Origin of the sequence: Curvibacter cyanobacteriorum (assembly GCF_028649475.1) — a bacterium.
In the GTDB taxonomy this organism is placed as follows: Bacteria; Pseudomonadota; Gammaproteobacteria; order Burkholderiales; family Burkholderiaceae_C; genus Curvibacter; species Curvibacter cyanobacteriorum.
This window is the reverse complement of sequence record NZ_JAQSIP010000008.1, coordinates 55,850-110,238: the sequence shown is the minus strand read 5'-3', so window position 1 is coordinate 110,238 and position 54,389 is coordinate 55,850. Positions and strand designations below refer to the sequence as shown.

Genomic DNA, 54,389 nt, shown 5'->3' with positions numbered 1-54,389 from the left:
CCAGCAGTGGCTCGGTTTCGAGCTTGCTGAGGCTGTTCACGTTGACGAAGGTGGAGTTCAGGAAGTTGCGCGCCGGCGGCGAAATCATGGCCAGCGGCCAGGGCCCGTGGGGGTCGGGCAGCTCGCGGTTCGGCAGGTGCTGGGGCAGGCCGTCCAGGCCTTGCGCCACCAGTTGCGGGTTGAGGAACTCGCAGCGCCCCGACGGCGTTGGGAAGCCGCCGTGTGCAAACGGCGCGTCGGGCAGCGGCAGGCTGGCAAAGCCCTGGGCCAGCAGGGTGTCGAAGTTCACCTGCTCGCCAAAGGCCTGGCGGCACAGGGTCTGGTCGTCTTCGGCCAAGCAGGCGTCGTCGAAGCCCATCTTCTGTGCCAGGCGGCGGAAGATCTCGCTGTTGGGCAGGGCCTCGCCGACCGGGGCGATGGCGGGGCGGTTGAGCAGCACGTCGGTGTGGCCGTAGGCCAGGTGCACGTCCCAGTGTTCGAGCTGGGTGGTGGCGGGCAGCAGGTAGTCGGCGTGGTCGGCGGTGTCGGTCTGGAAGTGCTCCAGCACCACGGTGAACAGGTCCTCGCGCTGGAAGCCCGCCACCACCTTGGCCGATTCGGGCGCCACCGCGACCGGGTTGCTGTTGTAGACCACCAGGGCCTCGATGGCCGGACCGAAGTCGGGCGAGGCCGGGCGCAGCAGGTCGTCACCGATGGTGGACATGTTGATCAGGCGCGGGCGGCGCTCGCCCAGCAGGTCGGGCCGCTGCAAGACCTGGCGCTGCACCGGGAACTGGCCCGAGCTGGACAGCAGCAAGCCGCCACCCCGGTGGCGCCAGGCGCCCACCAGGGCCGGCAGGCAGGCCACGGCGCGCACCGCATTGCCGCCGCCGTGCACGCGCTGCATGCCGTAATTGAGGCGGATGGCGGCCGGCTGGGTGGTGCCGTAGTCGCGGGCTAGGCGCTGGATCTGCTCGACCGGCACGCCGCAGACCTCGGCCGCGCGCTCGGGCGGCCATTGCAGGGCGCGCTCGCGCAGTTCGGCCCAGCCCAGGGTGTGCTGGGCGATGTAGTCGTGGTCCAGCCAGTCGTGCTGGATCAGCTCGTGCATCAGGGCCAACGCCAGCGCCGCGTCGGTGCCGGGCCGCAGCGCGATGTGCTCATGGCATTTGTCGGCGGTTTCGGTGCGCCGCGGGTCGATGCAGACCAGGCGCGCGCCCTGGCGTTTGGCCTCTTGGGCAATGCGCCAGAAATGCAGGTTGCTGCCAATCGAGTTGCTGCCCCAGATCAGGATCAGCTTGGCTTCGGCGAAGAACTGCACCTTCATGCCCACTTTGCCGCCCAGGGTGTTCATCAGCCCCGCCGTGCCGGCCGAGGCGCAGATGGTCTGGTCCAGCCGGCTGGCCCCCAGGCGGTTGAAAAAGCGCGCGGCCATGCCATCGCCCTGCACCAGGCCCATGGTGCCCGCGTAGCTGTAGGGCAGTACGGCCTCGGGATCGCGTGCCGCGATGGCCTGAAGCCGGGCCGCGATGTCGGTCAGCGCCTCATCCCAGCTGACCCGTTGAAACTGGCCGGCGCCCTTCGGACCGACACGCTTTTGCGGGTACAACAGGCGGTCTGGGTGGTAGGTGCGCTCGGTGTAGCGCGATACTTTGGCGCACAGCACCCCGCCGGTCAGCGGGTGGTCCGGGTTGCCTTGCACCCGGGTGGCCACACCGTCGCGCACGGTGGTCACCAGGGCGCAGGTGTCGGGGCAGTCGTGGGGGCAGGCGCCGCGCACCTGGGTCTCGTCGGGGCTGTTCATCGTGATCTAAAGCAGTCTTTGTGTTTCGCCGAATTGTCATTCAGTCGCGCAGCGGTTAGCTTGGCGTCTGTCGTTGTCTGGAGTTTGTCATGGATCCGTCCGCCGCGTTCAAGGCCCCGAGCCGGCGCCGCTTTGCCTGGGGCACGGCGGCGCTGCTGGCCGCGCCCGGGCTGGTCCGCGCCGAGGCGGACCGGGCGCTGGTGCTGGGCCAGTCGGTGGCGTTGACCGGGCCGGCCGCGCAGTTGGGCCTGCAGTACGTGCAGGGCGCTCAACTGCTGCTGGAGCGCGTCAACGCGCGCGGAGGTGTGGCGCGCCGGCCCCTGACCCTGCGCATCCTGGACGACGGTTACGAGGCCGACCGTTGCGCAGACAACACACGTCGCCTGATCCAGGACGAGGTGTTTGCGCTGTTCGGCTACGTCGGCACCCCGACCAGCCTGGCCGCCTTGCCCTTGGCCACCCAGGCGCGCCTGCCCTTTGTGGCGCCCCTCAGTGGCGCGGGGGCGCTGCGCGAGCCTTTCAACCGCCAGGTGTTCCACGTGCGGGCTTCCTATGACGCCGAGGCCGAGTTGATCGTCAGCGACCTCGTGCGGCGCGGCCACCGGCGCGTGGGCGTGCTGCTGCAAAACGATGCCTTTGGCCAATCCGGGCTGCTGGCGCTGACGCGGGCGCTGCAGGGGGCGGCGTTGCGCTCGGTGGCGCAGGCGACGGTGGAGCGCAACTCGCTCGATGTGGCCACTGCCGTGCGCACCCTGGTGGTGGCCCAGCCCGACGCCATGGTGTTGGCCTGCACCTACCAGGCCAGCGCCGCCTTTGTGCGGGCATCGCGCAAGGCGGGCTACACCGGGACTTTTCACAACGTGTCGTTTGTCGGCACCCAGCCCCTGGCGCGCGCGCTGGGGCCGGAGGGCGCCGGGGTGGTGATTTCGCAGGTGGTGCCGTCGCCGCACAGTGCCACCCATGCCTTGTCGCAGGGGTTTCGCCAGGCCGTGCTGCAGGGCGGCAACCGGGTGCAGCTCAACCACTCCAGCCTGGAGGGGTACCTCGCGGCCGCCGTGCTGGTGGAAGGCCTGAAGGCCGCCGCCCGGCAAGGCCCGCTGAGCCGCGAGGGGCTGGTGGAAGGCCTGGAGTCGCTGGGGCAGCGCCAGGTGGTGGGCTTTCCGATCTCGCTCAGCCGCCAGAACCACCAGGCGTCGCGCTTTGTCGAGCTGTCAACCTTGTTGAGTGACGGCTCGGTCCAAACCTGAGCCCGCAGGGTGGGGCCGGGCGCTGCGGACGCCGGGCCCGGTGGGGCGTCAGACCAGTTCGCTCACCGAGCGCACCCCGGCCAGGCCTTGCAGGAAGGTTTCGCAGCGGCCGAGTTGCTCCAGGCTCACGTACTCGTCGGGTTGGTGGGCCTGCTCGATGCTGCCCGGCCCGCACACCACGGTGGGGATGCCGGCCTGCTTGAAGATCCCCGCTTCGGTGCCGAACGCCACCAGCGTGGTGCCTTGGGCGCCGGCCAGGCGCTGGGCCAGGCGGGTGACGGCGTCGTCGGCCGAACCGAGAAACGCCGGCACCTCGCAGATCGGCTCAAAGCGAAAGCCCGCCTCGGGCGCCACCTGCTGCATGCGCGGCTCGAGCGCGCGCGCATGGGCCAGCACCTCGGCCTGCATCTGGGCCGCGTCGGCGGTGGGCAGGTTGCGGAACTCGTAGCGGAACTCGGCGTCGCGCGGCACCACGTTGTCGGCGATGCCGCCGTGGAACTGGCCCACGCTGGCGGTGGAGTAGGGCACATCAAAGCCGTCGTAACGCGCTTCGTGCTGTTCAAAGCCCTCGGCCATGTCGCGCAGTTTGCCGACCAGGCGGGCCGCCATTTCGATGGCGTTGACCGAGCGCGGGGTCAGCGAGGAATGGGCCTCCTTGCCGCGCACGCAGCACTTGTAGCGGTACACGCCCTTGTGGGCGATGGCCGGCACCATCAGCGTGGGTTCGCCCACGATGCAGGCCAGTGGGCGGATGCCGGCGTCGCGCAGGTCGGCGATCAGTTCCTTGACGCCCAGGCAACCCACTTCTTCGTCGTAGCTCAGGGCCAGGTGCACGGCAAACGGGGCCGGGCTGTTGAGGTAGGCCTCGGCCTGCGCCAGCGCCAGGCCGATGAAGGCCTTCATGTCGGCCGAGCCGCGCCCGTACAGGCGGCCGTCCTGCACCGCGCCGGACAGCGGGTCCAGGCTCCAGGCCTGGCCGTCCCAGGGCACGGTGTCGGTGTGGCCCGACAGGATCACGCCGGCCGGTTTGCCCTCGCCGAGGGTGGCAAACAGGTTGGCCTTGGTCTTGTCGGCGTTGTAGGTGAGGCGGCTTGAGACCCCCAGGCGCGCGAGTTCGTCGCGCACAAAGTGGATCAGCGTGAGGTTGGAGTTGCGGCTGACCGTGTCCATCCGGACCAGCGTCTGCGCGAGTTCAAGGGCGTGGTTGGAAATCATCGTTGTCATTGTGGAGGATTTGCCCTGATGGCGCAGAACTTGCAGGATTGCTAGACTGAAACATTCAGCGTTTACTACATCACCATGCAAGTCATCGACTCGATCCTGGCCCAGGCGGCGAGCATCGCTGCGGTTCGCCGCGACATCCACGCCCACCCCGAACTCTGTTTTGAGGAGCAACGCACCGCCGACCTGGTGGCGCAAAAGCTCACCGAGTGGGGCATCCCGGTGCACCGGGGCCTGGGCACCACGGGCGTGGTCGGCATCATCAAGGGCGGCGACAGCCCGCGTGCCATCGGCCTGCGCGCCGACATGGACGCCCTGCCGATGCAAGAGTTCAACACCTTCGAGCACGCCAGCCGCCACCCCGGCAAGATGCACGCCTGCGGCCACGACGGCCATGTGGCCATGCTGCTGGCCGCGGCCCAGCACCTGGCGCAGCACCGCCACTTTGACGGCACCGTGTACGTGATCTTCCAGCCGGCCGAAGAGGGCGGTGGCGGCGCGCGCGAGATGATCGCCGACGGCCTGTTCGAGCAGTTCCCCATGGACGTGGTCTATGGCATGCACAACTGGCCGGGCATGCCGGTGGGCACCATGGCGGTGAGCCCCGGCCCGGTGATGGCCTCGAGCAACGAGTTCAAGATCACCGTGCGCGGCAAGGGCGGCCACGCGGCCCTGCCGCACACCGGCATCGACCCGGTGCTGGTGGCCTGCCAGATGGTGCAGGCCTTCCAGACCATCATCACGCGCAACAAGAAGCCGGTCGAGGCGGGCGTGATCTCGGTCACCATGATCCACGCCGGTGAAGCCACCAACGTGATCCCCGACAGCGTCGAGCTGCAGGGCACGGTGCGCACCTTCACGCTCGAGCTACTGGACCTGATCGAAACCCGCATGGAAGACATCGCCCGCAACCTCTGCGCGGCCTTCAATGCCGAGTGCGACTTCGAGTTCGTGCGCAATTACCCGCCCACCATCAACCACCCCGCCGAGGCCGAACTGGCACGTCAGGTCATGGTGCAAGTGGTCGGCGCCGAGCGCGCGCTGGCCCAGGAGCCCACCATGGGCGCCGAAGACTTCTCCTACATGCTGCAAGCCAAGCCGGGCGCGTACCTGTTCATTGCCAACGGCGATGGCACGCACCGCGAAATGGGCCATGGCGGCGGCCCGTGCATGCTGCACAACCCGAGCTACGACTTCAACGACGAACTGATCCCGCTGGGCGGCTCCTACTGGGTGCAGCTGGTCGAGGCCTGGTTCCGCCAGCCCACCTCGGTGCGTTGAGCATGGCCGCCGCAGCGCAGGCGTTTTCGGCCAGCTACCGCGAGGCGCGCAGCCGTTTCCTGGCGGCGGCCGACGCGCTGGGGCTGCCACCGCAATCGCACCTTCACCCGCTGCCCGGGCGCGACGGCGAAGTGCTGGCGATGGACGTGGTGCGCGACGGCCCGGCCGACGCGCAGGCCGTGCTGATCCTCAGCAGTGGCTGCCATGGGCTCGAAGGCTACTGCGGTTCGGGTGTGCAGTTGTTTGCGCTGCAGGACGCCGAGTGGCGCGCCCATGCGCATGCCGCGGGCGTGGCCGTGTTGTACGTGCACGCGCTCAACCCCTACGGCTTCTCGCATGGGCGGCGGGTCACGCATGAGAACGTCGACCTGAACCGCAATTTTCAGGACTTCAGCCAGCCCCTGCCCGACAACCCCGACTACCGCGAACTCGCGCCGCTGCTGCTGCCCGAGGTCTGGCCGCCCGACGCGGCCAACCAGGCTGCCCTGTAGCGCTTTCTGGTCGAGCGCGGCGAAGACGCCTTCCGCTCGGCGGTGGCGCGTGGCCAACATGAATTTCCCCAAGGCCTTTTCTTTGGGGGGCACCAGCCCACCTGGAGCCACTTGACCCTGCGCCAGGTGCTGCGGCAGCACGCCACGCGCGCCCGGCGTCTGGGCTGGATCGACGTGCACACCGGCTTGGGGCCGTCGGGTGTGGGCGAGCGCATTTTTGCCGGCCGCAACGACCCGGCCACGGTGGCCCGGGCGCGCGCCTGGTGGGGCGGCGGTGGCGCCACCCCGGTGACCTCGATCTACGACGGCTCGTCCAGTTCGGCCTTCCTCACCGGGCTGATGTGGGACAGTGCCTACCAGGAATGCCCGCAAGCCGAGATCACCGGCATCGCGCTCGAGTACGGCACCCAGCCGCCGATGGTGGTGCTGCAGGCGCTGCGCGCCGAGCAGTGGCTGCAGTTGCACCCCGAGGCGCCCCGCGCGCAGGCCGATGCCATTCGACAACAGGTGCTGGAGGCCTTCTACACCGACACCGACGACTGGAAGCAGCAGGTCGTCCAGCAAGCCCGGCAGGCCTTGTTTCAGGCCGTCGACGGCCTGGCCTGAGCGCCCACAGCGGGCCCCGGGCCCCGGGCCCCGCCCTGCGGGCCCTGAATTGAACAGTTCGCGACAGTGTTGAACGGGATTGGCTCGTCCCCGTGCGAGGCCACGCTGGCGCGGCTTAAGATGTTTGGCTGGGCTCTGACCGGGTGGCCGTGGGCTGTCCTGGCGGGGCCGAGGCCCGGAGGTCGGCCCCAGAGCCGACGGGCTGTCCCCTCACCAACAAGGAAACAAACACCATGTCCGACCTGAACACCCTGTTCGAAGCCGCAGTGGCCAACTCCAAGAACCTCAGCGAGCGCCCCGACAACCCCACGCTGCTGAAGATCTACGCCCTGTACAAGCAGGCCACCCAAGGCGACAACACCGAGAAGAAGCCCGGCTTCACCGACCAGGTCGGCCGCTTCAAATGGGACGCCTGGGAAAAGCTCAAGGGCAAGAGCACCGACGAGGCCAAGCAGCTCTACATCGACCTGATCCAGTCGCTGAGCTGATACCGCTGGCGGCCGTTCAGCTGCGGGCCAGACGCGCCGCCCGTTGCTCGTCGCCGCCACTGTCCGCCAAAGCCACCGTCCCCAGCCGGGTGCCGCGGGCGCCGCGCTCACACGCGGCGGGTCATGAACAGGCTGTGCGGATCGGGCCGGTAGGCCCCGAAGGGCCCGCAGTCCTCGAAGCCGTTGCGCCGGTACAGCGCATGGGCCGGCGCGAACGAGGCGTGGGTGCCGGTCTCCAGGCTCAGCCGCTGCAAGCCGATGCGGCGCGCGTGCGCCAGGATGTGGGTCAACAGGGCCTGGCTGACGCCTTGCCGCAAAAAGTCGCGGTGGGTGCGCATCGACTTCAGCTCACCGTGGTGGGCGTCGAGTTTTTTCAGGGCGCCGCAGCCGCACAGCGCCCCCTCGCGCCAGACCGACCACAGGGTGATGTCGGGGTGGCGCAGGGCCTCCAGCGGCAAGGCGTGCACGCTCTCGGGCGGTGTGTCGGCCTGCATGCCGGCCAGATGCTCGCGCAGCAGGGCTTGGATCTCGGGACCGCTGAGGTCGTCTTGGCGGATGTCGAAAGTCATGTGGGCGTTCCAGGGCCAGCCCCCTTGGGCCGCCGCTGGCTGCCACTTTAGGGCATCGGGCCCTGCCCTGCCAAGGGGCGGTTCACTCGACTGTGATGCGGGCCGTCTGGATGATCTGCCCCCAGCGTTTCAGCTCGGACTGGGTGAAGTCGGCCAGCTGTTTGGGGCTCATCTGTTCGACGTCGGTGCCCGAGTCCTCGGCCTTCTTGCGGGCCTCGCCCGAGCTCAGGATGCGGTTGATTTCGGTGTTGAGCGTCTGCACCACATCGGCCGGGGTGTTGGCCGGGGCGTAGAGCGCAAACCACGAATCCAGTTCAAAGCCACGCAGGCCGGCCTCGGTGGTGGTGGGCACATCGGGCAGCGAGGTCAGGCGCTTCTGGCTGGTCACCCCCACGCCCTTGAGGCGGCCGCCCTGGATCTGGCTCACCACGCCGGCTGGGGTGGTGATGAAGAGGTCCACCTGGCCCGCCATCAGGTCTTGCACCGCGGGGCCGGAGCCCCGGTAGGGGATGTGGGTGATGAAGGTGCCGGTGAGCTGCTTGAACAACTCGCCCGCGATGTGCTGGATCGAGCCGTTGCCCGAGGACGCGTAATTCAGCTTGCCCGGGTTGGCCTTGGCGTAGGCGATCAACTCCGTGAGGTTGTTCACCGGCAGCTTGGGGTTGATGGCGATCACCTGGGGCGCGCGCGTCATCATGGCCACTGGCGTGAAGTCCTTGATCGGGTCCCAGCCGGCCTGCTTGAACAGGTGCGGGTTGCCGACGTGGTAGCCGCTGTAGGACACCAGCAGGGTGTAGCCGTCGGGCTTGGCGCGGGCCACCAGCTGGTTGCCGATGTTGCCCGAGGCGCCGGGCTTGTTGTCCACGATCACCGACTGGCCCAGCGCGCGGCTCAGGGGTTCGGTGATCAGTCGCGCCGTGAAGTCGGTGGTGCCGCCGGGCGCGGTCGGCACCACCAGGGTGATGGGGCGCTGCGGGTACTTGCCCTGGGCCCCCGCGGGGGCGCCCAGGCTGGCGCCTACGCTGAGGGCGGCGATCTGGCTCAAAAGATGGCGTCGTTGCATGGCGTTGTCTCCGTTGTTGTTGTTCGTCGGGGGCGGCCGAGGCGGGGCTCAGGCCAGTTCGGAAATCTCGATCAGGTTCAGGTCCGGGTCACGCACATAGACCGAACGGATCTTCTGCGTGGCGCCGGTGCGCATCACCGGGCCTTCGATGATGGGCCACTGGGCGGCTTGCAGGCGGCTGATCACCTCGGTCAGCGGGAGGCTGGCGATGAAGCACAGGTCCAGTGCCCCGGGCACAGGCAGGTGGGCCTTGGGCTCGAACTCGCGGCCGCGCACATGCAGGTTGATCTTCTGGTGGCCAAACTTGAAGGCCTTGCGCTCCACCGGCGGCGTGCCGCCAATGAAGCTCTCCAGTTGCATGCCGAGCACGCGGGTGTAGAAGTCCACGCAGGCGGCTTCGTCGTGGGTGGTCAGGACCAGGTGGTCCAGGTGGTCGATCATGGGGACTCTCCAGTGATGTCAAACAATCTCAGAACGGCCGGCCGCCGCCGGGCCGCTCCCAAGGCGGCCGGGGCCCCCTCGGGGGGCAGCGACCCACACGAAGTGGGGGAGCGTGGGGGCGTCGCATCCCATCCGGCCGCCGCCGGGCCGCCCCCAAGGCGGCCGGGGCCCCCTCGGGGGGCAGGGAGCGACACGCAGTGCGCGACCGTGGGGGCATCATTGCGTTATGGCCGGGTGCAGGTCCTGGATTCGGCCGGCTTTGGCGACCTGGCCGGGGACCTCATGGCCGACGATGGCGGGCAGCTCGCGTGCCACGGTCAGCAGGCGGGGCAGGTCGATGCCGGTGTCGTAGCCCATGGCGTCGAGCATGTGGATGGCGTCTTCGCTGCTGATGTTGCCGCTGGCGCCCGGCGCGTAAGGGCAGCCGCCCAGGCCACCGAGCGAGCCGTCAAAGCGCGTGATGCCGGCCTGCACCGCGGCCAGCACATTGGCCAGCCCCATGCCGCGCGTGTTGTGGAAGTGCAGCGTCAGCTGCAGCGCGGGAAAGCGGGCCTGCAAGGCCTCGCACACTGCACTCACCTGGGCTGGGTGGGCCATGCCGGTGGTGTCGCAAATCGTCAGGCCACGCACGCCCAAATCGGCAAAGCGGTCGGCAAAGCGCAGCACCTCGGACAGCGGCACATCGCCTTCCATGGGGCAGCCAAAGCAGGTCGACAGCGACACATTGATGGGCGTGGCGCCGTTGACGTGGCGGATCACGTTGGCCAGCGCCTCGAAGCTGCTTTCACGCGGCATGCGCAGGTTGGCCAGGTTGTGGGTTTCCGAGGTCGACATCACCAGGTTCAGCTCGTCAGCCCGCGATTCGAGCGCCCGCTCGGCGCCGCGCAGGTTGGGTACCAGCACCGTGTACTCCACGCCGGGGACCCGCTGGATGCGGCCCATCACCTCTTCGGCGTCGCGCAGCATGGGGATCGCCTTGGGCGAGGTGAACGAGGTGACCTCGATCTTGGCGTAGCCGCAGGCGCTGAGCGCGTCGACCAGGGCCACCTTGGTGTCGGTGGGGATGAAGTTGGGCTCGATCTGAAAGCCGTCGCGCGTGGCGACTTCGTTGAAGTGGATGCGGGTCATGCGGGGTCCTTCTGAGGGGCGGCCTGGCCCACGATGCCGCGGTCCTTCAAGGCCTGGATCTGCTCGGCGCTGAGGCCGATTTCGCGCAGCACGGCGTCGCTGTCCTGCCCCACGCCCAGCGGGGCGTTGCGGCGGTGGCTGCCCGGCGTGCGCGAGAGCTTGGGGATGATGCCGGGCACGGCCAGTGCGCTGCCGTCGGGCATCTGCACCTGTTCGATCATGCCGCGCGCCTGGTAGTGCGGGTCGGCCGCGATGTCGGCCACGGTGTAGATGCGGCCGGCCGGCACGGCGGCGCGGTCCATGGCGGCCAGCACCTCGTCGACGCTCAGCTGTGCCGCCCAGGCGCCAATGGCGGCGTCGATCTCGGCGATGCGCGCCACGCGCCCCGCGTTGTCGGCCAGCGCCGGGTCTTGGCCCAGGTCGTCGCGGCCCATCTCGTGCATCAGGCGCTTGAAGATGCTGTCGCCGTTGCCCGCGATCAGCGCGTAGCCGCCGTCCGCGCAGCGGTAGGCGTTGCTGGGCGCGATGCCGGGCAGGGCGCTGCCGGCCGGGCCGCGCACCGCGCCAAAGGCGCTGTACTCGGGCAGCAGGCTTTCCATGCAGTTGAACACCGCCTCATACAGGGCCACGTCGATGACCTGGCCCTGGCCGCTCTTGTGGCGCTCTTGCAGCGCCATCAGGATGCCGATCACGCCGTGCAGCGATGCCAGGGTGTCGCCGATCGACACGCCCACGCGCACCGGCACGCGGCCTGGTTCGGCCGTGAGGTGGCGCAGCCCGCTCATGGCCTCGGCCACCACGCCAAAGCCCGGCTTGTCGCGGTAGGGGCCGGTCTGGCCGTAGCCGCTGATGCGCAGCATCACCAGGCGCGGGTTCAGGGCCAGCAGGGCGTCCGGGCCCAGGCCCCAGCCCTCCATGGCGCCCGGTCGGAAGTTCTCGATCAGCACATCGGCCTCGGCGGCCAACTGGCGCACGATGGCCTGCGCTTCGGGGGCCTTCAGGTCCAGGGCCAGCGAGCGCTTGTTGCGCGACTGCACCTGCCACCACACCGAGGTGCCGTCCTTGAGCAGGCGCCATTTGCGCAGCGGGTCGCCGCTGCCCAGCGGCTCGATCTTCACCACGTCGGCGCCGAAGTCGGCCAGGGTCTTGGCGGCAAACGGGCCGGCAATCAACTGGCCCAGTTCCAGGACCTTGAGCCCGGCCAGGGGGCCGGTGGCGGGGGAGAATTCGGTCTGTGTCATGGCCGCGGAGTGTGCCGCGCCGCGAGCGACCTTGTCCATTTGCGATGGCAGCCAGGTGTTTCGCGTTTTGCGAAGGCTGGGGGTGGGTTTCCCCGGGGCTGTTCAGGGGCTGCCGGGGGGCCGGCCCTTGCCTCGGTGTCGGTCGGCTTTGGGCAGGTCGGCGGGCAGGGGCAGGGCATCGGCCTGCGCCTGCAGGGTGTTGAGCAGGCCGTCGAGCAGCGCCACCTGCTCGGGGCTGAGCGCGGCCAGCAGTTGCTGGTTGATGGCGCAGACCTCGGGGAACAGCGCTTGCACGATTTCGGCGCCGCGTTCGCTGAGGTGCAACACCACGCGGCGGCGGTCGCCGGGCCGGGTTGTGCGGAGGATCAGCTGCTTCTCACACAGCGAGCTGATGGCCTTGGAGGTGCGTGCGCGGTCCAGCTGGGCTCGTTGTGCCAGGGCCGACGGGCTCTGGCCGGGCGCCTGGGCCAGCAGCGACAGCAGTCGCCATTCGCGCCGGGTGATGCCGTGGCGGCCCTCGCAAAGCCGGATCACCGGCCCCCCGCCCTGGGCCAGCAGGCGGCTGAGCCGGTACAGCAGCAGGTCGTCAATGGCCTCGGGGGCCAGCAGGCGCAAGGGGCGGCTCATGCAGAGGGTGAGGGTTTTCTCGGAGGATGGTTGATTTCAACAATCAACGGGGTGGCCCCTAAAGTGTGCCTGAGGCCGCTTTGACCGGCCTCCCCTCAGGAGACCCGCGCCATGTCCGAGAATTTGCCCACCCCCCGCTTGAATCGCCGCCAGACCCTGGGGCTGCTGGCCAGCCTGCCGGGGGCGGCACTGGCGCAGAGCGCCGACTTTGCCGCGCGACCGACCCGCGTGCTGATTGGCACGCCCGCCGGCGGCACCCAGGACGTGCTGACCCGCGCGGTGGCGCAGGCGGTGCGCGGCTCGCTCGGGCCCTGGGTGATCGAAAACAAGTCCGGCGCCGCCGGGCGCATCGCGGTTGAAACCGTCAAGAACGCCGAGCCCGATGGGCACACCCTGTTGCTGGGGACCGCGGGGCTCATGACCATGTTCCCCAACGCCTACCCGCGCCTGTCCTACGACCCCCTGAAAGACTTTGCACCGCTGGTCAATGCCGCCAGCTTCGAGCTGGCCATGGTGGTGCACGCATCGGTGCCCGCCAACACCCTGGCCGAGTTTGTGGCCTGGGCCCGCACCCAGGGCCAGCAGGGCGACGCGCTGAGCTTTGCGTCCTACGGGGCCGGCACGCCGTCGCACTTCTTGGGCGAGATGCTCAACCGCGCCGCGGGCCTGCGCATGGTGCATGTGCCGTACAAGGGGTCGACGCCGGCGCGGCAGGACGTCATGGGGGGCACGGTCCCGGTGTACTTCGACACCGTGGGCGGCGCCTTGTCGATGCAAGCCTCGGGGCGCATCAAGGTGCTGGCCACCAGCGGTCCGCGGCGCTCCCCGTCGCTGCCAGCGGTGCCCCATTTTGCCGAGCTGGGCTACCCCGAGGTGATCGCCACGGCCTGGTTCGCCTACTACGCGCCGGTGCGCACGCCCCCGCCGGTGCTGGACCTGCTGCGCCGCGAGTTGCTGCGCGCCGTCAACAGCCGCGAGCTGCGCCAGCAGCTGCTGCTCAACGGCATGTACCCGGTCGGTGACGGGCCCGAGGCCTTGCTGCAGACCATGCGCGACGACACCGCCCGGTGGGGCCGTATCATGAAGTCGGTGGGCTTTGTGGCGACCGACTGACCCGAGCTGTCCCCGCCCGCCCCACGTTTTGAATGACCTGATCTATGCCTGCCTCGTCCCAACGCCCCAACATCATCTTCATCGTCGCCGACGACCTGGGTTATGCCGATCTCGGTTGCTACGGCGGCCGCGCGCCGGTGTCGCCCGTGCTCGACAGCCTGGCCGCACAGGGCCTGCGCTTCACCCAGGGCTACTCGAATTCGCCGGTGTGTTCGCCGACCCGCTTTGCCATGATCACGGCGCGCTACCAGTACCGCTTGCGCGGGGCGGCCGAAGAACCCATCAACAGCAAAAGCCGGGGCAGCACCACGCTGGGCCTGCCGACCGAGCACCCCACGCTGCCGTCGCTGCTCAAGGCCAGTGGGTACAACACCGCCTTGATCGGCAAGTGGCACCTGGGCTACCCGCCGGTGTTCGGCCCGCTGCGCTCGGGGTACGACGAGTTCTTTGGCCCGATGTCGGGCGGGGTGGATTACTTCACCCACTGCGACTCGCGCGGCACCCATGACCTGTGGTTTGGCGAGGACGAGCACCGTCAGGACGGCTACCTGACCGACCTGCTGTCCGACCGCGCGGTGGACTGGGTGGGGCGCATGGCGCCCGACGCGGCCCAGGGCAAGCCCTTCTTCTTGAGCCTGCACTACACCGCGCCGCACTGGCCCTGGGAGACGCGCGACGACGAAGCGCTGGCGCAGGAGGTCAAGGACAATCTGTTTCACCTGCACGGCGGCAACATCCACAGCTACCGCCGCATGATCCACCACATGGACGAGGGCATTGGGCGCGTGATGGCCGCGTTGCGCCAGCACGGCCTGGCCGACAACACCCTGGTGGTGTTCACCAGCGACAACGGCGGCGAGCGCTTTTCGGACAACTGGCCGCTGGTGGGCGGCAAGATGGACCTCACCGAGGGGGGCATCCGGGTGCCCTGGATCGCCCATTGGCCGGCCGCCATCGCCCCCGGCCAGGTCAGCGAGCAGCACTGCCTGACCATGGACTGGTCGGCCACGATGCTGGACGCGGCGGGCGTCTCGGCCCACCCCGACTACCCGCTCGATGGCGTGTCGCTGATGCCGGTGCTGCGTGGGGCGACCCCGGCGTTCGAGCGTCCGATGTTCTGGCGCATGAACCACCGTGGCCAGCGCGCGGCGCGCCTGGGGGACTGGAAGTACCTGCGCGTGGACGGGCACGACTACCTGTTCAACCTGGTGGCTGACGAGCGTGAACGCGCCAACCACGCCAGCCGCGAGCCCGAGCGCCTGGCCGAGCTGCGCGCCGCCTGGGAGGCCTGGAACGCCAGCATGCCCCCGATCCCCGACGACGCCACCGTCAGCCTGGGTTACGGCGTCAAGGACATGCCCCAGCGCTGAGGGCGCCAGCCCCTGGGCCGCCCCGGTCTGGTCTGGCCCCCCGGCGCCGGGCCGGGTCTGCGGCCCGACCGTTGGCCGACCGCTGCCGGCCCCTCACCCTGCGGGCCTCACAGGGCCAGCACCTGCGACTTCTTGAGGTCGCCCGTGATGAGCTTCAGGGTGTTCTTGCGCACGTTTTCCAGGTCGCTGGGGTCGGTGGTCTTGGTCTGGGCCGACCAGACCAGCGCACCGTTCGACACCGCGTACAGCACGCCCTGCACATAGGTGCTGGTGCTGGTGTACTGGTAGCCCGGCGTGACCACCATGTCGTTCCAGCCGTAGCCCCAGCTGTCGGTCCAGAAGCCATCGGAGTACTCGGGGGGCACGTACTTTTCGGTCAGTGTGGTGCGGCTCACGCCGGTCATCACCAGGCCGTCGATGCGGTTCTTCTGCAGCATGGCCTGGATCTCCAGCTTGGGCAGGGTGCTGAGGTCGGTGTCGCCAAACAGTTCGTAGGCCGGGGTTGCCCGGGTCACTTCGCTGAGGCTGGTGGTGATGCTCAACTCAATCGAGCGGGCCACGCCGATGTCCTTGTTCTTGGAGAACACCAGCACATGGCGCAGCGGGCGGCTGACGTAGCGCGGGTCGCTCCATTGGTTGACCAGTTGGGTGCTTGAGCAGGCGCTCAGCAGCCAGGGGCTGCAGGCGAGGGTGGCGAGGGCAAGGCGTTTGTTCATCAAGGGGCTCCGGAGCGCACAAGGCGGGTGGTTGAACACAGCTGTCACCCGGTGGGTGACACCCCCGCGCCAAGCGCTGGGCCCGCAGGTCCCGGCATGGGTGGGGGGCTGAACCAATGTAAAACCCGTTCGGCAGCCTGCCGGGCGCCACCGCCGTGAGCATTCGTAAAGGTTGGCAGCGCGCGCAACCCCGGCGGGGGCCCGGCCGGGCCCCCGACCCGGTCAAGCGGTGACTCCAACGGAAGATCTGCGGCCGATCAGACAGCCGATCAGACAACCGATCAGGGGCCCGGTGGACGGCAGTCTTCAAGCGCGTGCAGCACCCGCCGCAAGGCCGCCAAGGCGGGATCGATGGCGCCGCTGTGGGTTTGGGCGCGCACGATGGTGCCGTCGGCAGCCAGCCCGGCCGCCTCGGCCAGGGCCAAGCCCTCGGGGCCGGCGGGCAACAGGCTGGCAATGGCCTGGACCATGTCCTGCTTGTGGGCCGCCGACAGCGCCAGCGCCTCGTGCAGGCCGCCGCCGAGTTCGGCCATCGCGTTGATGAAGGCGCAGCCCCGGAAGCCCGGCGCGTGCAGCCATTCGCTCAGGGCCTCGGCCAGCGGCGCCAGGGGCCGCTGCTGGCGTTCGGCCTCGCTCTGGCGGGCCTGGTGGCGCGCCAGGGCCTCGTTGAACCAGGCCATCCAGCGCGCATGGCGGTGCGCCAGAAAAGCCCGGATCAGGTCGTCCTTGGACGGGAAGTGCCGGTAGAACGTCACCTTGCTCACCCCCGCGGTGGCAATCACCCGGTCCACCCCGGTGGCCCGCAACCCCTCGCGGTAGAACAGGTCATGGGCTGCCGTCAAGATGCGCTCGCGCGCGGGCAGGGCGCTGAGGTCGGGGGGCGTGTCCAGCAGGCTGGAGGGGAGCGAAGGGGCGACATGGTGGGGCATGACGCCATTGTAGACAGATCTGTCTACATGCTCTATATTGGAGGTAGACAGATCTGTCTACTTTGTCCCTCCAACCCCAAGGATGCCCCCATGGAAAGCAAGCCTCCCCTGCCCCCGTTCACCCTGGACAGCGCCATTCAAAAGGTGCGCCTGGCCGAAGACGCCTGGAATTCGCGCGACCCGGCCCGCGTGGCTCAGGTCTACACCGAGGACACGCGCTGGCGCAACCGCGCCGAGTTCCCGGTGGGCCGCGAGCAGGTGCGCGAGTTCTTGGCCCGCAAGTGGGCGCGCGAATTGGACTACCGCCTGATCAAGGAGCTGTGGGCCTTCACGGAACACCGCATCGCGGTGCGCTTTGTGTACGAGTGGCGTGACGATTCGGGCCACTGGTACCGCAGCCACGGCAATGAGAACTGGGAGTTCAACGCCCAGGGGCTCATGCAGCGCCGCTTTGCCAGCATCAACGACCAGCCGATCCAGGCCGAGCAGCGCCTGTTCCATTGGCCGCTGGGGCGCCGCCCCGACGACCACCCGGGCCTCAGCGATCTGGGCCTGTGAGCGGCGCTTGAGCCGCGCCCGGGCACAAGCGTTGCTTGACCCGGGCATGCTTGCCCCCCGCTTCAACATCCCCGCCGGCACCGATGCCCTTTGGCAGCAGCGCCTGAGCTTGCTGCTGGACTCCACCGGCGAGGGCATTTTCGGCATCGACCTGGCGGGCGACTGCGTGTTCATCAACCGGGCCGGTGCGGCCACCCTGGGCTACGAACCGGCCGAGGTCATGGGCTGCAACATGCATGCGCTGACCCACCACAGCCACGCCGACGGCCGCGCCTACCCCGACGACGACTGCCCGATCTTCAACGCCTTCCGCCGCGGCCTGCCCTGCCGCATCGACACCGAGGTGTTCTGGCGCCGCGACGGCACGGCCTTCCCGGTCGAGTATTCGAGCCACCCCATCCTCGAGGGCCACGAGGTGCGCGGGGCGGTGATCACCTTTGTCGACATCAGCAGCCGCAAGCAGGCCGCCGACCGCCTGCAGCAGGCCTACCGCGAGCTGGAGCGCACCAACGACGAGCTGGAGTTGCGCGTGCAGGCCCGCACCCAGGCCCTGAGCGAGGCGCTGGCCCAGTTGCGCGAGCTGGCCGCGTACTCGGAAAAAGTGCGCGAAGACGAGCGCACCCGCATCGCGCGCGAGGTGCACGACGAGCTGGGCAGCCTGCTGGTGGCGCTCAAGATGGACGTCAACTGGCTGCACAAGCGCCTGGCCGAGCAGGGCGACCGCCCGCCCGAGGCGGCCGAAGCCATGCGCGGCCAGATGCGCTGCAAGTGCCAGAACATGAGTCGCCAGATCGAGACCGCGGTCGACAACGTGGGCCGCATCATCACCGACCTGCGCCCCAGCATCCTGGACCACCAGGGCCTGTGGGCCGCGCTCGAATGGCAAGCGCATGAGTTTGGCGAATCGGCCGAACTGGCACTCGATTGGTGCATCGAGGTGCCCGAGGCCCTGAGCCTGCCCGAACCCGCCGCCATGGCGGTGTTCCGCATCTTTCAGGAGATGCTCAGCAACGTTGGCCGCCACGCCCAGGCCCGCGCCGTGGCGGTGCGCATCCAGTGCCGCGACGGCCAGCTCCGCGTGCGGGTGCAGGACGACGGCCGGGGCGCGCCCGCGCAGGCCTTCGAGGCCCCGACCGCCTATGGCGTGATGGGCATGCGCGAGCGCGCCCGCCACCTGGGCGGCACGCTGCAGATCGACAGCGTGCCCGGCCAAGGCACGGGTTTTGAGTTGCAAATTCCGCTGGAGGCGCCATGAACCCCGTGACCGACACCGGCCCGGCCGCCCCGCTGCGCGTGCTGCTGGCCGACGACCACCGCATCGTCCGGGAGGGCCTGAAGCAGGTGTTCTCCGACCCCGCCAACGGCCTGCCCGAGATCCGCGTGGTGGCCGAGGCCACCGGCGGCACCGAGTTGCTGGCGCAGTTGTCGTCCCGGGCGGCCGAGGACCGTCCCCTGGACCTCGACGTGGTGCTGCTCGACATCGCCATGCCAGGGCAGGACGGGCTGGAGCTGCTGCAGTGCCTGCGCCAGCGCTGGCCCGCCTTGCCGGTGCTGATGCTCAGCACCTACCCGGAGCGCCAGTACGCGGTGCGCTGCCTCAAGCTCGGCGCGGCGGGCTACCTCAACAAGAGTGCCGACCCCGACGACATGGTGGCCGCTGTGCGCAAGGTCGCGGCCGGTGGACGTTACCTGAGCCCGGCCACCGCCGAAGCCCTGGCCCAGGCGATGGGGCCCGCCTTGTCGGGCCCCAGACCGCCCCCTGGCGGTGCACCGCTGGGCGTGGCGGCGATCGACAGCCTGTCCCACCGCGAGCACCAGGTGTTCCGCCTGCTCAGCAGTGGGCACAGCGTGAGCCAAATTGGTGCGCAGCTCAAGCTGGCGGTCAACACGGTGAGCACCTACCGCGCCCGCGTGCTCGAGAAAACCGGGGCCCGCAACGATGTGGAGCTGGCCTTGCTGGCCCGTGGCCACCCCCTGGACTGAACATCGGCCGGTCTTTTGTAGGGCCAGCCCTACACGCTGTCGACGTGGCGGCTGCGATTTGCGGGGCCCGCCTGGCCCGGGGGCGAAACTGGCCCGCGGCTTGCGAGAGCGCCGACATCCACTCTTCAAAGGTGAGCCATGTCCGAGTTTTTTTCGCCCTACGATGCCGACCGCCCCCTGATGCTCAAGTGCAGCTGCGGACGCGACCACACGGTGGCCGACCACCAGGCCGAACTGACTGCCGAGTCCGCCGCGGCCACCCTGCGCCAGCGCAGCCTAAGCAGCGAGTTCGAGGCCTACAGCAACGAGTTCATTGAAGCCACCCTGGTCAAGGCCCTGTTCCCACAGGACGCCTTGCGCCGCCGCTTCTTGCGCGCCGTCGGCAAGGGCACGGCCATGGCCGCGATCGGCAGCGTGCTGCCGGTGGCCAGCCTGCAGGCCATGGCCCAAGAGGCCGGCAAGGGCGGCAGCAACCTGGAGAAGAAAGACCTCAAGATCGGCTTCATCCCGATCACCTGTGCCACGCCATTGATCATGGCCCACCCGCTGGGCTTCTACAAACAGCAAGGCCTGAATGTGGAAGTCACCAAGACGGCGGGTTGGGCCCTGATCCGCGACAAGATGATCAACAAGGAGTACGACGCCACGCACTTCCTGAGCCCCATGCCCCTGGCCATCTCGCTGGGCCTGGGCGCCAATGCCACGCCCATGAACGTGGCCACGATCCAGAACGTCAATGGCCAGGCCATCACGCTGAGCCTCAAGCACAAGGACAACCGCGACCCGAAGAACTGGAAGGGCTTCAAGTTCGCCGTGCCCTTCGAGTACAGCATGCACAACTTCCTGTTGCGCTACTACCTGGCCGAGGCCGGGCTGAACCCCGACACCGATGTGCAGATCCGCGTGGTGCCGCCGGCCGAGATGGTGGCCAACCTGCGGGCCGGCAACCTCGACGGCTTCCTCGGCCCCGATCCCTTCAACCAGCGCGCCGTGTTTGAGGAGGTCGGTTTCATCCACCTGCTGACCAAGGACCTCTGGAACGGCCACCCCTGCTGCGCCTTCGGCACCAGCACCGAATTCATCCAGAAGAACCCCAACACCTTTGCCGCGCTGTACCGCGCGGTGCTGACCTCAGCCGCCATGGCGCGCGACCCGAAGAACCGCGAGCTGATCGCCAAGGTGATCGCGCCGCAGGCCTACCTGAACCAGCCCGAGGTGGTGCTCCAGCAGGTGCTGACCGGCAAGTTCGCCGACGGCCTGGGCAACATCCGCACGGTGCCCGACCGCGCCGACTTCGACCCGATGCCGTGGCAGAGCATGGCCGTCTGGATGTTGACTCAGATGCAACGCTGGGGCTACATCAAGGGCGAGGTCAACTACAAGCAGATCGCCGAGAAGGTGTTCTTGCTGACCGATGCCAAGAAGCAAATGAAGGCCTTGGACCAGAAGGTGCCCGACGGCGCGTACCCCAAGTTCACCATCATGGGCAAGGAGTTCGACGCCAGCCAGGCCGCGGCCTATGCCAAGGGTTTCGCGATCAGCAAGGCGGCCTGACATGCCACTCTGGAAGACCCTCGGATTCCGTTCTGCCACGCTGTCGCTGGTGATCTGTGTGGTGCTGATCGGCGCCTGGCGTGCGGCCACCCTGCCCGACGTCAAGCCGCCAAGCCCGGCAGCGGTGCAGGCCCTCAGTGCCGAGCAGATCGAGTACCTCAAGATGATGGGCAAGGACCCCGTGGCCCAGGCCGACGCCCCGGCCAGCGGCAAGACCGGGGGCTTCCCGACGCCCGCCCAGACCGCGGCCACGGCCTGGAAGCTGTTGAGCAACCCCTTCTACGACAACGGGCCCAATGACAAGGGCATCGCGATCCAGTTGGCGCATTCGCTGGGGCGCGTGGCGCTGGGCTTTGGCCTGGCCTGCCTGTTGGCGATCCCGCTGGGTTTTGTGATCGGCATGTCGCCGCTGCTGCGGGGGGCGCTCGACCCCTTCATCCAGGTGCTCAAGCCCATCAGCCCCCTGGCCTGGATGCCGCTGGCGCTCTACACCATCAAGGACTCGTCGGTGTCGGGCATCTTTGTGATCTTCATCTGCTCGGTCTGGCCCATGCTGGTCAACACCGCCTTCGGTGTCGCCTCGGTGAAGCGTGAGTGGCTCAACGTGTCGGCCACGCTGGAGGTCAACCCGCTGCGCCGTGCGCTGAAGGTCATCCTGCCCGCCGCCGCGCCCACCATCCTGACGGGCATGCGCATCAGCATGGGCATTGCCTGGCTGGTCATCGTGGCCGCCGAGATGCTGGTGGGCGGCACCGGCATCGGTTACTTCGTCTGGAATGAGTGGAACAACCTGTCCCTGAGCCATGTGATCTTCGCGATCGGCGTGATCGGCGTGGTGGGCATGTTGCTGGACCTGATGTTTGCGCGTCTGCAGAAAGCCGTGACCTATGTGGAGTGACATGAGCCCGGCCCCTGCGGCCTGGAGCCCCGCCAACCCCCGTCCCAAGGACCCCGCCATGAGCCATGGATTTCTTCAGGTGCAAGCCCTGGGCAAGGCCTACCTGCCCAGCAAGCCGGTGTTCAGCGACGTGTCGTTCTCGCTGGACCGGGGCGAGTTCGTCTGCATCATCGGCCACTCCGGCTGTGGCAAGACCACCATCCTCAACGTGCTCGCGGGGCTGGACCAGGCCAGCAGCGGCCACGCCTTCATGGACGGGCGCGAGATCGCCGGCCCCAGCCTGGAGCGCGGTGTGGTGTTCCAGAGCCACGCCCTCATGCCCTGGCTGACGGTGCGCCAGAACATCGCCTTCGCGGTCAAGTCGCGCTGGCCCGACTGGAGCGCCAGCGCCATCAACGCCCATGTGGAGAAGTTCGTGGCCCTGGTGGGGCTGAGCCCGGCCATCGACAAGAAGCCCTCGCAGCTCTCGGGGGGCATGAAGCAGCGCGTGGGCATTGCGCGCGCCTTCAGCATCCAGCCCAAGATGCTGCTGCTCGACGAGCCGTTCGGCGCGCTCGATGCGCTGACCCGCGGCACCATCCAGGACGAGCTGATGGCCATCGTGCGGCAGACCCAGCAGACCGTGTTCATGATCACCCACGACGTGGACGAAGCCATCCTGCTGGCCGACCGCATCCTGCTCATGAGCAACGGCAGCGAGACCCCCCAGGGCTACCGCCCCGGCGGCCTGGTGGAGGTGGTGAGCAACCCCCTGCCGCGCGAGCGCACCCGGGCCAGCCTGCACCACCTGGACGGCTACTACGAGCTGCGCAACCACATTGTTGATTTCCTGGTCAGCCGCGCCAAGGCGCATTGACCGCCGTTCACCGCCTTTTTCCGCACAGCGCCTGAACACCGGGGCCGGGGCCCCGTGGGGGGAGGCTTGCGCCGATTTTTTGTCCGACCGCTTTGTTTCACACTTCAAAGGAGCCAGCATGAACCGCAACGACGTCACCGAAAAGATCATCTCCACCAAGGTGCTCAAGGGCATCAAATGGGAGGCCGTGGCCAAGAAACTGGGCCAGTCCAAGGAATGGACCACCGCCCTGTGCCTGGGCCAGATGACCGCCACCGCCGAGCAAGCCAAGGTGCTGGGCAAGCTCTTTGGCCTCACCGCCGAAGAGCAGAAATGGCTGCAAGTCGTGCCCTACAAGGGCTCGCTGCCCACGCCGGTGCCCACCGACCCGCTGATCTACCGTTGGTATGAAATCGTCAGCGTCTACGGCAGCACCATCAAGGAGCTGATCCACGAGGAGTTTGGCGACGGCATCATGAGCGCGATCGACTTCAGCATGGACATCCAGCGCCAGCCCGACCCCAAGGGCGACCGCGTCAACGTGGTGCTGTCGGGCAAGTTCCTGCCCTACAAAACCTACTGAGCCCCAGGGCCGCGGCGGGCGGCCGCGGCGCAGGCGTTAAGCTCGGGGCCGTTTTTGTCGCTCCGAATTTGAAGCTGCCCATGCGCATCCAGACCCTCCGCGAACGCCTGCGCGCCCTCGGCGCCCGACCCGCCCACGAGCAGCGGGTGCTGCGCCTGTGGGCCCAGGCCCAGCCGCAGGACCGGGGGCGTCGCCGGCTCGAGGACTTCATGCCCAGCACCCTGCGCGAGGCGCTGCCCGCCCTCAGCGCCGAGCTCGACGGCCTGGCGCGCCTGCAGTCCGAGCACCCGGGCGAGGACGGGTCGGCGCGCCTGCTGGTCACCTTGAGCGATGGTCAGGCGGTGGAGAGCGTGCTGCTGCCGCGCGATGGCCTGTGCGTGTCGACCCAGCTCGGTTGCGCGGTGGGCTGCGTGTTCTGCATGACGGGGCGCGAAGGCCTGCTGCGCCAGTTGGGCAGCGCCGAGATCGTGGCCCAGGTGGCCTTGGCGCGGCGCCTGCGCCCGGTCAAGAAGGTGGTCTTCATGGGCATGGGGGAGCCCGCCCACAACCTGGACAACGTGCTCGAGGCCATCGACCTGCTGGGCACCGAGGGCAACATCGGGCACAAGAACCTGGTGTTCTCGACGGTGGGCGACCCGCGCGCCTTTGAGCGCCTGCCGCAGGGCCGGGTCAAACCCGCGCTGGCGCTGTCGCTGCACACCACGCGCGCCGACCTGCGCGAGCAACTGCTGCCGCGGGCTCCGCGCTTCAGCCCCGAGGCCCTGGTCGAGGCGGGCGAGCACTACGCCCGCTTGACCGGCTACCCGGTGCAGTACCAATGGACGCTGCTGGAGGGCATCAACGACGGCCCGGACGAGCTGGCGGGCATCGTGCGCCTGCTCAAGGGCAAGTACGGCGTGCTCAACATGATCCCCTACAACAGCGTGCCCGACCTGCCGTACCGCCGCCCCAGTTGGGAGCGGGCGGTCGAGATTGCGCGCCAACTGCACCGCCAGGGCGTGCTGACCAAGCTGCGCCAGTCCGCCGGGCAGGACGTGGACGGTGGCTGCGGCCAGCTGCGCGCGCGCAGCCAGCCGGCTGAGCAGCCGGTGCGCTGGGCCGCCCGCGCGACCGGGACAAGCGCCGCCTGAGCCTCGGCGCCCGCCAGACCAGGGGGGCACGGCCTGGGGTGGGGCCGCGGGGTCAGCGCCGCGCCCCGTTCGGCTATTTACATTTACTGACACTAAATCTGAGAAATGTGACACTCAGAAGGGGCTGGCTTGACGACCTCGTCCGAAAATGCGGACAGCGCCTGGGGGGAGTGACCCGGGCGACGAAAAAAAAAGGGGGCGTCAGTGCATCCACCAAAGGGGTCACCCCTTCGTCAATTCTCGGCCCGCCATGCGGGCGTGCTCATGCTGCTCTGGTGCCTGTCCTTGGGCGGGCTGGCCCTGATCCGCGGTGAGCAGATCCATGGCGCTTTTCAGAAAATCGAGGGCTGCGGTTTTCAGTGCATCACCTGGTCAACCCTGGCCAATGACCTCGAGGTCATGGGCCTGCTGTGGTTCTTCCTGCTGATCGGGCGGTGGGGGCACGGCGGCCTGCGCGCCCTGTGCGGGGTGGCTGGCGCGGTGCTGATGGCCGTGTACGCCATCGACATCCTGGTCTACACGGTGCTCAAGCACCGGCTCGATGTGGCCGACATCCTCAAGTACGGCAGCCAGGTCCGCCTCAACGAAAGCGTGGTCATGCCCGCGCTCTACACCCTGACCGGCCTGGCCTGGCTGCTGTCGCTGCTGCTGAGTCAGGCTTTGTTTGCCTTGCTCATGCTGTCGCGGGGTGAGCCGCGCAAGACCTTGCTGGGCCTGTGTTTGCTGCTGCCGGTGGTGGTCTCGGCCGAGAAACTCGCGGCCCGCCCAGCCCACATTTCAAAGAACGTTTTCGAGAGCGTGGTGTCGGCCTTGTTGCCCAATGGCGAGAACCGGGCGTTCAGCCCGGTGTACCACCAGCAATTGGCCGAGGCCCCAGAGCCTGCGCAGCACTGCGTGCCGGGCGATGGGCAGTTTCGGCCGGTGATCTTGCTGGTGGTCGAATCGCTGTCGATGTACCAGAGCCAGGCGCAATCGGGCATCCACGATTACCTGCCAGAGCTGGATCAAATCGCGGCCAAGTACGCTTACTTCGACCAGTTTTATGCCAATGGTTTCACCACCGATGGCGGCTTGATCGCTTTGTTGACCGGGCATTTCCCCTTGCCCAATGTGAACCGCTACAAAAGCGCGCAAGCCTACATGGGCTTTGAGCAGCCCAGTCAGGACGCGTTGGAGCGCCTGGCCGAGGCCGGTGTCCAGAAAGTGTATATCCGCTCTGCCGACCTGGGCTTCATTGGCACGGGCGATTGGCTGCAGCAGATTGGCTTTGACCACGTCGAGGGGCCTGAGCACCCGTTCTACGACGGCCTGCCGCGCGGCTCGTTCAACGACCCGGGCGACGCCGCACTCTACCGGCGCTACCTCAGTTGGCTGGACGAGCAGCCCGCCGAGCGCCGGATTTTCACCGTCATCCAGACCACCACCACGCACCCGCCGTTCACCATCCCCGGCCAGACCGAGAGCGGCGAGGAGCCGGCATTCCGCTACGCCGACCAACAGATCGGCGAGTTCGTGCGCGCGCTCGAGCAGCGGCGGTTCTTTGACACTGGCATCTTGCTGATCACGGGGGACCACCGCAGCATGACCTTCACGCGGCCGCAGGAACTGGAGCGCTTTGGCAAAGAGGCCATGAGCCGCATTCCAGCCGTCCTGGTGGGCGGCGCCGACCTGCCCAGGGGCCGCATCCCGGGGCGCTGGCAGCAGGTGGATTTTTTGCCGTCGCTGTTGGCGGCGTCAGGCCTGGGCTCGTGCACCAGCGACTACCAAGGCCGCTTTCTGGGGCCCCGCCAGCCGGCGCGCTATGTGATGCACGCGCAAGGGGTGGAGCGCGACCGCATCCTGGTGCGCACCCAGAGCGACCCCATGCTGCGCGAGATCCAGATGGCCGGCGATGACACCCAGTGGGTGGGCGAGGGCAAAGCGGTGGGCGACGACGAGGTGGTGGCCGAGGTCAACCGCCAGCGGGCCGTGCGCCCCGATGCCCCCACCGACCTGGGCTCGGGCCTGCTGCGCCTGCACGGCCTGCTGCCCGAGCCTGCCGACCGCTGAGGTTCAGCCCGGCGCACTCACAGGGCAATGTCGCTGCTGCCGGGGCACAGCCAGCGCGCAAACTCGCGCATCGGGGCCCGGGGGCCCAGTTCACCGGCGGGCGCATCCGTGGCCGAGGCGTCCAGGGGCCCAGGCTGGAAGTGCTGAAAACGGCCCTGGCCCAGGTAGATGGACCAGGTGCCCTGGGCGTCCGGCAGGGTGGCTTCCTCTTGCGAGGCCTGACCAAACCACAGCCGGTCGCCCGGCACCGCGAAATGCGGCGGCAGCGGCGCCTGGGGGTGGCCAATTTGCCGCATCAAGCGCTGGTGGACGTCGCAGTTTTGCAGCGGCCGTTGCTCAAACTGCTGCTGCAGTCGCGCGTACAGGGCCGGGTGGTGGCGTTGCAGTTCTTCGGCCAGACCGAGCAGCAGCACCCATTCCGAGGCCCGGTAGCCGCTCAGGTGGTGGCCTGGGTGGTCGCGGCCCGGTTGCAGGGTGGCTTGCAGCGCGGCCACCAGCGACCGGCCGGGGCGCAGGCGCAGTCCGTGGGGCGGGCCCTGCAACCAGTCGTCGGCCGCGTGGCGGGGGGCGTTGGGGTCGGGGTTGAGCCGGGTCTCGCGCGCGGCCCGCACGGTGTTCTGGCGCACCCGGATGGCGGCGGCCCATTCCTCGTGGCTGGGGAAGGCCAACACCTGGGGGCTCAGCAGCATGGCGACCAGGATCTCGCGCGCCAGGTCGTCGGCATGGCGGGTGTCCAGGCCCAGGGTGTGGCACAGGTGGCGGGTGTCGTGTTGGGGGGCCCAATGCTCGGCCAGGGTGGGGCTGAGGGTGATCTGCAGCGCCGGTTCGGGCAGGCCGGTGGCCGGGTGGGGCGCCTGGCGCAAGGCCACGTCGACCAGGCTGGCCAGGCCGTGCTGTTGCAACTGACGCATGCTGGCCCAGTGCACCGCTTGCAGCGACTGCCCGCGCGGGCTGTGCAGCAGCACCCCGCCCAAGGGCGAGGGGGCCGCCTCAGGGGGCGGCGAGGGGTCGAGCGGCATCGAAGCCAGGGGCGCAGCGCACATGGTGTCAGTATCGGCAAGCGGCGCTGCGCCCAGTCCCCGTGAAAACCCGTTTGTCAGGGGCGGACATACCCTGAGCCGATCAACGGCTGCTAAATGGGTGTGATCGGCTGCGTACGGGCGGGTTCAGGCGTGCGTGATCCAGTCCGCGTAGTCCGGTGCGTCGAGGTGCGGCAAGGTGTTGTAGGTCACCAGGCTGTGGCGCTTGGGGGTGAAGTGAAACTCGGTCACCGAGCTGTTGCGGATGCGCAGGTTGAGCTCGATGGTGGTCTCGGGCGCGGTGCCCAGGATGTGGCCCACCGCGGTCGCGATGGGGCCTCCGCTGGAGACCAGCAGCACATGGCCGTCAAAGTGTTGGCGCACATGGTCGAGCGCGCTGCTGACGCCATGCACAAAGTCGTTGTAGCTGGGCATGCCGCGCGGCGTGACCACGCCCGCCATCCACTGCGTGAGGCCGTCGCGCAGCAGGCGGAAGTGGTGGCGGTACAGCTCGGGGGTGTCGGGCTTGGCCAGCGGCATGGGGTGGATGGCCTGGATCACGGCGGCGCTGTCGTACTCATTGAGCCCGGGCCACAGCAGGGGTTGGGCGGGCCAGTCCAGGCCTTTGGCGATGCCCGCCAGGGTTTCCTGGTGGCGCCGCAGGGTCCCGGTCATCACCGCACTGAACTCAATGCCCTTGTGGCGAAAGTACTCGCCCAGGCGCTGGCTCTGTCGGTGCCCGAGTTCGCTCAGGCGGTCGTAGTCGTCGGCTCCAAACGAGGCCTGGCCATGGCGCACAAGGTAGAGGGTTCCCATGGGGCGGATTCTGGCCGCGCCCCTCAGGCCGCACAGTCGCCGGGGCGACCGCTGGGGCGCGGCGCGTCACACGGGTGACGCCGCGGCCCGCCAGGGGTCAGGCCACGGCGGCGCTCAGCACGCCGGCCATCAGCGCCGCGTCCACATTGCCGCCCGACAGGGCCAGGCCCACGGTCAGGCCGCGCAGTTGATCGCGCTCCTGCAAGGCGGCCGCCAGCGCGGCGGCGCCGGCCCCTTCGGCCAGGTTGTGGGTGTCGGTGTAGAGGTGGTGCATGGCACGGGCCACCTCGTCGTCGCTGACCTGCACCAGGTGGTCCAGCCCCTGGGCCAGCACGGGCAGGGCGGCCGCGTCGGCCACGCGGCAGGCCATGCCGTCGGCCAGCACCGTGCTGACCGGGGCTTCGACCACCCGGCCGGCGGCCAGCGAGTCGGCGTAGGTGGTGGCATGGGCGCTGATCACCCCGACAATGCGCGCGCGGTGGCCCAGCGCCTGTTTGGCGGCAATCGCCGAGCAGGCGCCCGAGCCCTGGCCGATCGGCACGTACACCACGTCCAGTGTGGGCACGGCGCGCAAGAACTCCCACCAGTAGGTGCTGACGCCGCGCAGCAAGTCGGTGTGGAAGCTGGGCACCATGTGGGCGCCGCGCTCCGCGGCCCGTTGCAGCGCGTGTTCGCGCGCGGCCTGGAAGTCGTCGCCGTGCTCGATCAGCTGCACGCCCAGCGCGCGCATGGCCGCATTCTTCTCGACCGAGTTGCCTCGCGGCACGACGATGGTGCAGGGCACCCCGTGCTGGCGCGCGGCCCAGCCGATGCTCTGGCCGTGGTTGCCGCGGGTGGCGCTGATCACCTCGCGCGGCAGGTTGCCGCGCTGCGCCAGCTGGTCAAAGTAGGTCAGGCCGCCGCGGATCTTGAAGGCGCCCACCGGCGTGTGGTTCTCGTGTTTGAGCCAGCAGTCGGTGCCCAGGCGCTCGCTCAGCAGGCCCCAGCGGTACTGCGGCGTGGGCGGGAAGGCGCGGTACACCACTTGGGCTGCGGCTTCGATGTCGGACAAGGTGGGCAGGGAGCGCAGGGGCATGGCAGGCTTTCGGTGCGGCGGACGGATGGGTGGACTGGCGTGGGGCGGACTGGCGTGGGCGGACTGGCGTGGGGCGGCAGGCGCTGGGCCGGGTTCAGGTCAGCGACTGCAGGGTCACGCGGCCGCGCGGGCTCAGCAGGGTGGCTTGCAGCTGGGGCGGTCCGGCATGCACTGGCACCGGCAGCGCCAGGGCCTGCAGGGCGGCGTCCAGGGGCGCCGGGTCGGGCAGGGACAGCCGGAAGTCCAGCAGTTCCAGGCCCGCGTCGGGCAGTTGGTCGACCGGGTGCTGGTCGCCCCACTGGATCAGGGTGGGCAGGGTGCCGTCGAGCAGGCGCTGACCGTCGTCGCGCACCGTGATCTGCCAGGACAGCAGGCCGTGCGCGGTCTGGCGCGAGGCGGTCAGCACCGGGCCGCGTTCCAGCCCCAGCGCCTGCCAGGCGCGGCCAGCCCCCTGCACGTCGGGGCAGCGCGCCACCCAGTGTTGCAGGCTGGGGCCGTGTTGGCGCAGCCGGGCTTGCAGCGCCGGCTGGTCGAGGTCGAACCAGCGCTTCAGCGGGGCCGTGCGCTGCGGGGTTTGGCCGGGGTCCACGGCCAGGATCTCCAGGTAGGCCGGTTGGCCGCTGGCGCTGCGCAGGCGCAGCAGGCGGTTGTGCGTGCCCATCAGCGGGTGGGCGCCGCCGGCCGAGGGCGTCACGCCCAGGGTGGCTTCGCACCAGGCCACGCCCTCGTCCAGGGTGTGGGCCAGCACCACCAGGTGGTCGAGGGCGGCGCGGCTCACAGGTCCACCGTGCCTTCGATGCAGGTCACGCTGGCGCCACCCACCCACACCTGCTGCTGCGCGTCGCAGTGGATGTGCACGCGGCCGGCGCGGTCCAGGCAGGTGCCCTGGGCCGCGATGTAGTCGCGCGGGGCGTGGCCGTCGGCGATCAGCCACTGGGCCAGGCTGGCGTTGAGGCTGCCGGTGACCGGGTCTTCCATCACCCCGATCGGGGCGGCAAAGGCGCGCACTTCCAGGCCGGGCGCCGTGGTGTCGTGCACCGGGGACGTGGGGCGCGGGCTTTGGCCAAAGGCGCGGGCCTCGCGGTTGGAGCGCACGATCAGGCCGGTGCGCACCTCGGGGTGTTCGATCGCCACCACGCCGACCTTTTGGCCCAGGGCCTTGAGTTCGAGGTGGTTCGGTTGCAGGGCCAGCACGGTTTGCGGGTGGTCGAGCAACAGGCCCAGCCAGACCGGGCCGTTGTCCAGCACCTGCGCCGCCAGCACCTGCTGGGGCTTCAGACCGAGCGCGCGGGCCACCTGCGACAGCACGGCCGGGCTGGGGTCGCTGCGGGTCAGCGCCGGGGCGGCAAAGGCCAGGCGCTGCTGGGCGCCCTGGCCTTCGCGGCGAATGCGCACCAGGCCGACCCGGCATTCCTGCACCACCTCGTCAGCGCGTTGCGGCTGGCCGCCGTGGCGCAACCAGGCGTGGCAGCTGCCCAGCGTGGGGTGACCGGCAAAAGGCAGCTCGCCGCCCGGCGTGAAGATGCGCACCTGGTAGTCGGCGCCCTGGGCGCGGGCGGCCTCGCTGGGGGGCAGCAAAAAGGTGGTTTCGGACAGGTTGGTCCAGCGCGCGAAGCGTTGCATGGCCTCGTCATCGAGGCCGCGGCCGTCCAACACCACGGCCAAGGGGTTGCCGTAGCCGGCGGTTTCGGTGAAGACGTCGATCTGTTGAAAAGGGCGTTGGCTCATGGGCGGTCTCACAAGGGGCAGGGCCCTCTGCAGGGCGGGGACAGAAGAGCGGCACCCGCCCCGGACGGGGGCGGGCGCCACTCGGCGGCCAGCGGCCGTTTGGGACTCAGGCCAGGGCTTGGCGCAGGGTCTTGGCCAGGGCCGCGATGCCGATGTTGATCTGCTCGACGCTGGCCGTCACAAAGGACAGGCGCAGGGTGCGCGGGTCGCCGCCGTCGGCATAGAACGGCGCGCCGGGCACGAAGGCGACGTTGTTCTCGACCGCCATCGGCAGCAGCTTGACGCTGTCCAGGCCGGCCGGCAGGCGCAGCCACAGGAACATGCCACCCACCGGGCGGTTCCACTCGACACCCAGGCCTTCGAATTCGCGCGACAGGGCCGCCAGCATGGCTTCGCACTGGGCCTTGTACAGGGCGCGGATCTTGGGCACATGGGTGTCCAGGAAGCCGTCCTTGATCACCTCGGCCACCATGCGCTGGTTGAAGGTGGGGGTGTGCAGGTCGGCGGCTTGCTTGGCCTGCAGCAGCTTGGGGTACAGCGACTTCGGCGCCACCAAGTAGCCCAGGCGCAGGCCGGGGGCCAGCACCTTGGAGAAGGAGCCCAGGTACAGGGTGTTGTCGGGCGCGCGGGCGGCCAGCGGGGCCGGCGGCGGGGCGTCAAACCACAGGTCGCCGTAGGGGTTGTCTTCGATCACCGGCAGGCCGGCAGCCAGGGCGCGCTCGGCCAGGGCCTGGCGGCGCGCATCGCTCATGGTGCGGCCGGTCGGGTTCTGGAAGTTGGGCAGCAGGTAGACAAAGCGGGCGCGGTCGGCCGCGCTGCCATTGCCAGCGGCCTGGCGGGCCAGGTCGTCCGGGTCCGGGCCTTCGGCGTCGCAGGCGATGTTGGCCACGCGCGGCTCCATCGGCGTGAAGGCTTGCAGGGCGCCCAGGTAGGTGGGGGTTTCGACCAGGATGCGGCTGTCGCGGTCGATCAGCACCTTGGCCACCAGGTCCAGGCCCTGCTGGCTGCCGGTGGTGATCAGCACCTGGTCGGGGCTGACGTCCCAGGGCAATTGCTGGGCGATGAACTCACGCAGCACCGGCAGACCTTCGCTGGAGGCGTACTGCAGCGCGGCCGCGCCGTCTTCGCGCAGCACCTTGGCGCTGGCGGCGGCAAAGGCCTCGATCGGGAAGGTCTTGGGCGACGGCAAACCCCCGGCAAAGCTGATGATGCCGGGCTTCTCCGTGACCTTCAGGATCTCGCGGATGGCCGACGGGTTCATCTTGTGGGCGCGTTCAGCCAGCGTCCATTGGGGGGTGCTCATGGGGCGTTTCCTTTCGAATTCAGGGAGGTCAAACTGAGATTGTCCGTCTTTGCGGGGCTGCCCACCGGCGCCTTGCGCCCGGCAAACACCGTGGCCACCACGGCACAGGCAAACAGCACGGTGGCCAGGTCCAGCTGTTCGCCCAGCAGCGGCACGGCAAACAGCATGGACAAAAAGGGTTGCAGCAGCTGCACCTGGCTCACCCGCACGGTGCCGCCCAGGGCCAGCCCGCGGTACCAGGCAAAGAAGCCCAGCCACATCGAGCCCACCGCCACGTAGGCAAAAGCCCCCCAGGCCGACAGGGGCATGGCGCTGGTGGGGCGGCTGTCCCAGGCCAGTGGCGCGCTCAGCGGCAGGCTCAGCAGCAGGGCCCAGCAGATCACATGTTCGGCCGGCATCTCGCGCGACAGGCGCCCGCCGTAGGCGTAGCCCACCGCCGCGCAGGCCATGGCCAGCAGCAACAGGCCGTCGGCCGCCTGCAAGCCCAGGCCGCTGCCGCCCGCATGCGTCAGCGCAAAGCCCACCACCAGGGCGCTGCCGACGCCGGCCCAGGCCCAGAACTGCCACGACGGGCGCTGCCGGTGCAGCACGGCGCCCACCGCCGCCGTGGCCAGCGGCAGCACGCCGACGATCACGCTCGCGTGCATGGCCTCGACATGGCGCATGGCGATCGAGGTGAACAGGGGGAAGCCGAACACCACGCCCAGCGAGGTCAGCAGCAGCGGCCCCCATTGGGCACGCTGTGGCCAGCGCGCGCGGGTCGCCAGCAGGTACAGCGCGGACAGGCCGGCGGCCACCACCGCCCGCCCCATGGCCAGGAACTGACCCGACATCAGCGGGGCGTCGGGCTGGCCCACGGCCAGGCGGGTCATGGGCAGGGTCAGCGCGAAGATGGCCACGCCCAGGGCGCCCAGCCACAGGCCGCGGCGCAGCTCGTTGGGGCTGGTGCGGTTCACAGCGCGCTCCACAGCAGCCAGGCGGCGGTCAGGGCCAGTGCGCTGGCCATCGTGCGGTTGAACACCAGCAGGCGCTGGCCCTGGGCCAGCCATTGGCGCAGCAGCGAGCCCACCAGGGCGTAAGCCAGGTTGCTGGTGAAGGCAAAGAACACCATCACCGGCAAGATGATCAGAAAGCGCTGCAGCGGGTCGGCCTGGCCCGCCACAAAGGCCGCCACGATGGACAGGGCCAGCATCCAGGCCTTGATGTTGAGGAACTGCAGCAGCACCCCTTTGCCGAAGGTGACGTTCAGGCGCGAGGCGTCGGCCTGGGCCAGTTGGCGGCTGTTGGCCAGGCGCGCGGCCAGCCACAGCAGGTAGGCCATGCCGGCCAGCAAGATGCCCCAGCGCAGCACCGGCACGGCCAGGATCAGGGCCCCCGCGCCGGCCGAGCAAAACGCCAGCAGCAGCGACCAGCCCACCGGCACCGCGCAGACGAAACCCATCGCCCGGCGCAGACCGAAGTTGGCCGCCAGGGCCGTCGACAGCGTGGTGTTGGGCCCCGGGGTGAAGCTGCTGGCGGTGGCCAGGATCAGCAGGGCGGAGAGTTCTTGCCAATTCATGGCAGTCACTTTATAGTTTTTCACCAGCACAGAACCAGTACAGTTTTTCTGACGTTTGAAGAATCTGTATTGGTCGTTTCATCAGCACAGTTGCCCGCACAGCAGCCCAGCGGCGCTGGCCGGCGCTGGTCGGCGCCGCCGACCTGAAAGTTCATCGCATGCTCACCCGCCACGCCACTCAGTCCCTGACCGAACAACTGGCCGAGCGCTTTGCCGAGCGCATCCGCGCCCGCCTGCTGGCCCCCGGCACCCGCCTGCCTTCGGTGCGCGAATGCGCGCGCCAGCAAGGCGTGAGCGCCTACACCGTGGTGGCGGCCTACGACCAGTTGCTGGCACAAGGCCTGGTGGAGGCGCGGCGCCAGCGCGGTTTCTTTGTGCGCGACCTGAGCACGCGGGCCCCAGTGGCCGAGGCGCTGTCCCGCACCAGCACCGGCGCCAGCGCGGCGGCGGCCTCGGTGCTGGGTGAGAGCCCCTTGCCCTCGGGCTCGCATGTGAACGCGGCCGCGCTGATCCGGGGCATGTTCCACCAGGCATCGACCAAACCCCAGCCCGGCTCTGGGGTGTTGCCGCCCGACTGGCTGGAGACCACCTTCATGCCCGCGGCCGTGCGCAAGGTGACCAGCACACGCGCGCTGCAAGACAGTTCCTTGCGCTACGGCGACCCGATGGGCGATGCCGAGTTGCGCCGGGTGCTGGCGCAGCGCCTGGCGGCCATCAACATCACCGCGGTGCCGCAGCAGATCATCACCACCGTGGGGGCCACGCATGCGCTGGACATCGTCAGCCGCACCCTGCTCAAGCCCGGTGACCCGGTGATGGTCGAAGAGCCCGGCTGGTCGGTCGAGTTCGCGCGGCTCGACGCGCTGGGCATGAAGATCCTGCCCGTGCCGCGCCATGCCGACGGGCCCGATCTGGCGGTGATGCAGCGCTATTGCGAGGTGCACGCCCCCAAGCTGTTTGTCAGTGTCAGCGTGTTCCACAACCCCACCGGTTACTGCCTGACGCCGGGCAGCGCGCACCGCGTGCTGCAACTGGCGGCCAAGCACGACTTCTATGTGGTGGAGGACGACACCTACGGCCACATCGCGCCCGAGCACGCCACCCGCCTCACGGTGCTCGATGGCTTGCAGCGCAGCATCTATGTGAGTGGTTTCGCCAAGATCCTGGCCCCCAACTGGCGGGTGGGGTTCCTGGTGGCGCCGCCCCGCCTGGTGGAGCCCTTGCTGGACACCAAGCTGCTGGCCACGCTGACCACCCCTTCACTGCTGGAGAAAGCCCTGGCCCTGTGCATCGAGCAGGGCCAGTTGCGGCGCCATGCCGAGCGCGTGCGCACGCGGCTCGAGGCGGCCCGGGTGCGCAGCGTCAAGCTCGCGCAGCAGGCGGGCTGCAACTTCGCGGCCGAACCGGCCGGGCTGTTTGGCTGGGTCGACACCGGCGTGGACACCGATGTGCTGGCCCAGCGCATGCTGGACCAGGGTTACCTGCTGGCGCCGGGCGCCTTGTTCCATGCGCGCCGCCAGCCCAGCACGCTGATGCGCATCAACTTCGCCACCACGCAGGACGCGGCGTTCTGGAAGCTGTTGGCCCAGGTGCTGCGCGACAGCCGCTGAGGCCGCAGGCGCTGGCCGGCGGACCGCGGGCGTGTCAGGCGTGCGGTCTTGCCGTCTTGCAGGCGTCCAAGTGACCGGGTGACCGGGTGAGCAAGTGACCGGGCGCTCAGGCGGTCGTTGGTGGGGCGGGCGTGACGCGCTGGCTGCACAGCATGTGCAGCAGGGCGCGGTTGAGCGACTCGGTGTCGAACTCATGCGCCTCGCGCAGCGTGCGGATCGCGGCCATGTCCCCCTCGCCCAGGGCGCGGGCCAGGTCCAGCGCGGCGGCATAGGGGCCGGAGTGGGTGACGTTGGCCGAGTAAATGCGGTCCGACAGCGGCAGCCGGTGCAGGAGGGTGCCCAGGGGCTCGCCGAGCAGCAGGTCGAGCTGCGAGAACAAGCCGCACAGGTAGACCTCGCGGCGCAGGTCTTCTTCGACGCCCGCGTCCAGGATGTGTTCCATCAGGCGCGCGCGCAGCACCATGCCCATGCGCACCGGTTGCAGGTCGGGGTCGGTGCTGGCGCTGGGCAACAGACCCACCAGCCATTTCTCGAGCTGGGTGTAGCCCATCATCATGAGGCCATGGCGCAGCGACTCGATGCCGGTGCGCAGGCCCAGCGCGGCCGAGTTGGCCAGCGTCAGGAAGCGGTAGCAGAGCAGCGGTTCCTCGCTGAGGATGTCCTCCAGCAGGTCCATGGATTCGTCGCGCACGATGGCGCGCAGCAGGCGCTCCAGCACGGCGCGCGACGGCGGCAGTTCGCGCAGCCGGTGGGCGTAGAGCACGTCCTCGACAGGCCAGCCCAACACGGCGTGGGCGTGTTTGTGGTCCAGGCAATGGCCGACCAGGGCCGCACTGGCCAGGTCTTCGTAACTGTGGGCCGGCAGGATGGGGCTGCGCAGGAAGGCCGTCGAGGGGGCGTTCGGAAAGCGTTTTTGCTGCGCCGCCGCTTGCAGGGCCTCGACCGCGTCCTCGGGTTCGAGGCTCAACAGCCCGTGCTGGAAGGGGCGGCTCGGGTCAGAGCGGGGCAGGTCGCGCAGGCGGCCGCGCCAGACCAGGGGCGCGCCGCGCTGGTGGGCGGCTTGCACCTGTTGCAGCAGCACCGGGTGCTGCAGCCAGTCGCCAGGTACGCTGATGTGGGGGGCCTCAGGGCCTGCGTGGGCCAGCAGGTCGGACAGCAGCTCGGGGTGGTCGCAGCTCAGCAGCAGGGGCGGGGCGTCGGCGTGCCAGAGTTCGTCCAGGGTGCGCAGCAGGTGGGGCGCATCCACCCGGCAGGCCGGCTCGGCGGCCACCTGCAGCAAGATGCCACTCAGTTCGCGGTTGCGCCCCCACAAAGGGCGGTACGCCAGGGTGAGGCTGCCCAGGACCGATTGAACCATGCGATGTGTGCTACTTCAGGAAGTCAAACAGATTCATGCTCTGAATTTGGGCATAGGACTTCAGAGCCGCCTGGTAGGCCGTGCTCTGATTCTGGAAGTCCGAGATCCCCTGAAGCATATCCAGATCTTCGGCTCTTGAGCGATCTCCTTCCAGCCGCACCGCTTTGCTTTGCTGGTTGGAGTCGATCACATCGGCGTTGTTCAGGTAGTCGCCGGCCAGGCCGCGCGCCGACTGGATCGAGACAAACGCGTAGTCCAGCGAGCTGATGGCGGTGGTCACGGCGGCGGTGCGGGTGACGTTGTCGGCCGCCTTGCTGATGTCGTTGATGGCACTGTCCATGACATCGAAGATGGTCGCCTTGGGTTTGGCCACGAACACATCGCCCACGGCTGGCGTGCCGGTGATGGTCATCGACAGGTCGTTGTTGCCGGGGCCGCCGAACGAGGCGGTGGTGCCCGACAAGCTCAGCGCCACCGGGGCCGCGGACGGGTCGTTGAGGTCGGTCACCTCGTAGTTGGTGGCCGAGGTGAACTTGATCTGGTAGGCGTGGCCTGCCGATGGGTTCAGGCCGGAGGTGGCGCTGACCACCACGTTGCTGGCCGTGGCCGAGCCGGTGTTGTTGGTGCCAGCGCCGACATAGAAGGTGCCCGTACCGGCGGCGCTCACGCCGGGGTTGGCGCTGTTGCCGTTGCTGTTCAGGCTGGCAAACGCGGCGCGCCCGTCGATGGTGTTGGGGATGGTGACGTCGGTGCCGGTCTGTTGGCCCGGGATGCCCGTGAACACCACGCCGCTGCTGACCGTGCCCTCCGAGAACGGGGCCACGGTGCTGCCGAGACCGCCGAACAGCGCCTGGCCGTTGGCGTCGGTGGTGTTGGCGTAGCTCAGGATCTGGTTGCGCAGGGTCTTGAGCTGCTGGGTGATGGTGCCCAGGTCGCTCGGGGTGTTGGCGCCGTTGCCGGCCTGCACCACCAGCTCACGGAAGGACTGGATGGCGTCGCTGGTTTGACCCAGCACGGTTTCGGCGTGCGCCATGTTGTCTTTTTGCAATGACAGGGCACGCTGCTGGATGGTGACCTGTGCCGAGCGTGTGATGGCGCGTTCGGCCTGGGCGGCCGCTGTGGGGTCGTCGCTGGGCTTGAGCACGCGCTTGCCCGAAGTCAGGTTGTTCTGCAGCTCGGTCAGGCCGGCGTGGCGACCACCGATGTTGGTGATGGCGGTGGCGTAGGCATCGGCGGATCCGACGCGGGCAAAGTAGCTGGACATGGTGTCTACCTTTCAGGGCCGGGGCGCTCAGCGCATGGTCTGCAGCAAGGTGTCGAAGATGGACTGCGCGGTCTGAATGATCTTGGCCGAGGCCTGGTAGGCCTGTTGGAACTGCAGCAGGTGGGCGGCTTCTTCGTCGAGGTTGACCCCCGACACCGAGGTGCGGGCGGCTTCGGCGTTGTTGGCGATCGAGCTCGACACATCGGCCGCGTACTGCGCGCTCTGCGAGCGCACACCGATCTGGGCCATCAGCGCCGCGTAGGTGTCGGACAGCGGGGTCTTGTCGTAGGTCGGCTTGGTGCTCAGGTTGTAGAGCGACTTGGCGTTGCCGCCGTCTTTCTTCTGGGCCGCCAGATCGGTGGCGGTCGAGGGGCGCACCACCACCACCGAGTCACCCGCTTTGGGCGTGCCCGTGAGGGTCAAGGTCCAGCCCTGGCTGGCCGCATCGCCCGAGGGCGGAATCGCCTGGCCAGGGGTGTAGGTGTAGGTGGTGGCCGACATCAGCGCGCCGGTGCTGGGGTTGACCAACTGGTACTGGCTGCTCGAGACGAACTTCACCGCCATCGGCGAGTTGGTGTGCACCGAGGCCTGGTAGCCCAGCGGGCTGCCGGTGGGCACGGCGGGGTCGGCCTTGAGGCTGCCGATGGTCATCGTGCCGGTGTTCTGGGTGCCCAGCGTGGCTTGCACCGGGTTGGCCACGGCCAGCGCCGACGGCGAGGCGATGGCCACCTGGATTTGCTGGGCCGCCTGGTCGTAGGGGCGCAGCATGAAGGTGTCGCCGTTGGCCGGGGTGCCGGTGCCGGCCTGGATGGTCAGGCCATCGATGGTGATCGGCAGGGTGGTGGCCGGGGCCGGGGTCACGTTGGCGTTGTCCGACAGCCGGGTGACCGAGCTGATCACCCCGCCGGCGCCGAAGGTGAGCTTGTAGTCCGACAGCTGCAACTGGCTGTCGTTGGCCACGAAGGCATTGACGGTGGCGGTGGAGTTGCCGGTGGCTGCAATGGCGCTGATGCCGATCGGGTTGAACAGGTTGGTGCCTGCGTTGCCGTTGAGGTCGACCCCCGCGACGTGCTGGGTGTTCATCTCGGTGGTGACGGCCAGCGCCATGCGGCCGAGCAGGTTGCGTGCCTCGGCCAGGTCGGTGTTGTGGAAGCGCAGCAGGCCGATGACCTCGCCACCGCTGAGGCTGTTTTCGTCGATCTCGGTGACCTGACCCCCCGACTGGGTGATCTTCAGCTTCAGCGTGTTCTGGTCGCCGGGGTAGTTGGTCGGCTGCGAAAAGCTCACCGTGGCTGACTTGGAGCCCAGCACCAGCGGCTGGTTGGCCAGGAACACGTTGAGCGAACCATCGTCGGCCGGCACCGTGGTGGTCTGCACCTTCTGGTTGAGCTGGTTCAGCATGCTGTCGCGCTTGTCCAGCAGGTCGTTGGGCGGCTGCCCCGAGCTGAGGGCGAAGGCGATCTGGGCGTTCAGGCTGGCCAGCTGCTCGGCCATGGCGTTGATGACGGTTTCGTCGTCGCGCAGTTGCAGCTGGGCGTTCTGTTGCAGGTCGCTGAGCTGGTTGCTGGCGCTCTTGAAGCGGGCTGCCATTTCCTGCGTCTGCGTGATGGCCACGGTGCGCGCGGTCAGGTCGCTGGGCGCGTTGGCCACATCGGAAAACGCGTTGATGGTGTTGTTGATGGCCTGGCCCAGGCCATTGGTGCCACCCACGAAGATGTCTTCCATCTGCGCCACCTTCTCAGCCCGCGTCACGTCCAGCGCCTTGATCGAGGCGGTGGCCGTGGCCTGCTTGGCCAGGAACTGGTCGTAGATGCGCTGCACGGTCGAGACTTCGACGCCCTTGCCGATGTAGCCACTGCCCGTGAACTCGCCCTGCACGGCGCTCAACACGGCGGTCTGGCGCGAGTAGCCGGCGGTGTTGACGTTGGAGATGTTGTTGCCGGTGACCTGCAGGGCCACCTGGTTGGACATCAGGGCGCGGGCGCCCAGGTTGAGCAGGCCGCCACTCATGCGACACCTCGCCACGGTTGGTTGCGCTGCAGCTGCTGCGTGGTGCTGATGGCCCGGCTCAGCTTGCTGGCATACGCCGGGTCGGTGGCGTAGCCGGCGCGTTGCAGCTCATTGGCAAAGGCCACCACCGAGCCGGTCTGCTGGCGGGCGTTGGCGTAGCGCGGGCTTTGGTTGATCAGCTTGGCGTAGTCCTGGAACGACTGTTCGTAGGAGTCGTAGGCGCGGAACTTGGCCACCGTTTTCTTGGGCTCGCCATTCACGTATTCGGTGGTGGTGACTTCGGCCACCTTGCCGGTCCAGCCGGGGCCGGCCTTGATGCCGAACAGGTTGTACGAGGGGGTGCCGTTGGCGTTCTTGATCTCGTGCTTGCCCCAGCCGGTCTCGTGGCCGGCCTGGCCCAGCATGAAGCTGGCGGGGATGCCGCTTTGCTGTTCGACCTTGGCGGCGGCCTGCTCCAGGCGCTGCACAAAGCCGGCCTGCGTGGCGGTGGTCTTGAGGGGCTTGCCACCATTGAGTTCGCTGGTGCTGGGCAGGGCGGGCAGCTTGGGCGCGGCCGGCAGCCGGTTGCCCAGCGACAAGGTGCTGGGGGTCTCAAAGGCCGGGGTCTCGGCCACCCCCATCTGGCGCGACAGCTGCTTGGCGATCAGGTCCGACAGGCCGCCTGGCTTGCCCGACATCTGCACCGAGAACTGCTGGTCCAGCATGTCGTAGCCCAGGTTCTCCTGCGCGCTGTCGAGCATGCCGGACTTCACGGTGGCCTCGCGCATGCTCTTGAGCATCTCGCGCATGAACAGCGACTCGAACTGCTTGGCCGCCTCCTGGATGGCTGCCGGGTCCTTGTTGCCCGCTTGCAGCTTGAGCGCGTTCAGCGAACGCGCGTCGGCCGTCAGCTGGTTGTTGCTGTTGAGCGGTGTGAGGGCCATGTCAGATGACCTCCAGCTCCGCGTTCAGGGCCCCGGCCGCCTTGATGGCCTGCAGGATGGCCAGCAGGTCTTGCGGCGTGGCGCCCAGGGCATTGAGGGCCCGCACCACATCGGACAGTTGGGGCGAGGCGGGCAGGTTCATCAGGATGCCCGGGTCTTGCTTGATCTGGATGTCGGACTTTTGCGCCACCACGGTCTGACCGGCGGACAGCGCGTTGGGCTGGCTGATCACCGGGGTGGAGCTGATCGAGATCGACAGGTTGCCGTGGGCGATGGCGCAGGGGCCCAGCGTCACGGCCTGGTTGAGCACGATGGAGCCGGTGCGGGTGTTGATCACCACCTTGGCCGCGGGGGCCACCGACTCGATGGGCAGTTCCTCGAGGTCGGCAATGAAGTTGACGCGCGCATCCGCGTCGTTGGGAGCCCGCACCTGCACCGTGCGGCCGTCCAGGGCGCGCGCAATCGCGCTGCCCTTGCCCAGCTTGCTGTTGATGGCGTTGGCCACCTGGCGGGCGGTCTGGAAGTCGGAGGCGTTCAGGCCCAGGTTGATGGTGTCGCCGTCCTGCAGCGGTGTCGGCACGGTGCGTTCGACCTGGGCACCCGAGGGGATGCGACCGGCGCTGAGGTGGTTGATCTGCACCTTGGAGCCCCCCGCCGACGCCCCGGCCCCGCCGACCACCAGGTTGCCCTGGGCCAGCGCGTAGATTTCACCGTCCACGCCGCGCAGCGGGGTGGTCACCAGGGTGCCCCCCTTGAGCGACTTGGCGTTGCCGATGGAGGACACGTTGATGTCGATCATCTGCCCGGGTTGGGCAAAGGCGGGCAGCTGCGCGGTGACGATCACCGCCGCCACGTTCTTGAGCTGCAACTGGGCCGAGCCCGGGGGCAGGGTGATGCCCAGCTGCTGCATGTAATTGGACAAGCTTTGCGTGGTGTAGGGCATCTGGGTGGTCTGGTCACCCGTGCCGTCCAGCCCCACCACCAGGCCATAACCGGTCAAGGAGTTGCTGCGCACGCCTTGCACGGCGGCCACTTCCTTGATGCGCAAGGCCTGCGCCGGCAGGCTCGTCAGGCCCACGGCCAGCAGGGTCAGGGCCACAAGGCAGCGACCCCCCTGTTGGGCCAGTCGCCTGAAGTTCGAGAATGCGAGCATGGTGTTCATGCTTCACATTCTGCGAGCTTTCAAAACGGGCTAAGGGTCGAAAAGAATCGGGACAACCAGCCAATTGTCTGGGCTTCATCGGCGCCGCCGCGGCCACGCGACTGGATGCGCACATTGGCCACCTGGGTCGAGGCGACCACCGAGCCGGGCTGCAGCGAGCGCGGGTCCACGGTGCCGGAGAAGCGCATCACGTCCACCGTCTGGTTCAGGCCGATCTGCTTTTCCCCCGTGACCATCAGGTGGCCATTGGGCAGCACTTCGATCACGGTGGCGGTGATCGAGCCGGTGAAGGTGTTGACCGCTGAGACGTCGCCCTTGCCCGAGAAGGTGTTGGCGGTGGCCGCGCCCAGCTTGGTTTTGTCGGTCACCGTGCTGCTCAGGAACGGGAAGGCGGTGATGCCGGACGTCAGGGAGGTGGTGCGGTCGGTGGCGGTTGACGTCTTGGTGCTGGCCGACACGTTCTCCACGATCTGCACGGTCACCACATCGCCAACCTGGCGCGCACGCCGGTCCTCGAAGGCGGGCCGGTAGGTCGAGGTGCGGAACAGGCTGCCCCCCGAGGCCGGCGCGGTGGACGAGATCGGTGGCAGGTCCGGCGGCGTGGTGGGCGGCATGTCCACCTTGGGCGCCGGGGCCAGGGTTTCGCAGGCGCTGCACAACAAGGCCAGACTGCCCATCGCCAGCCACAGCAGGCGGGGACGGTGGGGCGCGGCGGCGGCGGGGCGCTGGGCGGCTGTCGGGCAAGGGGCGGTGAGGTGGTGCATGGCGAATCCCTTCCTGGGGGCGCGGTTCGGTTCGAGGGGGTGCAGGGGGTGGTGGGGCGGGCTCAGTCGGCGCGCAGCCCGCGCCAGCCAGCGTCAGATCTGGCTCAGCTTCTGCAGCATCTGGTCCGAGGTTTGCACCGCCTTGGAGTTCATTTCATAGGCGCGCTGGGTCTGGATCATGTTGACCAACTCCTGCACGATGTTGACGTTGGACGTTTCCACAAAACCCTGTTGCAAGGTGCCCAGACCGTTCGAGCCCGGCGTGCCCGTGGCCGGCTGGCCCGAGGCGGCGGTCTCGGCGTAGAGGTTGCCCCCCTTGGGTTCGAGACCGGCCGGGTTGACGAAGTTGGCCAGGGCAATGGTGCCCATGGGCTGCGGCGCGGTGTTGCCCGGGATGGTCGCGGTGACCACACCGTCGGCGCTGATCGAGACGCTTTGGGCGGTGGCCGGGATGGTCACGCCGTTGGCGATCGGCAGACCGGCCGAGGTGACCAGGCGGCCCTGCGAGTCGAGCTGAAACGAGCCGTCGCGGGTGTAGCCGATGGTGCCGTCGGGCATGGTGACCTGGAAGAAACCATTGCCCTTGACCGCCACGTCGAGCGAGTTGCCCGACTGCTGCATGCTGCCCTGTGCAAACGAGCGCGCGGTGGCCACCGTGCGCACCCCCAGGCCCACTTGCAGGCCGGTGGGCAGTTGCGACTGTTCGGTGCTGTTGGAGCCGACCTGGCGCAGGTTCTGGTACATCAGGTCTTCGAACACCGCGTTGGCGCGCTTGAAGCCATTGGTGGACACGTTGGCCAGGTTGTTGGAAATGACGTCCAGCTGGGTTTGCTGGGCTTCCATGCCGGTCTTTGAAATCCAGAGCGAATTGATCATGTCGGTTCTCCGTGGGCGGTCGGGGCTCAGCCCTGAATGTTCAGCAACTGGGCGGCGGACCGGTCATTGGCCTCGGCGCTGGTGAGCAGCTTCATCTGGCCTTCAAACTGGCGCGCGGCCTGGATCAGGCCGACCATGGCTTCCACCGAATTGACGTTGGAGCCTTCGAGTGCGCCGGTTTGCAGCTTGGCGGTGGCGTCGTTGTTGAGCGGGTTGCCCGACACAGCGCGGAACAGGCCGTCGGCGCCGCGGCGCAGCGGGTCCTCGTTGGTGGGGGTGACCAGCTTGAGCCGACCCAGGGTGTTGGGCGGCTGGCCCGCGATCTTCGAGGTCACGGTGCCGTCGGTGCCCAGCGACAACTCGGAGCCCGGGGGCACGTCGATCGGCGCTCCGCCGTCGGACAGCACGGGCAGGCCGGCGGCGTTGACCAGGGTGCCGGTCGTCGACACCTGCAGCGAGCCGTTGCGGGTGTAGGCCTCGGTGCCATCGAGCCCCTGCACGGCGAACCAGGCATTGCCCTGGGCCATCGCGTCCATCGCGTTGTTGGTGCGCTGGGCCGGGCCGGCGTTGCTCTTGTAGCCGGTGGTGGTTTCGAGCGCAAACACCCGGGTGCTGGCCCCCGGGCCTTGCAGCGGCACCGAGCGGTAGGCCGTCATTTCGGCCCGGAACCCATTGGTGGAGGCATTGGCCAGGTTGTTTGACAGCACGCTGGTCAACTGCGTCGCCGCATTGGCGCCCGTCATGGCGGTGTAGATCAAACGGTCCATGGGAAGTGTCCGACTGGGTTCTCAGGCTGAAACAGGGGCTGCGCGATCAGCGCAGGTTGACCAGCGTGTTCATGATCTGGTCTTCGGTCTTGATGGTTTGGGCGTTGGCCTGGTAAGAGCGCTGCGCCGTCATCATGTTGACCAGTTCCTGGGTCAGGTCGACGTTGGACTCCTCCAGTGCACCGGCCTGCAGGCTGCCAAAGTTGCCGCTGCCCGGCGCGCCCTGGGTCGGCGGGCCGGAGGCAAAGGTCTCCTTCCAGTCGCCGCCGTTGACCTGCATCAGGCCCTGGTTGTTGCGGAAGCTCGCCAGGGCCAGTTGGCCGGCGGACTGGGTGGTGCCGTTCGAGTAGCTCGCGGTCAGCGTGCCATCGGGGCCGATCTTCACCCCGGTCAGCTTGCCGTCGGCATAGCCGGTCTGCGACACGTTGTTGGTGGCGAACGAGGACGCGAACTGCGTCGTGCCTGCCAGGTCCAGCGTGAAGGTCAGCGGGTTGGCGCCGTTGGTGGGGGTGGCCGGGCCCGCGATGCTGATCTTGCCGTTGGTGGCGGGCGTGGTGGTCAGCGCGCCGGTCGAGTCAAAGGTCAGGGTCGAGGCCGTGCTGATGGTGCCGCTGCCGGTCTTGGTGTAGACGTTCCAGGTGTTGGTGGCCGAGGCCTTCTGGAAGTACACGGTCACCGGGATCGCGGTGCCCAGCGAGTCGTAGGCGTTGAAGGTGGTGCTGTACTGGGCCAGCAGCGGGTCGGTGGCGTCCTGCGGCGAACCGGCGGTGGCGGTGTTGGGCAGGTTGAACTGCGCCGTGGCCCCGTAGGTGGTGGGCGAGGTGGTGTTGTCGTCGCCGGTGGCCTTGGCCGCGATCGAGCCCGAGGTGGGCAGGGTCAGCGGCACCGGGTTGGTGCTCAGGGGCTTGCCGGTGGCCGGGTTGGTCTGGTAGCCCAGTACCTTGGCGCCGCTGTTGGTGACGATGTTGCCGCTCTTGTCGAGCTTGAAGTTGCCGGCGCGCGTGTAGGCGGCCGAGCCATCGGCCTCTTGCAGCTGGAAGAAGCCGTTGCCGTTGATGGCCACGTCGAGGTTGTTGCCGGTGATGTTCAGCGTCCCTTGCGAGAACTGCTGCGCCACCGCGGCCACCGAGACGCCGATGCCGGAGTTGTCGCCCCCGGCAATGCCGATGGCCGACGACACCAGTTCAGCGAACTCGGCGCGCGAGGCCTTCATGCCGTAGGTGTTGGCATTGGCGATGTTGTTGCCGATGACGTCCAGCCCCTTGGCGGAGGCGTTGAGTCCGGAGAGGCCTGCTTGGAAACCCATGTTGTGCTCCTTGGATGGTGATGAGGGGACGGGTGTCAGTAAACCGAGACGATCTTGTCGTAGCTGACCGTGCCGCCGTTTTGCAGCGTGATCGCCAGGGCCCCATTGCTGGTGCCCACCGAGCTGACCTTGTCGTGGCTGTAGGTGGTGGGGGTGACGGAGGCGCTGCCGTTCTTGGCCACCACTGTGTACTTGAGGGCTTCCTTGCCCTTGTAGGACGAGGCGTCCCAGCTCACGTCGTGGCGGCCCGCACTTTGCGTGCCCATCGGCACGGTGGCCAGCAGCTGGCCGCTGGCGGTGCTGATCTGCACCTGCACATCGGCGGCATTGCTGGGCAGGTCGTAGGTGCCCTTGGCGGTGACCTTGCCGGCCGAGTCGGTGCTGGTGCCCAGGGTGTTGCCACTGGTGAGCACTTCGTGGCCAATCAGCGAGCCGCCCTGCATCAGTTGCATCGACGAGAACTGGCTGGCCATGGTCTGCAGGGTGCTGTTGAGCTGCTGGATGCCGGTGACGGTGTTGATCTGCGCGATCTGCGACGTCATCTGTGCGTTGTCCACCGGGTTCATCGGGTCCTGGTGTGTCATCTGGGCCACCAGCAGCTTGAGAAAGCGGTCTTGCTGGTCCGCCGGGCTGGTGTTCTCCAGGCCATTGGCGCTGGTGCTGCTGCCGGTGCTCGCGGTGCTGCTGTTGGTGGTGTAGCTGTAGTTGCCACTGGCGTCGACAGAAATGTTGGACATGGTGCGTTCCTAGGGGCGTTGAGCCGGGTCAAGTGCCCATTTGCAGGGTCTTGAGAAGCAATGACTTGGCGGTGTTCATCACTTCGACGTTGTTCTGATAGGCCCGCGAGGCGGAGATCATGTTGACCATTTCCTCCACCGGGTTGACGTTCGAGTGGGCGACAAAGCCTTCGCCGTCGGCCATCGGGTGGTAGGGGTCGAAGTCCTTGCGGCCGGGTTCCTGGTTCTCGGTGATGGCGCTGACCTTGACGCCCGCGGTGGTGCCGTTGTCGGCCATGGGCACGGTCTGGAACACCACCTGGCGGGCTTTGTAGGTTTGGCCGTCGGGGCCGGCCACGGCGTCCGCGTTGGCCATGTTGCTGGCCACCACGTTGAGGCGCTGGGACTGCGCGCTGATGGCGCTGCCCGAGACATTGAAGATGGAAAACATCGACATGGGGTGCCTTGCCTTTCTGTTGGACCGATCACTGGCCCTGGATCGCGCTCAGAATGGTCTTGGAGTAACCATTGATGAAACGCAGCGTGGCCTCGTAGCGCACGGAGTTGTCGACAAAGTTGGCCCGCTCGCGGTCCAGGTCCACGGTGTTGTTGTCCATCGCGGGTTGCGACTGGATGGTGTAGCCCTGCTGCAGCGAGGTGGTCGACAGCATCGGCAGCGGGATGTGGCCGGGCCGGGTGGCGCCTTGCAGGCTGGCGGTCTGGCCCAGGGCGCTGCCGGTGCCGGGCGCGGTGGGCTTGAGCGTCAGGTTGTTGTCGCTGGTGGCGTCGCGCATGGCGTCGGCAAACTTGAAGTCACGCGCCACGTAGCCGGGGGTGTCGGCGTTGGCGATGTTGCTCGCGATCGTCCGCTGACGCTCCGACCGCAGCGTCAGTGCCTTGGCCTGGAAGTCGAGGGGTTGGATCATTTTGTTGAGCATGGCGGTTCTCGGTGCGGCGACGGGTCAGGGCTGAGGGGTTCTCCGGTTTGCTGTCGATTATGGAAATCCGGGCCGCGGGCAATGAGTCGATGAAGGCGTGGAAATCCGTGTTGTTTGCGGGATGCCGCGCCGCCCAGGCGCCTACAGTTCGCTCGTCTCAATGGGGCCCGTGGGCCCATCGCAACGGGGGTCAACATGTTCAATCACACGCCTTGGGTTCGCTGGCTGGGCTCGGCTTTGGTGGCCGGTGGCTTGGCGCTGCTGCTGCCGTCTGCGGGCGCGCAGGTGCCCGCCGCCCCCGCCGGTGACTCCATCGGTCAGGAGGCCGCGCGACTCACCCAGCGCTGGATCGACCAGGAACTGGCGCGCAGCCCGGCCTTGCAAAACGGCCTGTTGCGCATGGAGGTGGTGGTCGGCAGCCTGGATGAGCGCTTGCGCCTGGCGCCTTGCGCGCGCGTCGAACCCTACCTGCCGCCGGGCCAGCGCCTGTGGGGCAAAACCCGCCTGGGCCTGCGCTGTGTCGAAGGCGTGACCCGCTGGAATGTGTTCTTGCCGGTGCAGGTGAAGGCCTTTGGACCGGCCTGGGTGCTCAAGGGCGGTGTGCCATCGGGGGCGCCGCTGGTGATGGACGATGCCATGGAGGCGGAAGTCGACTGGGCGGCCGAGAACGCCGCCATCCTCAGTGACCCGGCCCAGTGGGTGGGTTCGGTGGCGACGCGCGCCTTGCAACCCGGTCAGGCCTTGCGTCAGTCGATGGTCAAGCCACCGCAAGCCTTTGCCGCCGGCGCCCAGGTGCGCGTGGTGGCGCAGGGCCCCGGGTTCCAGGTCACGGCCGACGGTCAGGCCCTGGGCGGCGGGGTGATCGGGCAGCTGGTGCGGGTGCGCATGGACAACGGCCGCATCATGTCGGGGCTGGTTCTGGATAAAAACACAGTCCAGATCGAGATTTAAGCCCCTCTTTTCAGCTTTCTTGCGATTGGGCTAAAGTTCCTCCGCCGGCTGTCGAAGATACAAGCACGGTACTCCATCAATAGGGGTCTTGGAGAGAACGATGAAAATTGGTCAAACGCCAGACATCCCTGTTGCACTCACGACAACAGGGGCTCAGGTCGCGGGCCAGGGGGCGGCTGCGCCCCCGGTCAAAAAGTCCGGCAACTCGGGTTCGGGGGCGTCGGTGTCGGTGTCCAGCCTGGCCAAATCGCTGGGTTCTGGGTCGAGCGACAGCGACATGGACATGGACAAAGTGGCGGCGGTGAAGTCCGCCATCGACAACGGCACCTACAAGGTGAACGCCGGCGCGATCGCCGACAAGCTCTTGTCCAACGCGCAGGAGATCCTGTCGCGCGGTACGCCTCAGTGAGGCTTTTCAGGTAAGCATGTGCTTACTTGCTGATTGAATTTCAGGAAACGCTGGCATGTCACTGTCCGCCTTCAGCGATCTGCTCTCGGCCCTGGAGGCCGAGCTGGAGTCGATCGCCCAGGCCTTGGGCAGTTCGGATTCGAGCGACATCGAGCGCGGTGCCCAAAGCCTGCGCGACGCCACGGCCCGCCTGGCCGCCGGCCCCTTGCCGCCCGCGGCAACCCTGCCCCCCGAATTGAAGCAGCGCCTCAGCGCGGTCAGCGCGCGCCTGGCCTTGCTGCGCGAAACCCTGTTGCGCCTGCAGGCGCAGACCGAGCGCGCGGTGGCCACGTTGCTGCCGCAAGCCGCCCCGGGCGCCACCTATGGCGCCTCATTCGGTCGGGCCGGAACTGGCCTGTCCAAGGCTTACAAGCCCTGATCCGGGCCGGCGCGCGCGCCGCGGGCCCCAGCGGACCCACCCCATGGCACACTGACCGGGGGCTGCCCACCGAGGCTGGCCCCGCGCGAAGGAGCCCATGCCATCCCCCCAAACCCCCTGGTCCGAGTCCGATCTGCAACGCTTGCAGCAAGCCGTGGCGCGCCTGGAGGCGCCCTCGTTGACCCTGAAGATCACCCAAGTGCTGGGCTCGCCGATCGAAAAAGCCCTGGCGCGCCTGCCGTCCTCGGCCCGCGCAGGCTTGCAGCAGGCCACCCGCCTGGCCTTGGAGAAGGCCGTCGATGTGGCCTTCAGCAGCCTGGGCGAGGCGGGGCCAACGCCCCCGGCGCCAGCCCAGGCCCCGGCTGCGACCGCGACCGCTTTTTGGCGTTGGCGGCCCAGCACCAGTCAGCGGCAGAGCGCGTCGGAGTGGGGGCACAAGGTGGCCGTCGGGGTGTCGGGGGCGGTGGGCGGCTGGCTGGGCCCGGTGTCCACCCTGGCCGAGCTGCCAGCCTCCACCTTGCTGATCCTGCGGGCGATTGCCGATGTGGCCCGCAGCGAAGGCGCCGACCTGCGCGACCCCGCGGTCAAAGCCGAGTGCCTGGCCGTCTTTGCCCTCGGCTCGCCCAGCCCGTCGGACGACGCGACCGAATCGGCCTACTACGCGGCGCGCGCGGCCACCGCCCTGTTGGTGCGCGAGGCCGGGGTGGCGCTGGGGCAGCTGGCGGCCCAGCAGGCGGCGCAGCAGGTCGGCGGCTCATTGGCCACCCGGGCGCTGAGCCGGGTGCTGGAGGCCGCGGCTTCGCGGTTTGGCGTGGTCATCACCGAAAAAGTGGCCGCACAGTCCGTGCCGGTGCTGGGGGCGGTGACCGGGGCCGCTCTCAACACCCTGTTCATGTCCCACTTCCAGGCGGTGGCCCGGGGGCATTTTGTGGTCCAGCAGCTGGAGGCGCGCTACGGCAGCGAGGCGGTGCAGCAGCGTTATGAGTCGCTGCGCCGCGCCCCACCCACGCGCTAGCGCGCTGGGGGAGATTGAAAAAATGGGGGGCTGGCGCGGGCTGCCCGGCTGGGCGGCAGCCCCGGCGGCTTGGGGCCAGGGCTGGAGAGGCCAGGGCTGGATGGGCCAGGGCGCCGGGGCGCCTCAGTGGCTGCGCATCTTGGCGCGCAGGCGGGCGATGGACTGGCTGTGCAACTGGCACACCCGCGACTCGGTGATGCCCAGCACGGCGGCGATTTCCTTGAGGTTCATGTCCTGCTCGTAGTACATGCTCATGATGTACTGCTCGCGTTCGGGCAGGCCTTCGATGGCACCGACCAGCGACTGGCGCAGGCGCTGGTTGCGCAGCAGCTCCAGCGGGTCGGCTTCGCTGTCGGCCACGTGGCGGTCCAGAAAACTGTCGTCGTCGTCGGCGCCGCCGGTCATGTCCTCGAGGTAGACCAGCTGCGTGCCGCGCACGCGCCCGAGCAGGCTTTGGTATTCGCTCAGCGGCAGGTCCAGCTCGGCGGCGATCTCGGATTCGAGCGGGCTGCGACCGAGCTTTTGCTCCAGGCGGTGCACCGCTTGTTCGATGTCTTTTTGGCTTTTGCGCGACCCGCGCGACATCCAGTCGCCCTCGCGCAGCTCGTCGAGCATGGCGCCGCGAATGCGCTGGGTGGCAAAGGTCTCGAACTGCACGCCCTGGCTGGCCTGGTAGCGGGCCAGCGCCTCGGTCAAGCCGATCATGCCCACCTGGATCAGGTCATCCACTTCGACATTGGGCGGCAGCTTGGCGATCATGTGGTGCGCGAGCTTGCGCACCAGTGGCACGTACTGCCTGATCAGTGCTTCCCGGTCGAGTTGACCTTTTGCCGTGTACATCAGTGGCTCCGAACCAATTGAACCTCTTCGTCTGTGGGGCGGTGAAGCAGGGAAACCGAGGAAGTGCCCAGGGAGCAGGCGTTTTCCAGGAGGCGCAGCGCCAGCATCTGGATGTCGCGGCCAGCGACTTCGTCGTCAGTGAAGGACTTTACTGTCATTGAATCCAGGTAGCAACCCATGTGGCGGGTGAAGCAATTTTGCAGCGTTTTTCGGGCCTGCAAGGCCTTGCGCACCTCAGATTCCGTGGCGTGCGTCACCATGATGGCCACCGAGGGCATCAGCAGGGCACGCGACACCAGGGTCTTCATGGCCTGGTAGGCGCTGAGCAGGGTGCGCGGCTCCGGTGCCACGGGCACCAGGGGGCGCACACCCGTGTTGGCCAGCGCCTGGCCCAGGCTGTCGGCCGTGCCATACACCAGCAGCACCCCATAGGCGCCAAACAGCTGGCGCAGCGCCTGGCGCGCGGATTCGGTCAGCGGCCCCTGGTGAAACAGCTCGCGCCATCCCAGCGCCGCCGGCACGATGGGCCAGGGCAGGGTGTCGTCGAGCACCTCGCCGAGGCTGTAGCGTTCTTGCAGCAACTCGCTGAGGCCGGGGGCCTCTTCGGTTTCCAGGCTGTCGGTGTCGAGCACGGCGACCGGCAGGTCCAGCGCGGTCAGGGCGTGGGCCAGTTGCCAGAGCAAACGCGATTCGGCCTCGCCGTTGCCGTGGCGCACCACCGGCACCAGGTGCAGCACAGGTTTGGGGGCTTGCCGGCGCAGGCCGGCCCCTTGGTCCAGTCCGGCTTCAAACATGGGCTTGCTCCGGGGCGGCCATGTTGCCGTTCGAGAAGAAGTAGTTCAGGTCGACGGCCTTCGGGTCGAAAGCCGACTTGCCCGGGGTGCGCATCGAGGCGCGCACCAGTTTGCCGGCGTCGGCGGCTTCCCAGTCCTCGGGCACGCGCTGGCCATTGGTGACACCGCGCAGCACCACCTGGTGGCGGATCAGGGCGTCCAGCGCAGGGCCCAGTTTGACGGCTTCGTCCACCTTGGAGAGGATGGTTTGCTGCACGCCGGTGGTCTTGAAGCACGACAGGGTGTCGTCGATGGTGTCGCCGTGGCTGCCGGCATTGAGCACCAGCAGCTTCTGGATGCCGGGCAGGTCGAGCACGTCGAGCATTTCGCGCTTGCGCGGGTCGCGCGGGGCCAGGCCGGTGGTGTCGATCAACACCATCTTCTTGTTGCCCAGCAGGCTCAGCAGGTCTTGCAGCGCGGCGCGGTCGTGGGCCAGGTGGGCCACCACGCCGAGCATGCGGCCATAGGTGCGCAGTTGCTCGTGGGCCGCGATGCGGTAGGTGTCCAGCGTGATCAGACCCACGCTGCCCGGGCCATGCACGCGGGCGCACAGGGCGGCCAGCTTGGCGGTGGTGGTGGTTTTGCCGACGCCGGTGGCGCCGATCAGGGCGTAGATGCCGCCTTCTTCGTAGATCGGGTAGCTTTCGGCGTCGGTCTTGAGGTTGCGCTCCAGCACTTCCATCAGCCAGCGCACGGCCTCGGCGGCCCCGAGTTCGGCGGGCAGGCGCTCCAGGATGGCGCGGGCCAGTGCGGGCGAGTAGCCGGCGCGGATCATCTTCAGCATCAGGTTCGACTGGATCGGGTCCTGCTTGGCCTGGCCCAGCCAGGCCAGGGTGTTGAAGCGCTCTTCGATCAGCTCCTTCATGGCCTGCAGCTCGTTGACGATGCCTTGCTGGTTGACCGCGGGGGCCGCGGCTTGGACGGCGGGCTTGCTGCGGGGCGGCGTCAGGTCCTCGCGCGGGGTGCGCAGGGCGGGGCGGTTCACCGGCTGCACATGGGGCGCGGCCTTCTTGAAGGTGATCGGCTGGATGTCTTGCGGCAGGCTTGGGCCGCGCGGGGCCGGGCTGGGGCTGCTGGCGCCCAGGCCTTCGTCGCCGCTGTTCATGGCTTCATGGCGGCGGCGCAGCATGCGTTCACGCACATAGTCCTGGAAAGACAGGGTGCTCATGGCCAGCTGTTCGGTGTCCTCGCGCACGGCGCGCGGGGCCAGCTCGGGCGGGTTCATGGCGGCCAGCTTGCGGCTCAGGCTGGAGCCGGGCACCTGGGTCAGGCCCTGGCCTTGCGAGGGGCCACCTTCGGTGTGCTGCTCCAGTGCGGACAGCGCATCCTCACCGGTGGCCATCACCTCCACGCCATTGGCGGTGGGGCGGTTGGACAAGATCAGCGTGCCATCCCCAAAAGCCATTCGTGCCTTGGCCAGTGCTTCGCGGGACGTGGCGGCAGTGAAACGTCGGATGTTCATGATGTGGCACCTCTCAGAATGGGACCAATGCGGATGGTGTGTGTTTCAGGGATTTCGCTGTGCGCCAGCACCTGCATGCGGGGCGCCAGGCGGCGCACCAGGCGGGCCATGGCACCGCGGATCTGATCGGGGACCAGCAAGCAGGCGGGCAGGCCCATCTCTTCTTGCTTGTTGGCGATTTCGGCGGCGCTGCGGGTCAGCACATCGGCCACGCCGGGGTCCAGCGCCGTGCCGTTGTTGCCGCCCAGGGCTTGCACCAGCAGGCGCTCCAGGCCGGGCTCGATGGCGATCACATTGAGCTCGCGGGCCGGGCCGTAGATCTGCTGCACGATCGCCGGTGCCAGGGCGATCCGCACGCGGCGGGCCAGCTCGACCGGGTCGGTGATGGTGGTCGCGTGTTCGGCCAGGGTTTCGATGATGGTGCGGATGTCCCGGATGTGCACGGCCTCGTCCAGCAGCAGCTGCAGCACTTTCTGGAAGTTGGCGATGGAGACCATTTTCGGGACGACTTCTTCAATCAGTTTCGGGGCCAGTTTGGCAACGTGTTCCACCAGCTGCTGGGTCTCGGTGCGACTCAATAACTTGGCGGCCTGTGTTTGCATCAAGTGTGACAAATGAGTGGCCACCACGGTTTCTGAATCAACCACGGTAAAACCAGCCATTTGCGCCGCTTCGCGCTGGCGATCGTCGATCCAGTGGGCGGGCAGACCGAAGGCCGGGTCGGTGGTGGCGGTGCCAATCAGCGGCGTGGTGATGCCTCCCGGGTTGATGGCCAGGTGCATGCCGGGGAAGGCCTCGCCCTCGCCCACGGTCACGCCCCGCAGGGTGATGCGGTAGGCGCTGGGCTTGAGTTCGAGGTTGTCGCGCACATGCACGGCGGGCGGCAGGAAGCCCACCTCCTGAGCAAACTTGCGGCGCACGCCTTTGATGCGGGTCAGCAGGTCGCCCTGGCGCTTCTTGTCGACCAGGGAGATCAGGCGGTAGCCCAGTTCGAGGCCCAGCAGGTCGATCGGTTGCAGGTCGTCCCAGCTGGCCTCGCCGTCGTTGGCCGCCGGCGGGGGCGGCGGCGGCACCGCTGCGGCGGCCGCCTGGCGCCGGGCCAGGGCCCAGGCGGCGTAGCCGATCGCGCCGCCCATGCCGAGGAACACCAGGTGCGGCATGCCCGGCACCAGGCCCAGCATGATCAGGATGGCTGCGGTGATGCCCAGCACGCGCGGCGAGGCCAGCATCTGGCCCATGATCTGCTTGCTGACGTCGTTTTCCTTGCCCACGCGCGAGACCACCATGGCCGCGGCGACCGAGATCAGCAAGCCTGGGATCTGCGCCACCAGCGCGTCACCGACGGCCAGCAGGATGTAGGAGTTG

The 54,389-nt window shown here is 68.5% G+C and carries 53 protein-coding genes and 1 pseudogene (2 of these 54 running past the window's edge); 20 read left to right on the top strand and 34 right to left on the bottom strand.

Features of this window, described 5'->3' with window-relative positions:
• Window positions 1–1,783: the 5' portion of a molybdopterin-containing oxidoreductase family protein gene (locus PSQ40_RS16480; RefSeq protein ID WP_273952970.1), read on the bottom strand. 263 nt of this gene lie to the left of the window's left edge; the window shows 1,783 of its 2,046 coding nt (coding positions 1–1,783); its start codon is at window positions 1,781–1,783; its stop codon lies off the left edge, out of view.
• Between the two features lie 89 nt (window positions 1,784–1,872).
• On the opposite strand from PSQ40_RS16480, the gene PSQ40_RS16475 reads away from it, so the two are divergent.
• Window positions 1,873–3,030 (top strand): ABC transporter substrate-binding protein, encoded by a 1,158-nt coding sequence (locus PSQ40_RS16475; protein ID WP_273952969.1) that lies wholly within the window; start codon window positions 1,873–1,875, stop codon window positions 3,028–3,030.
• 48 nt (window positions 3,031–3,078) lie between these two features.
• On the opposite strand, the gene argE is transcribed toward PSQ40_RS16475, so the two are convergent.
• On the bottom strand, window positions 3,079–4,245 hold the full coding sequence (gene argE / locus PSQ40_RS16470) for an acetylornithine deacetylase (RefSeq protein WP_273952967.1): 1,167 nt from the start codon (window positions 4,243–4,245) through the stop codon (window positions 3,079–3,081).
• Window positions 4,246–4,329: 84 nt separating this feature from the next.
• On the opposite strand from argE, the gene PSQ40_RS16465 reads away from it, so the two are divergent.
• From PSQ40_RS16465 to PSQ40_RS16455, 3 genes and pseudogenes are all read left to right on the top strand, one after another.
• Window positions 4,330–5,532: a M20 aminoacylase family protein gene (locus tag PSQ40_RS16465; protein ID WP_273952965.1), complete on the top strand. Its 1,203-nt coding sequence runs from the start codon at window positions 4,330–4,332 to the stop codon at window positions 5,530–5,532.
• Window positions 5,533–5,534: 2 nt separating this feature from the next.
• A pseudogene (locus PSQ40_RS16460) lies at window positions 5,535–6,629 on the top strand (M14 family metallopeptidase).
• A gap of 233 nt (window positions 6,630–6,862) precedes the next feature.
• Window positions 6,863–7,117 (top strand): acyl-CoA-binding protein, encoded by a 255-nt coding sequence (locus PSQ40_RS16455; RefSeq protein ID WP_273952963.1) that lies wholly within the window; start codon window positions 6,863–6,865, stop codon window positions 7,115–7,117.
• A 107-nt stretch (window positions 7,118–7,224) separates the two neighbouring features.
• On the opposite strand, the gene PSQ40_RS16450 is transcribed toward PSQ40_RS16455, so the two are convergent.
• From PSQ40_RS16450 to PSQ40_RS16425, 6 genes are all read right to left on the bottom strand, one after another.
• Window positions 7,225–7,686 carry a GNAT family N-acetyltransferase gene (locus tag PSQ40_RS16450; protein WP_273952961.1) on the bottom strand — a complete coding sequence of 154 codons (462 nt, stop codon included), beginning with the start codon at window positions 7,684–7,686 and terminating at the stop codon, window positions 7,225–7,227.
• Window positions 7,687–7,768: 82 nt separating this feature from the next.
• Complete coding sequence (locus PSQ40_RS16445; RefSeq protein WP_273952959.1) at window positions 7,769–8,749, bottom strand: Bug family tripartite tricarboxylate transporter substrate binding protein; 981 nt, start codon at window positions 8,747–8,749, stop codon at window positions 7,769–7,771.
• Between the two features lie 48 nt (window positions 8,750–8,797).
• Window positions 8,798–9,190, bottom strand: a complete 393-nt coding sequence (locus PSQ40_RS16440; RefSeq protein ID WP_273952958.1) for a VOC family protein — start codon at window positions 9,188–9,190, stop codon at window positions 8,798–8,800.
• A gap of 216 nt (window positions 9,191–9,406) precedes the next feature.
• Window positions 9,407–10,318, bottom strand: coding sequence for a hydroxymethylglutaryl-CoA lyase (locus PSQ40_RS16435; RefSeq protein ID WP_273952956.1), 912 nt, complete (start codon window positions 10,316–10,318; stop codon window positions 9,407–9,409).
• A complete protein-coding gene (locus PSQ40_RS16430) occupies window positions 10,315–11,559 on the bottom strand; it encodes a CaiB/BaiF CoA transferase family protein (RefSeq protein WP_273952955.1) in 1,245 nt (414 codons plus the stop codon). Before PSQ40_RS16430 ends, PSQ40_RS16435 begins: the two co-directional genes overlap by 4 nt.
• Before the next feature lie 102 nt (window positions 11,560–11,661).
• Window positions 11,662–12,186 carry a MarR family winged helix-turn-helix transcriptional regulator gene (locus PSQ40_RS16425; RefSeq protein ID WP_273952952.1) on the bottom strand — a complete coding sequence of 175 codons (525 nt, stop codon included), beginning with the start codon at window positions 12,184–12,186 and terminating at the stop codon, window positions 11,662–11,664.
• A 111-nt stretch (window positions 12,187–12,297) separates the two neighbouring features.
• On the opposite strand from PSQ40_RS16425, the gene PSQ40_RS16420 reads away from it, so the two are divergent.
• Window positions 12,298–13,299 (top strand): Bug family tripartite tricarboxylate transporter substrate binding protein, encoded by a 1,002-nt coding sequence (locus tag PSQ40_RS16420; protein ID WP_273952950.1) that lies wholly within the window; start codon window positions 12,298–12,300, stop codon window positions 13,297–13,299.
• A 44-nt stretch (window positions 13,300–13,343) separates the two neighbouring features.
• The gene (locus PSQ40_RS16415) at window positions 13,344–14,669 is read left to right on the top strand and encodes a sulfatase family protein (protein ID WP_273952948.1); all 1,326 of its coding nucleotides are present in this window, start codon (window positions 13,344–13,346) and stop codon (window positions 14,667–14,669) included.
• Window positions 14,670–14,776: 107 nt separating this feature from the next.
• Here the strand turns inward: PSQ40_RS16415 and PSQ40_RS16410 are convergent, their stop codons facing one another.
• The gene (locus tag PSQ40_RS16410; protein ID WP_273952946.1) at window positions 14,777–15,385 is read right to left on the bottom strand and encodes a hypothetical protein; all 609 of its coding nucleotides are present in this window, start codon (window positions 15,383–15,385) and stop codon (window positions 14,777–14,779) included.
• Between the two features lie 281 nt (window positions 15,386–15,666).
• Window positions 15,667–16,314 carry a TetR/AcrR family transcriptional regulator gene (locus PSQ40_RS16405; RefSeq protein WP_273952945.1) on the bottom strand — a complete coding sequence of 216 codons (648 nt, stop codon included), beginning with the start codon at window positions 16,312–16,314 and terminating at the stop codon, window positions 15,667–15,669.
• Window positions 16,315–16,404: 90 nt separating this feature from the next.
• On the opposite strand from PSQ40_RS16405, the gene PSQ40_RS16400 reads away from it, so the two are divergent.
• The 9 genes from PSQ40_RS16400 (at window position 16,405) to PSQ40_RS16360 (ending at window position 25,904) form a co-directional block, all read left to right on the top strand.
• Window positions 16,405–16,872, top strand: a complete 468-nt coding sequence (locus PSQ40_RS16400; protein WP_273952943.1) for a nuclear transport factor 2 family protein — start codon at window positions 16,405–16,407, stop codon at window positions 16,870–16,872.
• Window positions 16,873–16,918: 46 nt separating this feature from the next.
• Entirely contained in the window at window positions 16,919–18,127 is a 1,209-nt protein-coding gene (locus PSQ40_RS16395; RefSeq protein ID WP_273952941.1) for a sensor histidine kinase, read from the top strand.
• Complete coding sequence (locus tag PSQ40_RS16390; protein WP_273952939.1) at window positions 18,124–18,855, top strand: response regulator; 732 nt, start codon at window positions 18,124–18,126, stop codon at window positions 18,853–18,855. Before PSQ40_RS16395 ends, PSQ40_RS16390 begins: the two co-directional genes overlap by 4 nt.
• 138 nt (window positions 18,856–18,993) lie before the next feature.
• A complete protein-coding gene (locus PSQ40_RS16385; protein WP_273952937.1) occupies window positions 18,994–20,409 on the top strand; it encodes a CmpA/NrtA family ABC transporter substrate-binding protein in 1,416 nt (471 codons plus the stop codon).
• Window position 20,410: 1 nt separating this feature from the next.
• Complete coding sequence (gene ntrB, locus PSQ40_RS16380) at window positions 20,411–21,307, top strand: nitrate ABC transporter permease (RefSeq protein WP_273952936.1); 897 nt, start codon at window positions 20,411–20,413, stop codon at window positions 21,305–21,307.
• On the top strand, window positions 21,297–22,163 hold the full coding sequence (locus PSQ40_RS16375; RefSeq protein ID WP_409338608.1) for an ABC transporter ATP-binding protein: 867 nt from the start codon (window positions 21,297–21,299) through the stop codon (window positions 22,161–22,163). Before ntrB ends, PSQ40_RS16375 begins: the two co-directional genes overlap by 11 nt.
• 118 nt (window positions 22,164–22,281) lie before the next feature.
• A complete protein-coding gene (gene cynS, locus PSQ40_RS16370) occupies window positions 22,282–22,725 on the top strand; it encodes a cyanase (protein ID WP_273952934.1) in 444 nt (147 codons plus the stop codon).
• 80 nt (window positions 22,726–22,805) lie between these two features.
• Window positions 22,806–23,855, top strand: a complete 1,050-nt coding sequence (locus PSQ40_RS16365) for an RNA methyltransferase (protein ID WP_273952933.1) — start codon at window positions 22,806–22,808, stop codon at window positions 23,853–23,855.
• A 264-nt stretch (window positions 23,856–24,119) separates the two neighbouring features.
• Window positions 24,120–25,904, top strand: coding sequence for an LTA synthase family protein (locus tag PSQ40_RS16360; protein WP_273952931.1), 1,785 nt, complete (start codon window positions 24,120–24,122; stop codon window positions 25,902–25,904).
• A 17-nt stretch (window positions 25,905–25,921) separates the two neighbouring features.
• Here the strand turns inward: PSQ40_RS16360 and PSQ40_RS16355 are convergent, their stop codons facing one another.
• The 8 genes from PSQ40_RS16355 to PSQ40_RS16320 form a co-directional block, all read right to left on the bottom strand.
• The gene (locus PSQ40_RS16355) at window positions 25,922–26,947 is read right to left on the bottom strand and encodes a hypothetical protein (RefSeq protein WP_273952930.1); all 1,026 of its coding nucleotides are present in this window, start codon (window positions 26,945–26,947) and stop codon (window positions 25,922–25,924) included.
• Between the two features lie 123 nt (window positions 26,948–27,070).
• Window positions 27,071–27,739, bottom strand: a complete 669-nt coding sequence (locus PSQ40_RS16350) for a histidine phosphatase family protein (protein ID WP_273952928.1) — start codon at window positions 27,737–27,739, stop codon at window positions 27,071–27,073.
• 97 nt (window positions 27,740–27,836) lie between these two features.
• Window positions 27,837–28,814 carry a threonine dehydratase gene (locus PSQ40_RS16345; RefSeq protein ID WP_273952926.1) on the bottom strand — a complete coding sequence of 326 codons (978 nt, stop codon included), beginning with the start codon at window positions 28,812–28,814 and terminating at the stop codon, window positions 27,837–27,839.
• 94 nt (window positions 28,815–28,908) lie between these two features.
• A complete protein-coding gene (locus PSQ40_RS16340) occupies window positions 28,909–29,592 on the bottom strand; it encodes a VOC family protein (RefSeq protein WP_273952924.1) in 684 nt (227 codons plus the stop codon).
• Complete coding sequence (locus PSQ40_RS16335) at window positions 29,589–30,542, bottom strand: PhzF family phenazine biosynthesis protein (RefSeq protein WP_273952922.1); 954 nt, start codon at window positions 30,540–30,542, stop codon at window positions 29,589–29,591. Before PSQ40_RS16335 ends, PSQ40_RS16340 begins: the two co-directional genes overlap by 4 nt.
• A 106-nt stretch (window positions 30,543–30,648) precedes the next feature.
• On the bottom strand, window positions 30,649–31,845 hold the full coding sequence (locus PSQ40_RS16330; protein ID WP_273952920.1) for an aminotransferase-like domain-containing protein: 1,197 nt from the start codon (window positions 31,843–31,845) through the stop codon (window positions 30,649–30,651).
• Entirely contained in the window at window positions 31,842–32,801 is a 960-nt protein-coding gene (locus PSQ40_RS16325; protein WP_273952918.1) for a DMT family transporter, read from the bottom strand. The genes PSQ40_RS16330 and PSQ40_RS16325 overlap by 4 nt, the downstream gene beginning before the upstream one ends.
• The gene (locus PSQ40_RS16320; protein WP_273952915.1) at window positions 32,798–33,403 is read right to left on the bottom strand and encodes a LysE family translocator; all 606 of its coding nucleotides are present in this window, start codon (window positions 33,401–33,403) and stop codon (window positions 32,798–32,800) included. Before PSQ40_RS16320 ends, PSQ40_RS16325 begins: the two co-directional genes overlap by 4 nt.
• Window positions 33,404–33,561: 158 nt before the next feature.
• On the opposite strand from PSQ40_RS16320, the gene PSQ40_RS16315 reads away from it, so the two are divergent.
• The gene (locus PSQ40_RS16315) at window positions 33,562–35,013 is read left to right on the top strand and encodes an aminotransferase-like domain-containing protein (RefSeq protein ID WP_273952913.1); all 1,452 of its coding nucleotides are present in this window, start codon (window positions 33,562–33,564) and stop codon (window positions 35,011–35,013) included.
• 106 nt (window positions 35,014–35,119) lie between these two features.
• On the opposite strand, the gene PSQ40_RS16310 is transcribed toward PSQ40_RS16315, so the two are convergent.
• The 12 genes from PSQ40_RS16310 to flgB form a co-directional block, all read right to left on the bottom strand.
• On the bottom strand, window positions 35,120–36,370 hold the full coding sequence (locus PSQ40_RS16310; protein ID WP_273952911.1) for an HDOD domain-containing protein: 1,251 nt from the start codon (window positions 36,368–36,370) through the stop codon (window positions 35,120–35,122).
• Window positions 36,371–36,380: 10 nt separating this feature from the next.
• Window positions 36,381–37,634, bottom strand: coding sequence for a flagellar hook-associated protein FlgL (gene flgL / locus PSQ40_RS16305; RefSeq protein ID WP_273952909.1), 1,254 nt, complete (start codon window positions 37,632–37,634; stop codon window positions 36,381–36,383).
• 27 nt (window positions 37,635–37,661) lie between these two features.
• On the bottom strand, window positions 37,662–39,644 hold the full coding sequence (gene flgK, locus PSQ40_RS16300; RefSeq protein WP_273952908.1) for a flagellar hook-associated protein FlgK: 1,983 nt from the start codon (window positions 39,642–39,644) through the stop codon (window positions 37,662–37,664).
• Window positions 39,641–40,567 (bottom strand): flagellar assembly peptidoglycan hydrolase FlgJ, encoded by a 927-nt coding sequence (flgJ, locus tag PSQ40_RS16295; protein ID WP_273952906.1) that lies wholly within the window; start codon window positions 40,565–40,567, stop codon window positions 39,641–39,643. Before flgJ ends, flgK begins: the two co-directional genes overlap by 4 nt.
• A 1-nt stretch (window position 40,568) precedes the next feature.
• On the bottom strand, window positions 40,569–41,729 hold the full coding sequence (locus PSQ40_RS16290; protein WP_273952904.1) for a flagellar basal body P-ring protein FlgI: 1,161 nt from the start codon (window positions 41,727–41,729) through the stop codon (window positions 40,569–40,571).
• Window positions 41,730–41,749: 20 nt separating this feature from the next.
• Entirely contained in the window at window positions 41,750–42,406 is a 657-nt protein-coding gene (locus PSQ40_RS16285; protein ID WP_273953063.1) for a flagellar basal body L-ring protein FlgH, read from the bottom strand.
• Window positions 42,407–42,586: 180 nt separating this feature from the next.
• A complete protein-coding gene (flgG, locus tag PSQ40_RS16280; RefSeq protein ID WP_273952903.1) occupies window positions 42,587–43,369 on the bottom strand; it encodes a flagellar basal-body rod protein FlgG in 783 nt (260 codons plus the stop codon).
• Between the two features lie 26 nt (window positions 43,370–43,395).
• Window positions 43,396–44,136, bottom strand: coding sequence for a flagellar basal body rod protein FlgF (locus PSQ40_RS16275; protein WP_273952901.1), 741 nt, complete (start codon window positions 44,134–44,136; stop codon window positions 43,396–43,398).
• 46 nt (window positions 44,137–44,182) lie between these two features.
• Window positions 44,183–45,442, bottom strand: coding sequence for a flagellar hook protein FlgE (gene flgE / locus PSQ40_RS16270; protein ID WP_273952900.1), 1,260 nt, complete (start codon window positions 45,440–45,442; stop codon window positions 44,183–44,185).
• A gap of 35 nt (window positions 45,443–45,477) precedes the next feature.
• Window positions 45,478–46,179: a flagellar hook assembly protein FlgD gene (locus tag PSQ40_RS16265; RefSeq protein WP_273952898.1), complete on the bottom strand. Its 702-nt coding sequence runs from the start codon at window positions 46,177–46,179 to the stop codon at window positions 45,478–45,480.
• A gap of 28 nt (window positions 46,180–46,207) precedes the next feature.
• Entirely contained in the window at window positions 46,208–46,615 is a 408-nt protein-coding gene (gene flgC / locus PSQ40_RS16260; RefSeq protein ID WP_273952897.1) for a flagellar basal body rod protein FlgC, read from the bottom strand.
• Between the two features lie 28 nt (window positions 46,616–46,643).
• Entirely contained in the window at window positions 46,644–47,096 is a 453-nt protein-coding gene (gene flgB / locus PSQ40_RS16255) for a flagellar basal body rod protein FlgB (protein ID WP_273952896.1), read from the bottom strand.
• Window positions 47,097–47,291: 195 nt separating this feature from the next.
• Here flgB and flgA point away from each other — a divergent pair, with 195 nt between their 5' ends.
• The 4 genes from flgA (at window position 47,292) to PSQ40_RS16235 (ending at window position 49,889) form a co-directional block, all read left to right on the top strand.
• Window positions 47,292–48,047, top strand: a complete 756-nt coding sequence (gene flgA / locus PSQ40_RS16250; RefSeq protein ID WP_273952894.1) for a flagellar basal body P-ring formation chaperone FlgA — start codon at window positions 47,292–47,294, stop codon at window positions 48,045–48,047.
• 100 nt (window positions 48,048–48,147) lie between these two features.
• Entirely contained in the window at window positions 48,148–48,456 is a 309-nt protein-coding gene (flgM, locus tag PSQ40_RS16245; protein ID WP_273952893.1) for a flagellar biosynthesis anti-sigma factor FlgM, read from the top strand.
• 55 nt (window positions 48,457–48,511) lie between these two features.
• Entirely contained in the window at window positions 48,512–48,874 is a 363-nt protein-coding gene (locus tag PSQ40_RS16240) for a hypothetical protein (protein ID WP_273952891.1), read from the top strand.
• 97 nt (window positions 48,875–48,971) lie between these two features.
• The gene (locus PSQ40_RS16235; RefSeq protein ID WP_273952889.1) at window positions 48,972–49,889 is read left to right on the top strand and encodes an EcsC family protein; all 918 of its coding nucleotides are present in this window, start codon (window positions 48,972–48,974) and stop codon (window positions 49,887–49,889) included.
• A 123-nt stretch (window positions 49,890–50,012) separates the two neighbouring features.
• On the opposite strand, the gene PSQ40_RS16230 is transcribed toward PSQ40_RS16235, so the two are convergent.
• The 4 genes in view from PSQ40_RS16230 to flhA are tightly spaced (each overlapping or abutting the next) and all read right to left on the bottom strand, a layout consistent with a single transcriptional unit that may run on beyond the window.
• Window positions 50,013–50,729 carry an RNA polymerase sigma factor FliA gene (locus tag PSQ40_RS16230; protein ID WP_273952888.1) on the bottom strand — a complete coding sequence of 239 codons (717 nt, stop codon included), beginning with the start codon at window positions 50,727–50,729 and terminating at the stop codon, window positions 50,013–50,015.
• Complete coding sequence (locus PSQ40_RS16225) at window positions 50,729–51,523, bottom strand: hypothetical protein (RefSeq protein WP_273952887.1); 795 nt, start codon at window positions 51,521–51,523, stop codon at window positions 50,729–50,731. The genes PSQ40_RS16230 and PSQ40_RS16225 overlap by 1 nt, the downstream gene beginning before the upstream one ends.
• Window positions 51,516–53,024 carry a flagellar biosynthesis protein FlhF gene (gene flhF / locus PSQ40_RS16220; RefSeq protein WP_273952885.1) on the bottom strand — a complete coding sequence of 503 codons (1,509 nt, stop codon included), beginning with the start codon at window positions 53,022–53,024 and terminating at the stop codon, window positions 51,516–51,518. The genes PSQ40_RS16225 and flhF overlap by 8 nt, the downstream gene beginning before the upstream one ends.
• Window positions 53,021–54,389, bottom strand: the 3' portion of a protein-coding gene (gene flhA, locus PSQ40_RS16215) for a flagellar biosynthesis protein FlhA (RefSeq protein ID WP_273952884.1). The gene runs 716 nt beyond the window's last position; the window shows 1,369 of its 2,085 coding nt (coding positions 717–2,085); the start codon falls outside the window, past its right edge; it ends in the stop codon at window positions 53,021–53,023. Before flhA ends, flhF begins: the two co-directional genes overlap by 4 nt.

What these genes read in the sequence shown, in the direction of transcription:
- PSQ40_RS16475 (WP_273952969.1), top strand. Translation starts at nt 1,873, where the DNA reads ATGGATCCGTCCGCCGCGTTCAAGGCCCCGAGCCGGCGCCGCTTTGCC.
- argE (WP_273952967.1), bottom strand. Translation starts at nt 4,245, where the DNA reads ATGATTTCCAACCACGCCCTTGAACTCGCGCAGACGCTGGTCCGGATG.
- PSQ40_RS16465 (WP_273952965.1), top strand. Translation starts at nt 4,330, where the DNA reads ATGCAAGTCATCGACTCGATCCTGGCCCAGGCGGCGAGCATCGCTGCG.
- PSQ40_RS16455 (WP_273952963.1), top strand. Translation starts at nt 6,863, where the DNA reads ATGTCCGACCTGAACACCCTGTTCGAAGCCGCAGTGGCCAACTCCAAG.
- PSQ40_RS16450 (WP_273952961.1), bottom strand. Translation starts at nt 7,686, where the DNA reads ATGACTTTCGACATCCGCCAAGACGACCTCAGCGGTCCCGAGATCCAA.
- PSQ40_RS16445 (WP_273952959.1), bottom strand. Translation starts at nt 8,749, where the DNA reads ATGCAACGACGCCATCTTTTGAGCCAGATCGCCGCCCTCAGCGTAGGC.
- PSQ40_RS16440 (WP_273952958.1), bottom strand. Translation starts at nt 9,190, where the DNA reads ATGATCGACCACCTGGACCACCTGGTCCTGACCACCCACGACGAAGCC.
- PSQ40_RS16435 (WP_273952956.1), bottom strand. Translation starts at nt 10,318, where the DNA reads ATGACCCGCATCCACTTCAACGAAGTCGCCACGCGCGACGGCTTTCAG.
- PSQ40_RS16430 (WP_273952955.1), bottom strand. Translation starts at nt 11,559, where the DNA reads ATGACACAGACCGAATTCTCCCCCGCCACCGGCCCCCTGGCCGGGCTC.
- PSQ40_RS16425 (WP_273952952.1), bottom strand. Translation starts at nt 12,186, where the DNA reads ATGAGCCGCCCCTTGCGCCTGCTGGCCCCCGAGGCCATTGACGACCTG.
- PSQ40_RS16420 (WP_273952950.1), top strand. Translation starts at nt 12,298, where the DNA reads ATGTCCGAGAATTTGCCCACCCCCCGCTTGAATCGCCGCCAGACCCTG.
- PSQ40_RS16415 (WP_273952948.1), top strand. Translation starts at nt 13,344, where the DNA reads ATGCCTGCCTCGTCCCAACGCCCCAACATCATCTTCATCGTCGCCGAC.
- PSQ40_RS16410 (WP_273952946.1), bottom strand. Translation starts at nt 15,385, where the DNA reads ATGAACAAACGCCTTGCCCTCGCCACCCTCGCCTGCAGCCCCTGGCTG.
- PSQ40_RS16405 (WP_273952945.1), bottom strand. Translation starts at nt 16,314, where the DNA reads ATGCCCCACCATGTCGCCCCTTCGCTCCCCTCCAGCCTGCTGGACACG.
- PSQ40_RS16400 (WP_273952943.1), top strand. Translation starts at nt 16,405, where the DNA reads ATGGAAAGCAAGCCTCCCCTGCCCCCGTTCACCCTGGACAGCGCCATT.
- PSQ40_RS16395 (WP_273952941.1), top strand. Translation starts at nt 16,919, where the DNA reads ATGCTTGCCCCCCGCTTCAACATCCCCGCCGGCACCGATGCCCTTTGG.
- PSQ40_RS16390 (WP_273952939.1), top strand. Translation starts at nt 18,124, where the DNA reads ATGAACCCCGTGACCGACACCGGCCCGGCCGCCCCGCTGCGCGTGCTG.
- PSQ40_RS16385 (WP_273952937.1), top strand. Translation starts at nt 18,994, where the DNA reads ATGTCCGAGTTTTTTTCGCCCTACGATGCCGACCGCCCCCTGATGCTC.
- ntrB (WP_273952936.1), top strand. Translation starts at nt 20,411, where the DNA reads ATGCCACTCTGGAAGACCCTCGGATTCCGTTCTGCCACGCTGTCGCTG.
- PSQ40_RS16375 (WP_409338608.1), top strand. Translation starts at nt 21,297, where the DNA reads ATGTGGAGTGACATGAGCCCGGCCCCTGCGGCCTGGAGCCCCGCCAAC.
- cynS (WP_273952934.1), top strand. Translation starts at nt 22,282, where the DNA reads ATGAACCGCAACGACGTCACCGAAAAGATCATCTCCACCAAGGTGCTC.
- PSQ40_RS16365 (WP_273952933.1), top strand. Translation starts at nt 22,806, where the DNA reads ATGCGCATCCAGACCCTCCGCGAACGCCTGCGCGCCCTCGGCGCCCGA.
- PSQ40_RS16360 (WP_273952931.1), top strand. Translation starts at nt 24,120, where the DNA reads ATGCTGCTCTGGTGCCTGTCCTTGGGCGGGCTGGCCCTGATCCGCGGT.
- PSQ40_RS16355 (WP_273952930.1), bottom strand. Translation starts at nt 26,947, where the DNA reads ATGTGCGCTGCGCCCCTGGCTTCGATGCCGCTCGACCCCTCGCCGCCC.
- PSQ40_RS16350 (WP_273952928.1), bottom strand. Translation starts at nt 27,739, where the DNA reads ATGGGAACCCTCTACCTTGTGCGCCATGGCCAGGCCTCGTTTGGAGCC.
- PSQ40_RS16345 (WP_273952926.1), bottom strand. Translation starts at nt 28,814, where the DNA reads ATGCCCCTGCGCTCCCTGCCCACCTTGTCCGACATCGAAGCCGCAGCC.
- PSQ40_RS16335 (WP_273952922.1), bottom strand. Translation starts at nt 30,542, where the DNA reads ATGAGCCAACGCCCTTTTCAACAGATCGACGTCTTCACCGAAACCGCC.
- PSQ40_RS16330 (WP_273952920.1), bottom strand. Translation starts at nt 31,845, where the DNA reads ATGAGCACCCCCCAATGGACGCTGGCTGAACGCGCCCACAAGATGAAC.
- PSQ40_RS16320 (WP_273952915.1), bottom strand. Translation starts at nt 33,403, where the DNA reads ATGAATTGGCAAGAACTCTCCGCCCTGCTGATCCTGGCCACCGCCAGC.
- PSQ40_RS16315 (WP_273952913.1), top strand. Translation starts at nt 33,562, where the DNA reads ATGCTCACCCGCCACGCCACTCAGTCCCTGACCGAACAACTGGCCGAG.
- PSQ40_RS16310 (WP_273952911.1), bottom strand. Translation starts at nt 36,370, where the DNA reads ATGGTTCAATCGGTCCTGGGCAGCCTCACCCTGGCGTACCGCCCTTTG.
- flgL (WP_273952909.1), bottom strand. Translation starts at nt 37,634, where the DNA reads ATGTCCAGCTACTTTGCCCGCGTCGGATCCGCCGATGCCTACGCCACC.
- flgK (WP_273952908.1), bottom strand. Translation starts at nt 39,644, where the DNA reads ATGAGTGGCGGCCTGCTCAACCTGGGCGCCCGCGCCCTGATGTCCAAC.
- flgJ (WP_273952906.1), bottom strand. Translation starts at nt 40,567, where the DNA reads ATGGCCCTCACACCGCTCAACAGCAACAACCAGCTGACGGCCGACGCG.
- PSQ40_RS16290 (WP_273952904.1), bottom strand. Translation starts at nt 41,729, where the DNA reads ATGAACACCATGCTCGCATTCTCGAACTTCAGGCGACTGGCCCAACAG.
- PSQ40_RS16285 (WP_273953063.1), bottom strand. Translation starts at nt 42,406, where the DNA reads ATGGGCAGTCTGGCCTTGTTGTGCAGCGCCTGCGAAACCCTGGCCCCG.
- flgG (WP_273952903.1), bottom strand. Translation starts at nt 43,369, where the DNA reads ATGATCAATTCGCTCTGGATTTCAAAGACCGGCATGGAAGCCCAGCAA.
- PSQ40_RS16275 (WP_273952901.1), bottom strand. Translation starts at nt 44,136, where the DNA reads ATGGACCGTTTGATCTACACCGCCATGACGGGCGCCAATGCGGCGACG.
- flgE (WP_273952900.1), bottom strand. Translation starts at nt 45,442, where the DNA reads ATGGGTTTCCAAGCAGGCCTCTCCGGACTCAACGCCTCCGCCAAGGGG.
- PSQ40_RS16265 (WP_273952898.1), bottom strand. Translation starts at nt 46,179, where the DNA reads ATGTCCAACATTTCTGTCGACGCCAGTGGCAACTACAGCTACACCACC.
- flgC (WP_273952897.1), bottom strand. Translation starts at nt 46,615, where the DNA reads ATGTCGATGTTTTCCATCTTCAATGTCTCGGGCAGCGCCATCAGCGCG.
- flgB (WP_273952896.1), bottom strand. Translation starts at nt 47,096, where the DNA reads ATGCTCAACAAAATGATCCAACCCCTCGACTTCCAGGCCAAGGCACTG.
- flgA (WP_273952894.1), top strand. Translation starts at nt 47,292, where the DNA reads ATGTTCAATCACACGCCTTGGGTTCGCTGGCTGGGCTCGGCTTTGGTG.
- flgM (WP_273952893.1), top strand. Translation starts at nt 48,148, where the DNA reads ATGAAAATTGGTCAAACGCCAGACATCCCTGTTGCACTCACGACAACA.
- PSQ40_RS16240 (WP_273952891.1), top strand. Translation starts at nt 48,512, where the DNA reads ATGTCACTGTCCGCCTTCAGCGATCTGCTCTCGGCCCTGGAGGCCGAG.
- PSQ40_RS16235 (WP_273952889.1), top strand. Translation starts at nt 48,972, where the DNA reads ATGCCATCCCCCCAAACCCCCTGGTCCGAGTCCGATCTGCAACGCTTG.
- PSQ40_RS16230 (WP_273952888.1), bottom strand. Translation starts at nt 50,729, where the DNA reads ATGTACACGGCAAAAGGTCAACTCGACCGGGAAGCACTGATCAGGCAG.
- PSQ40_RS16225 (WP_273952887.1), bottom strand. Translation starts at nt 51,523, where the DNA reads ATGTTTGAAGCCGGACTGGACCAAGGGGCCGGCCTGCGCCGGCAAGCC.
- flhF (WP_273952885.1), bottom strand. Translation starts at nt 53,024, where the DNA reads ATGAACATCCGACGTTTCACTGCCGCCACGTCCCGCGAAGCACTGGCC.